Genomic DNA, 56,500 nt, shown 5'->3' with positions numbered 1-56,500 from the left:
TGCAATTTGGGAATGGCAGCCAGTACCTGATTCAGCACCAACCGATGCAGGTCGGGCATGAGTCCCTGACTTTCGGCTAACGGAATAAACTCTGCGGGAGACACCCAGCCAAGTTCTTCGTCGTACCAACGGAGTAACGCTTCAAAGCCCAAACAACGCTGGCTGGCCTCATCCGTTAGCTGTTGGTACTGCGGCTGAAAATACACTTCCAGTGACTCTGTCGTTATTGCCTGTCGTAACCCAGTTATCATCTTTTGCCGATAATTAAATTCGCGCTGTATGCCCGTATTAAAAAATTGCAGCTTTGATGCATTGGTCTCTTTTGCCTGCGACAGCGCCAGGTCGGCTCCCTGAAGTAGATCTCCGGTGTTTTGCGCATCGGAAAACAAAGTGACGCCCATACTGACTGATATCGACTCCGTTTTTTCGCCTAATTGGTAAGGCTCACTTAAACGCTCTACCAACACCTGCAGGCGCTGACGCAGATTCTTATCGTCCAGCAGATTAATACCGCTTTTACTCTTTAACAGCACCATAAATTCATCGGCCCCCAGACGTCCGGCAGTTTCAGTCTGAAGCAGCTCAGACTCCAGTCTCTGGCCAAACAGAACCAAAAGCTCGTCTCCCGCGTCATGGCTTACGCTGTCATTCACTTTCTTGAACTGGTCGATATCCAACATTGCCAGCACACCATCATCGCCGCCATTCTGGTAACGATAAAACTCGTCTTTCAAACGCTCCAGCATGAAACGTCTATTCGCCAGGCCGGTTAAAGGGTCGAAGTACGCAAGAGACTGAATTTCTTCTTTCATGCTCTGGTATTCTGAAATGTCAGTACAAATTCCGCACAAGCCAATAACCTTCTTATTGGCATCATATAACGGCACTTTTACAGACCAAAAATGAAGCGGATTTTTTTTGTCAGGCAGAAAGCTCATTTCTTCCTGAGCCGCCCGTTTACCGCTTTTTATTACTTTGTTGTCAAAAACTTTAAGCGTATCGGCGGTGCTTTTATCAAACAAATCGGCATCGGTTTTTCCGATGAAATCACCCAGTTTTAACTGAAACAGTTTTAAAACCTGCTGGTTCGCATACTGATACTTCAGGTCTTTATCTTTGATAAAAATATAAGCTTCAACACTGTCTAAAATGGTATTCAAACGATACTTACTTTCAGCCAGCGCTTGTGTTTTTTCGGTAACCTTGCGACGCAAAAGCAGATTAAACCCAACAACAGTCAAGAATAGTAAGACCAATGCCGTCATTAACCACCAAACGTAAACAGAAATTGTTAAGTGACTTTGCCCTGAACTCCAGCGTTCAATAATTTCATAGTAATCGGAGTTTTCATCGGCTTTTAAGCGCTTTAGCTCTCTGTCCAGAGTTGACAGAATATCTGCATGAGAACCTTTAGGAACGGCAAAGAAAACCTCATTAGGAAGAAACATGATGGGGGTCATTTCAATGGCATATTCTGTCACCTGCTTATCGCCAAAAAGCTGATCCGCCGAAGTGGCGTTGACCTTTCCCGCAACAACCGCATCAAACCCTTCGGCAAGGCTCTGCACCGGATAAAGCTCACTGTTTAGATCAAAATTCTCAATTAATTGTTTTAGATACTCTTCCTGAACAGAGTCCCGCAGTACCGCCACACGTTTGTTGTTCAAATCTAAAAGGTTGGTAATTTTTTCTTCTTTCGGCGCATAAAGCTGTGACCAACTCAATAAAGCAGGCTCATTATGAAAACTAGCCCAAGTCTCTCTTTCATCGTTTTTCACAACATCCGGGAAAATATCAATTCGACCTTCGCGCAAGAGCTTTAAGCATTGATCCCATTCACATTCTACCGGCACCAGTTGCCAATTATGACGCTGTGCAATAGTCATAAGAAGCTGGCCATGAATACCGCTCAACTGGCCGTATTCATCGAACATGATTTTGGGCGGGTTGTCATAAACACCCACTTTCAATGTTACATCCTGAGCCATTGACCCCGAAGCAAGTAGCAATAAAGCAATAGCAATAAGGTTTCGCAAGAAGGGTGGCACCTAATGTTAGTGAGTTGTATAACCCTAGAATAGGCTCATTTGAGTCATGAGAAAAGACCTAAAATAAAAGGCCCTCCAACAGGAGGGCCGCGCAACTTATAGAAAGCTTCACTTAGAAGCGTTACATGTCTTTATTTCTATCATTTACTTCTTACGAAGATCCTGCAGAGCTTCGTTCATTTTAAACAGAACAATAAGAAGCTCACACCAAATTCTGGCACCAACGCCTCCGGCCAGAGCGTAAAATATCCCTTTAAGGAAGTTACCAAAGGTAAAACCTTCATATCCCATAAACATAGTGCTTACCCCACCAACAACGGCGGCCAAAAGCAAAATCCAATACACAAAGGTAATGATCTTCGGCGTCAGCATATTGTTAAAAAATAGAACGTCTTTCATTTTTTATCTCCTTGTTATATAGGCGTAAACAGTTTTTATAGTAAGAAAAGAATAAGCCGACAGAGTTTACGCAATGTCCGACATCCTTTTCAGAACAGCAACTATCTGTTTGATATTAATCGACTTAGATACAGTTCACAATATCCGGCAACTAGTGTTTACAAAAGAATGTGATAAATCTCACAGCATTGGCCTTTCATTAAGTAACCTGAGTAGCCATATATGGCTTACATACAACCTAATAAAGAGGGAACTCTATGACGACTTATAAAGCGATTAAACTGGTTAAGCGCCCTGAGCCGGGCCCAGTCTCAGCGGACATTTTTGAAGTAACGGAAAAGGAGCTCCCGAAAGCCGGTTCCGGTGAAATATTAATAAAACAGCGGCAAATGTCGCTTGATCCTGCGATGTTTGGCTGGATGAGCCCCGATACAGAGAGCTACATACCACCAGTTGAATTAAACACGGTAATGCGCAGCTCGGGTGTTGGAGAGGTTGTCGAGAGTAACCATCCTGACTTTGAAGTCGGCGACCGGGTTATGGGTATGATGGGCTGGCAGGAGTATGCGCTGAGCGATGGTAAGGGCATTAACAAGGTTCAGGCCGACGTACCTGACGAAACTGTACTCTCAGTATTCGCCTTACCCGGGTTAACTGCTACGCAAGGGTTACTTAATGTAGGTAAACCTAAAAATGGAGAAACCATCGTAGTAACAGGCGCTGCAGGTTCAGTCGGCTCAATTGTCGGTCAGATAGCAAAAGCCGAAGGCCTTAAAGTGATAGGTGTTGTCGGGAGTGACGAAAAAGCCAACTGGATAGTCAACGAACTTGGTTTCGACGGCGCGATTAATTATAAAACTGATGATTTGCGCGACCAACTGACTAAGCTGACTCCTGATGGCGTAGATTTATACTTTGAAAATACCGGCGGCCCCATTCAAAACCTGGTGGTTGAACGTATGAACGCGCACGGTCGTGTGGTGGTTTGCGGCATGATAGCCGACTACGATAAAGAAGTGCCCAGCCCCGGACCAAGCTGGGTGCCTGTTATTAAAAAGCGGCTGACAATTCAGGGCTTTACCATGCCAGATCACTTCGACCAAATTCCAAGCTTGCTGCAACAACTGACGCCTTACGTTATGTCCGGCAAAATAAAACACCGTTCGCATATTCTTGAAGGGCTGGAATCAGCCATTGAGGGACTGAACATGTTCTTTACCGGCGACAATAAAGGTAAGTTGATTGTGAAGCTTTAAGCCATTTTATATGCGGCTTTTCAGTGAGGCTATATTACAGCCCTGAAAAGCCGCCTTTCTAATGAACTCGATAAATACTCATCATTAAAGCTCAACATCCAATTCAAAATCTACTGATTCAGTTTCACCCTTATACCAAATTTCAAAGCTTTCCGGATGACCATAAAAATAATAGACATCTACTGGCTTGCCATCTTGGCGCGGTAAACTTAGTGTACTTATCTCAGCTAAGTAACCCTGAGAGTCTTTGGCAAAAACGTGATTGCGCCGTTGCACCAACCGCGACTCAACGTCCTCAATTTCTCTTGGCGTAAACTCCGCATAATCAACAATTAGCTTGTTTCCTTCGATATTCACGCCTGTCGGGAGGTCATTTTTTGCGTAGTTCTCTTTAATGATATTGGGCGCGGTTAACACCGATATATTTGCTTTCACGCGCGTTGGTGGCACACTGAAAAGTTCAGGATCATATTCCAGCCGACTAACGGTGAAGCGAAAAGCGCTGTTCTTGTCATCAATTTCCGTTACCGGTTCACCGTCGGCGTCAAAAAACTGCACGTCGCTACTGTACGCTATATCGTAACGATCAAAAATATGAATAAATAAGTCACTTTGCACTGTCGGATAATGCAAAAACACTTGCTTCGGATGCTTTATTCCCGGGTCATATGTAATATTTCGCTGACGAATTTCAATTTCGTCGTGCATTGCTTCTGCGCTCAAATCCACATAGCTGGCATTCACCTCTGAATCGCCGTTGTATATCGGTAATGTTGTCTTAACCGTCGGTAATTCATCGAAATCAATCTGCTTCGCTGGAGCTTTTTGTGCAAACGAATATACGGGTAATTCAAGTGTCTGCTTAACTTCTTTTCGTGACTCGCCACCGGCTACTATCGTTACTTCGGCAGTCTCAACCGGACCATGAAATGCAAATGCACTATAAAGCGTCGAGCTTTCATCTTTGCCCATGCGCTCATTTAAATCATCAAGAGCTTTCTGCGCCTCGGATTTATTGAGGTTACCGTTTGCAGCCTGATTAATAAGCTCGCCTAACAAAGACTCTACGCGCTCATAATTTTTCATCGGAACCCGGTCGATAATGCGGTTTCGGATGTATCGTCCGTTCTTAGCTTTCGCTTCGCCGATAATATCTTGCTTACGCAAAGTCGTTTGAGAGGTCGTTTTAACATCGACTTCAATGACATAAGAATAGTCATTCATTTCAATTAGGGTGACTCTGTAACCGTCTTTATCTTGAGTTTTTCCAACATCATCTGCGGTTAACTCAAACTGAATCAGCTTCTCAGGTAATTCAGTAGAGAACTCGCCCTTAATCGCTGTTGGCTGCGGTGCACTCTTATTACCCAGAGCTGGCACACAATAGGCTTCACCCCGGCGGACAATGTCTCTAGTTTCCATTTTCCCTTTAGTAAAGTCCGGAATACGGAGCTTTTCGCCATTATCCAGTACCAGCGCATCAAGCTTCAGTTCGTTAGCAAAAGGAAAACCGTGCCCGTCGGAGTATCTCCTACACTCCATTAAATCCATACGTTTCACTGCCAGGAGACTGCTCAGGAAGGCAGCACTCATTGCCTGGTAATCATTATAGTCGCTCAAACGCGCCAGCACAGAAGTCGAATACTCAATTTCGTAAGGCTTCATATCTAATGAGAGTGATTCCATCACTTCATAATAATTAGACTCTTCTTCCATCCATAAGAACTTAGCCAATGCTTTGTCATCAAGAGTACGGAGTTGCTTATAGCGTGCGTTATTGAGTTGTTTTCGCTGCTCTATCTGTTGCTGCATAGAGATCTTTTCCTTTGGTTCAGCGTCTACTTGCCAAAGCAATGTTGCTAACATTACGGCGACACCGACTCCTTTCATGCCTATGCTTTTCATCCGCTTATTGTTCCCTAACCACCAACGCTTTTTAAAGTGTACCGAAATATATGAAGCCTCATCTATTTTTACAGAACTTTAACGCTGCCAAGTAAGTGGCTTAACCCGCCAAAAACCGCAGTACACTCATTACTGCGCTGTACGCAATTGAAGCTATGGATTTAGCGCGTCGAGGCCGGAGTAGCTCAGAAATAACAATGTTCCCGCCCTGCTCCAACTTTGCGCGCCAGAAAATAAAAGAAATCACCTTTAAAGAATGGGTGCTATTGGAAATAACGATATTTGAGCGGATAAGTGGCAACAGCAGCAGAGAGCGGCTGTATATCACATCGTTTCCATCAGAAATTTTAAACCGGCTGGTCAGACGATCATAAGATACCAATATTCGCGTATCGCCCACCTGATGGCTTTGCTGCTGAATCCTTTTGAACACGCTGTTCCATTAAGTAATATTAACAAACTCCCCGCTCACCAACGTTTTTAGATCTTCAGGGTCTAATTCCATATCTACCCCCCTACGACCGGCGCTTATAAATACGGTGGAGTTACAAATTGCAGAGGCATCAATTATTGTCCTGAGCCGTTTTTTCTGGCCAAGCGGACTGACGCCTCCCAGAACATAGCCCGTAGCACGTTCGACATCACTCTGAGTCGCCATTGCAGCCTTCTTTGCACCCAAAGCTTTTGCTATCAACTTAAGGCTTAACCGTGATGAAACCGGAATGATGCCTACAGCCAATTCTATACCGTCAAGACTGACAACTAAGGTTTTGAATACTTGTTCCCGCGGAACGCCCAACTTCTCGGCAGCTTCGTCACCATAAGATTCACTGGCCGGGTCATGGGAATACTCGTGTACTTTAAAAGAAATCTTATTCTTTCTGGCAACATCAATTGCGGGAGTCATTGCGGTTTACTCTCTATTCGCCACTACTTATTTTCTTTAAAAGGTATAGGTTACTAATTACTTGTCCAACTTCAAAAAATTGAACTTTCTGTTATCTATGTTAATACTTCCTTATAAAGTTTACCTTATTTTCAGGATTGGCTTCTATGACCAAGACAGCGCTAATGATTCGCCAGCAAATCAATCTTGGGTTTGTAATCGTCTTGGTATTGGCCCTGGCTGTTATTGTTGCCGTTGTCGAAATGAAGGTAAAACCTGATTTAATCTCCCAGCAGCAACAGCAGATCTCGGTCAATCAAGCGGGGCTGTCTGACTTACTTACCGCTCGACTGGGTCAAATTGAACTGCTGACAAGTACGTTAGCCCTGGCTGCCTCAGAACTCCCTAAAGATGAAGATTTATTCAAACAGCTTTTCCCATCCATTATTGATAACCACGGCGACTCGGCTATTTCCGGCGGCGGTATCTGGCCCGAACCCAACGCCTTTACCGACGGTGTTCAACGTCGTAGCTTTTTCTGGGGGCGCACCGACAATGGCATAGAATATCTGGATGACTATAACGTACCCGGTGGCTCTGGTTATCACAATGAGAGTTGGTATCAGGCAGGAAAAGGAGCGCCTTCAGACAGCTGTACCTGGTCAGAAGCTTACATCGACCCTTTTACTCAAACACCTATGGTAACTTGTACTATTCCTATTCAGGAAAACAATCGCTTCGCCGGGGTTGCTACAGTGGACATGATGCTTGACGGCATTACTGAGATATTTGAACAGTACGGAAAGAACAATGAGGGTTATGTCTTTACAATTGATTCCACGGGCCAAATGATTAGCTTTCCACAATCTTCAGTTCAGATTGTAAAAGATGACGACTCGCTAATGACAGCCAATGAACTGGCGAATAAAGCGACATGGCTAGAAGATACCCTCAATACTGCCGTCAACCTTAAGGGAACCGAAACAATCGAACTGGAAGAAGACGCTATTTTAGATGAAGCCGCACACGTTGACCTGATAAAGCATCCGCAAACTGGCTGGACAATTGGATTAATTGTACCAAAAGACAAAATGACCTCAGTGGCTCAGGATATGGGACTTTTCCTGATGCTGGCTATTGGCGCTCTGCTATTGGCCGTTGGCATTCTGGCGGCATTCTTTTTCCGTAACCTACTGGCAAAAATTCAGCAAACGACCAAACAGATTCAAGGGCTTATCAGCGGCGGTACCGCTCAGGCTCTTGACGTTGGTACCATGAACGAAATAGGCGAACTGCGACAGGCAGTAAATGCTTATGGCAATAAGCTGAAGTCGATACTCGACGAAATTCATAATGAATCGAACAATCTGGTTCATGATGCCGACAAATTGAAGATATTCAGTAATGAGTTTCTGGATAAAGCCAACAGCCTGAGTGATGAAAACCATACGCTGGCGGCGGCAACTGAAGAGCTGGGTGCCAGCTCACAGGATGTCGCTAACTTTGCCGATGAGACCAAAGTTACCGTTGAAAGAATTCATCAGGATGTACTCAATAGTGGTCAGGAAATGGCGCGCGCAACAACGACCATGCAAACTCTGGCCAAAGCCATAGCGGACGCGCAGCGGAACATTCTGAAACTGGATGAGAATAGCAAACAGGCTAACGGCATGTTGAGTGTGATTCGTGATATTTCTGAGCAAACGAATCTATTAGCGCTAAACGCCGCAATTGAAGCCGCTCGTGCCGGAGAAAGTGGTCGGGGTTTCGCGGTTGTTGCCGATGAAGTCCGCAACCTGGCGGCAAAAAGCCAAAGCTCAGCCGTAGAAATAGAAGCCGTACTTAATCAGTTGCAATTAGGCTCCAAAGAGTCGGTCGCTTCCATGGAGCACGGGCAGAACCAAACTAAGAATGCCGTTGAGTCGACGGAATCCACGTCGGCACACTTGCAGCAAGTGGTTGAGGCCTTCTCTCAAATAACCGAAAAAGCCACCCAGATAGCCGAGGCTTCTGCCGAACAACAAAAAGTGTCGAACGAATTAAGCCAGTTTGTTAATCGTCTGCAAGCACTTACAGCCAGTAATGCCGATGATTCAAATCACTTAAGTCAAATGAGCGAAAAGATTGATGCCATTGCCAAGAGGTTAAATGCAATGAATTAGAGAAAAACCTCCTGACGTCATTGCATCCTCTTATTGCTCGCACTCCGACGATACCCAGGAAGCCTCGCGATAGGTCGTTACTGAGCTATCGTTAGTGGTTGTAACCTCACTGGAATAATGTTCGTTGCTGTGCACCGTAATCAATGCATCGACTTCCGTAGTACGCCCACCGGCTTCGCACGACGCCGCAACTTCAATTTTATCTCCGTCCCGGGAGATATCCATATCCTGACACCCGGTCTCATTCCAACGTTTGCGCATAGTAGCGACCATATCGCTACCTTCCTCAGCTGTGAGACACTCCTGCGAGCTTTGTTCTCGCGTAAGCTGCTTAGGAATACCCTCTCCTTCCATTGAAGAAGTAATTTCCCATACCCCCGGTTTCAGGTCATTCGCCAAAACTGAGAATGAGCAGGCTAGAAGCAGCATGCCTGATAGTAAAATCCGTGACATAATTTTCTCCTTTAAGTGGGCGCGCACGCCCGTTAGTCATTTTTTGGATAAAGCTTAGAGTATTTAGACTAACTTGCATGCATCACACCAGCTTTAGGTACAAAAATTACATTTATTTACACTCACTATTTCATTCGGGTTACGCTTACAGAGAAAAAACGCTAATATGAACAAAATCGCATCATCACCACATGCAAGGGAAGACACATGAAAAGCGCAACCCGAAGCAGACCACAAAGTATCCACTCCTGGGTTGCTCAGGAACTGGGTTCTCGAATCGTGGGTGGCGTCTATTTGCCTGGTCAGTATATCCCGAATGAAAATGACATTGGTGCAGAGCTGGGTGTATCGCGCACAGCATTACGTGAAGCCTTTAAGCTGTTAACCGCTAAAGGGCTAATCGAATCCCGTCCGAAACTGGGCACGAGAGTCCGTCCGCGTAAAAACTGGAATATGTTTGACGCGGAAGTTTTGCGCTGGTGTTTTAGCAGCAACCCAGACACGAAGTTTTACATGTCGCTGTATGAAATGCGGGAAATTATTGAGCCTAATGCAGCCAGTCTGGCAGCTATGCACCGTACTGACGAGCAGTTAGCCGCATTAACTGAAGCTTACCAGGCAATGGAAGAGGCTCAAATTGGTACTGACGCTGTGTACAAAAGCGACTTAGAGTTTCACTTAGCTTTACTGGAAGCCACTAATAACGAATTTATGGCGTCGTTAGGTGTAACCATTGAAACTGCTCTGGAAAATTCATTTCGTTTAAGCAGTGCTATAGCGGAAGAATATGTCGATTCACTACCCGGTCATAAAGCAGTGTTCATGGCCATTAAAGAGCAGAGCCCGGTAGTCGCCCGTGAAGAAATGCAGACGCTTTTAGTCAACGCCAGACATGCTCTGGAGCACACACTGGCGGAACTGCACAAAACACCGGTTTAAGACAACGATAATCTGTTCAATTTTAATAACGCCATTTATTCACGCACATTTGCATTGGGCGTGCGTTACTCGTTTTAATTTAGATTACGGAATAAGTCAGACTACAACAAAAAAGCTACCAATTATTGGTAGCTTTTTTGCTCAACTGCATACAGCTTTTAAATTCAAAGCCAGTCGGTAAGAGTGTATCCCTCACGAATAAGCGTTTTTAATGGCGGAAATAACGGCTGCGGAAGCGTATTCCAGTCAAACCAGTCCCAACCCTCGCACTTATCAGGCTCCAGAGTTTTAGCTTCTCCGTTCAAAGGCTCCGCCAGCGCAAAAATGGTTACATAGTGCTTATTATCTGCCTGGAACACGTTGTTGGTGAAAGGCCCGTTCCGAACAGTTGTGAGTTCCAGCCCGGTTTCTTCCAGAACTTCACGTCGTGCACAGTCTTCAATCGACTCGCCAAATTCAAGATGTCCGCCTGGCGCAGACCAGGTACCAGCGCCGTGAGCGCCTTTCCTTTTACCCAGAAGTACACGACCATTTCGAATGATAAGAACACCCACTCCAACCTGCGGTGAAGACATAAATAAAACCTCCTTGTAGTTAATACGTTAGCTCGCCTTTATTCTTTCCAGAATAAATCAGCAGCGTCTTTCTCTCTTGCCATCGCCTGCATGTCCGGCATAACTTGCTTCCCCACAAATACGAATACATCCTCGTATACTGCGTTAACGACGTTCCAGCTTAATTCCGATTCACCGGCCAAAGCATATGGATGAAAACAAACCACTCTATCAGTAATTTTATTCGCAACTATTTCCAACCCCGCAAAATTACCGTTATCTTCACGGCGAGCAAAAACATAAACCTTTCCTGTGCCAGCTCCTCCTCCCCCAACACCTTCGGTAATAAATTCGTATTGGGAGTTCCTGTCCAACAAGGTCCAGGGAGCAAAGTTATGCAGGTTTTGGCTCATAAACCATCGCAAAGAGTTAGGTAGTTTTTCATCCATTTTGAAGTGTGTCATTACAATCCCTTGTGCGTTTAATGAGATAGTTGAACTTGTTTATATTATCGATACTTCAGGCACTTTGGGGAAGGTTTGCTTTATCTTTACAACTTATCAGAAAGGCTAGTTGATGGGCAAAAACATAGAGAATAGCCTGCCGGAAACTATTCCGACAGGCTTTTTAAAACATTATTTACCAGGGAGTTCAAACCGATATTCATGACGCGCCAGCGGTTTTTCAACGTCTACCTGGTAAGTTTCTACCAATACCTGTCCGTCATCAAAAATACTGAACACACGGAACATTGGCGTGTGACGGGTTTCGTCCGGTATTTTTGTGCGTTCCAGTGCGGGCATATGTAAATAATGAACACCGTCAATTTGCTTAGAGTGGTTAACTCGTTCCATATCCATATGCAAGTCGCCTGACAGCACTGCTGCTAAATTCGGTTGCGCAACAATGTCTTTAAACCCTTCATGCGTCACGCCTTTATCTGCATTTTCAGGGTACACACCCGTTTGTGCACCGTGAACAACAAGCAGTACAGGTTTCGGAGCCAAACGCTCTATTTGCTCCTTCATCCAGGCAATGCCCTCGTCGCCAAAATCCCGACCGAAATCCGGCGAAGCGAACACCAAAGCAACGGAGTCGCGCTCCAGAACATAGCTCGGTTTCTCTATAGAGATTTTACCGTCATTCCACAAGTTCGCATATTTCAGGTAGCGCTCTACAGTAGAGCCATGCTCTTCGTTGCCCATAATAGGATAGAACGGCAGGCTCAGGCGTTGCAGCACCCGCGTCACATTTTCGTATTGAATCAACGTGCCTTTGTGCGCAATATCACCCACGCCGACAACAAAATCCATAGTGCCGTTTTCCGCCAATTTGTTTACATCATCAACCGCGGCTGACACACCCGGGAATTCCGCTTTAGGCTTAGGCTCTGCATCGCCTAGCACGGCAAACCTCAATACCAGATTATCATTGGAATGAGAGGACTCGGCACCAAAAGCGCTCGTTAAGGTCAGGCATACTAGCAGGGAAATAACAGATAAGACTCGGATCACGGACATATAGCGAAGCTCAATTGTTGTGGTTGAATCACGGGGGCGGATGCTATCGAATGAATGTGTCAGTGGCATGACGATTTAATGACAGAGAGTACACTGATACCGCAGTCGAATCGCTAAAATCAGCTTTTACTAACTAACGAATTTAGACATCGCGCAGCTCTGCGATTGATCACTGCCTTCAAGACCTGCTTTAACTCCTGCTCTATTTCGTTCTGGCAAGTTTTGGCTCGCTTTCAATTTACCGGTCAGGGTTTCAATTTCTATCTCTATACCAACAATAGCCTTAACTAAGCGGTCAGTGAAATCATGAGGAGCATCATCTACCTGCCAGGGTTCTTTCATTCCTGACTCATGCTGGTCTGTTAGTTTCGTTAAATGCTGTTTCAGCCAAGTTGCATCCTCAACAATTCTCGCTTTCCCTGCCGCATGCACAGCCAGATAATTCCAGGTTGGTACAACTCGCCCTGATTCTGCTTTAGAGGGATACCACGAGGGAGAAACATATCCGTCCGGCCCCTGGAAAACAGCAAGAACTTGGCCTCCATTTTTAAGACGCTGCCATACCGGGTTATTACGTGCCACGTGACACTGAAGCGTTCCTAGAGATTCGCCTTCTTCGCGACTTAAATGAAAAGGAAGGTGGTTTGCCTCAATGCCATCTTCATCGGCAACAATTAATATGCCAAAACCGTAATCGCGAATATATTGGTGCAACTTTGCGTTGTCATCTTCCTCGAAATGCTTTGGTACGTACATTCTTAGGGTTCCAAATTAGTTTAAGCAATAACTTCTAAACCTTTTTTTTCAGCAATAGAAAGCATTTTAAGCGCCGCTCCGCGTGGCTTACTGTCGCCCTGCTCCCACTTCTTAACCAGTTTATCGCTGACATTCAAATATTGTGCGAATACGGGCTGTGATAACTTATATTTCAGTCTAAGAGCTCTAACCTGTTCAGCGGAAAACTCATGGACAGTAGTCAAGCACAACGCATCAAACTTGCGCATCGTTGTCTTATCTATCACACCCGAGTTTTTCAAACCCTTAGCCGTTTTATGAACAGACTTTAAAATATCACTCATAAATCACCTACCTCAATAAGCTCACCCTCATTGACAAGCTTACATAACCGCTTTTCATCAAAGCTGATGAACATTCTAGCTAGCTCTTTTAAAGCAACCTTCTCTTTAGAACTGATATTAGTCTTTTTATTTTTCGCAAATACATAGAGAAAAAAGTACTTGTTACCTATAACAGCACCAACAATTGTTCTATATCCGCCGCGTTTTCCTTTATTGCTATAGGCAATACGCTTTTTATAAACATTACCGCCTAAGTCTGCATCAATAAGGCCTTTACTCATTTCCTTGCAAGCATTAATCAGATCTTCGTCAGACATTGCTTCTTTTTTCATTAAAAAAGCAAATTCCTTTGTCTTATAAATCAAAGTATACTCCGTTAGGGTATATTTTAAAAGCATGCAAACACTCTAAACTAAACATAGCGATCTAGACAGCATGGAACGCGGACTTTTATGTCTGTGAAGAGAGTTTTTTTGTGTACGTATTGGCAAGGGTCAGCTCTGCAGCGTTAGTCAGGTTCTTAGCTGGACGGAAGGTAATCATAATAACTTCCCATGTTTAAGTTACCTTGTATAACCATTCTTCCGTCAAATATTTTGTTTCTACCAGAGCTCTTGCCGCGGATAATTCTTGCGGTAAATAGTCGTCGACCTGGGTTTGATAAGCCTGGGTAAACTGATTCATAAAAGCATCAATAATGGCGGTTCTGGTTAAGCCTGTCTGGCTACGCATAGGGTCAACTCGTTTATTGGCACTGGTAATGCCTTTATCCGAGAGTTTCTCACGGCCAGTACGTAATACCTGTAGCATTTTATTGGCGTCGATATCATAAGCGAGAGTCGCATGATGCACGACAACACCATTGGCAAAGCGTTTTTGTGCTGCTCCGCCTATTTTGCCTTGCGCAGAAGCTATATCATTTAGCGGTTTATAGTAGGCTTTGATACCAACCTCAGCTAACGCAGCCAAAACCCAGGCATCTAAAAACTCATAAGACTTTTCAATGCTCATACCATCGACTAATGAGGTGGGTACCGTTAATGAATAAGTAATGCAATTACCGGGTTCCATGAACATAGCGCCACCACCTGTCGCCCGGCGCACAACTTGCACATTGGCCTCTTTCGCAGCGGCCATATCCACTTCATTTTTTACTGACTGAAAAGAACCAATCACCACCACAGAATCGTCCCAGTCCCAAAAACGTAATGTTGGGCCTCGTAAACCTTTGGCAACTGAATCGGCTATCACTTCGTCTAACGCGGCATGTTCTGCTGCGGGCAGTGTTACTGGTGGAATAAGAGTGAACTGATGATCTAACCAACTGCTAGCCTTACCTAAAGCACGTCGTACAGCGGTAGCAACAGCTTCGGCGGAAAAACCGAACATCATTACGTCTTCATCAAGTGCTTCATCAATTGCGGCAGCCAGCGTTTTATGGCTTGATGTCTCGGGTAGTCCGGTTAAAGCCTCATTGATTAAGTTTAGCGCAGAGTCAGGTTCTAAGAAAAAGTCGCCTGAAATACTGACCTCACTCAGGCAGCCCTCTTCTAAATTAACATCAGCAACGACTAGCTTACCGCCTGGTACTTTATATTCTCCGTGCATGACTTCTCCCAATTAATTCATTTCAGAATATTAACCCACCCAAGCTCCAGCAGCACATAGCCACCTTTTAGGCGAGTTTATTTATGCTGGCCTGATTTTCTATAATGCACACGATACAAGATCGCGAGCGCCAGACAAATAACGGCTGGTACTAACAACGCCTGGAACTGTAATAACATGAACAGATAGGCGCCGGATGTTCCTCCGGTAACAAAGCCGGCAATGATTAATCCAAACAATACCGCTTTTCTTTTATCGAAAGCTTTGCCGCGCATAACCGACCCAAACATAATGCCTAAGTCAGTAAAAATACCGGTGAGGTGCGTAGTCCGTACAATGGCACCGCTGTACGTCGTTGCCAGGGCATTCTGCATACCGCAGGCTAATGATGCGGTGAAATGACCGTAAAATGATCCTTCAGACAGTAAGTAAAACGAAGCAAATATCAGCAGTGATTCAGCTGCGAGAGCAATGTCGTAACGACGGCTTAACTTTAGCTGTGTGCCGTGCTATAGATATCCAGACAGACCGGCACCGACAAAAAACGAGAACAACACACCGGCCAAATGCAGCACCTCATCGAAAGAGCCCGACAGCATACTGGTACCAAACAAAGTGGCAGTACCTGAAACATGAGAAACCGCCTGGTGCTCAAAACCAAGCAAGCCAATAGCGTTTATGCAGCCAGCTATAAACGCCAGCACAAACGCGCCATACTCAATCCATTTAGGTAATTTAGATATCAATGCTGATTACTCAAGAATCCATCCCCTCTCCAAACATCACCACCCTGTTTCTGCCTTCGCGCTTACCTTCATACAACATGTTATCCGCGCGTGTTATGAGGACGTCGAGGTCATCCTCTTCACCATGTGCTGCCGCAATACCTATGGTCACGCTCAGGCACAGCTCACTTAATTCAGCGGTTAATGGCAGTGCTTCAACGTTCTCTTTCAGACGCTCGGCTATGGTTTGCGCTTCGCTGGGGCTGGTATGCGGCAGGCCTACGACGAACTCTTCACCACCAAAGCGCCCTATAACATCAGTGGGTCGCAGCGACTGTTCGCAAACCTCGGCTATTTTGGTCAAAATTAAATCTCCGCGAGTATGGCCCCAGGTATCATTAATGCGCTTAAAATGGTCTACGTCGATCATAAAGAGGCAAAACGGCGTTTTTTCCAACTGAGCTCGTTGCAATAACGCTTCGGCCCGCTTCATAAAATGGCTTCGGCTATCCAGCCCCGTCAAAGCGTCCCGCTCAGCCACCATGCGCAATTGCGCTTCCAATGATTTTCGATGCTTTATTTCCTTGAGCAGATCACGGTTTTGCTCACGCTCATCCTGAAGTAGCGCAAATTGCTTGCGCTGCAGAAACTCTATACGTAATAAAGCACAGTAGCCCACAATATTGGCCATAATCAGCAAAAGACTAACGCGAAGCACATTCTCTGAAGGAATTCCGGCATAAACTGCCGCTGCAGACAAAAATCCGACGGTTAAATAGAGGCTCGCTAACGCTGCCACTGTGAGCAGGTTTGGAATGAGAAGATAGAAAGCCATTATCGCAACCACCACTGCGGTTATCTGGGTGGAAATACTTTCCGGGCGCAACGGAACAATGAGAATAATGCCCGTTGCCAGAATCCATAGCGGCAAACTATGCAGCCAGGCGTTACGGGAATAACCACCCCAGCGCCCGATAGCGAAAGCCAGCACAAGACAAGAGCTCACCACGGCTATACGCATAGTAAGCAACCAATAAAACTCGCGGGTTAACCCCAGCAAGTTGTAATCGGTAATGCCAAACATGGCAACAACCACCGACACCAGAGGCAATGCAAGACGGGACTCGAAACGTACCCGCGCTTTAATGGAGTCGTGATACCGGGACTCTTTGCTGGAATCGAAAAACTGCCCCGTCAGCCAATGTATGTCGTATTGTTTTTGTTCTTGTGACAACGTCTTTCCCTGCCTAAACGGTAATTTTGTACATCCGGTATCTTCTAATTCTGACCTTTTATGCACCGTTTTGCAGTACTTTTTTACGCTCTCCTACACCTCAAACCCAAAAAACAACTTCATGTACTGAAAGAACCCGGGGTTAGCGTAATTCAGCAAAGGTTCTCGACTCACTTTTCGTCCGTGCAGATACAAACAAGGAATGCGTGAACGGTAGGAATTTAGGTTTGAGTGGTTCTGAATTGTAGGTTAGAGCATTCAATTGCCTGCCAGGTTACATACTAATCTTTTAACGCCTGAATTGATTTTTTGGTGTCACTAAGGTTCTCAGCCAACGCGTCGAGTAGCTCCTGATACTCCGCCGACTTTTCGCCCAGTTTGGTGCTATTTACCAAAGATGCCAGCTCTTCATCTTCCTGCAGGCACTTATCCAAAATAGCGGTTTTAGAATCCGCAGAGAAAAACTGAGTGAGTTCCCCTTCAATTATTTGCATCAGCTCTTTATCAGGGTCGGGTTTAGCCGGCAGCTCGCCGAGATCCTTAACGATATTTTCAAACGGCTCAATAAAGGAGGCTCTTTCACTGGCAATGCTATCAAGCTCGTTAGCAAGGTTATCATCTTCAACCACCTTCGCTATTTCACGGTAGTAATCCTTTGTCTCAATGACTAACTTCAGCATTTCCATGCTATCGGCCTGATTATCTGTGCGTAATATAGACATATTATTCCTTGTTTTTATTTGGCACTGGCATATCGCCAACAATAACTTCAATCGCCTTTGGGATCACTTCAAACTCAGCCGGAGTATCGGTTTTAAACTCGCCGTCGGCCTGAATCTGTTTGGGTCTGGAAGTTTTAATACTAATTTCCCGGGCTTTTTTACAGACCACGCGCTCTGCCTTTCCTAAATTACCGTGACGGAAATTTACCCCCAGCAATAGCAACCGCCACCACCGTATTGGCTTCAAACAAAATAAATTCAGTTGTCCATCCAGCAACGTGGAGTCATCATCGACAATATTCCCTCCACCATAAAAGCGACCATTACCCACCGCCAGGTGAATAGCTCTTACTGAGCCTTCCCAATCATCTGCTTTTATAGCGACTTTAAAACTTTTATTGCGTTTAACTACGCTGGTAAAAGCTCCCAGATAAGCAAACACACCGAAATATTTCTTCATTTCTGATGTCAGCTCGCGGGTTACCTCTACGCCTAAGCCAACATGAGCAACATTCACAAAGTAACTATCGTTCACCTTAGCCAGGTTTATGCGTTCCCGCTTGTCGTCAATGATAGCCTGTGCGGCTGCGACTACGTCCTGTGGAAGCCCTAACGAACGCGCGAAATCATTCGCCGTACCCATAGGTAAAATGGCTAAGGTTTGTTTGCTTTTATAAACCGGTTCCAACGCAGCACTGATAGTTCCATCGCCACCGGCAACAATAACTACACCTTCTTTCTCACGGTGATTTTCAATGCAGGAAGCCATGTGATATGCACTTTCAGTGACGCAAACCTCTACCTCAATGCTTGAGTTTCTGAGCAAATCAATAGCTTCTGTTAGCACCTCAGAGTGACCATTCCGACTCTTCGGATTCACCACTAACAATGCATGTTGCAATGACTTACCTCTTCCTATTAAGCGCTGCTTCCAATATAAGCGGTTTGTTCAAAGGCTGCAAAGTACTGACAGAATATTTTAAATCGACTCATATGAGCCGTTTTCAGTTTCTTGTACAAGGATCATGAAATCAATGTACAGCGAGACCACTTCATCTTGCTCATTGACTCCCCAAAATGCGGGATAAGCGCCATCGCCAAAACCGCTGGTACAAATAACGCAGTCATCTTGCCCTGTCATTGATAACAGCTCTGTTTTCCCCTCCAGGCTCCATTCGTTAAAGAGCTTTTCTTTTCTCAAATGGCTTAGTTCCACAAGGTTCGCAACATCGAATATAGCCAAGTTTCCAGCGTCGACACCATAAACTCCATTACCGCTCGGTGTATTCGCCGCGTACCATTTTACTGCCTGCTCGCTTTCACTTAGCTTTACCCGAATACCAGCGACTCGATCATGAGTGGTTACCGTTTCAACAAGATACTCGCCCGGCGTTACCCTCCGTTGCAGCGGTTCAAACCGGTAAATATCGTAGCCAAAATCTAGAATCCCGAGAATGCCCGAGCTAATTTGGAGCTTGCCGACCTCTTTCAGTTTTGTCTCTCCTTCATCTAAATGCGGGATTGTGACACGCCGGTTTTGCTGAAAAAGAGTCTGTTCATTAAGGTTTAAATTCTCTTGTCTATTCATAAACGGAGCAGCGGAGCTCGACATAGCAAGAATATCAGCATGTTGTTCAGGGGCAATAACCGGGCTTTTGGGAGGATGAAAAAGAGTATGTATCCGCGTTATTTTCCAGTCTTTTTCTGCATCTAACTTGAGCTCGTAGGCATGATAATTTGAAGGCCTACCCTCATCTTGGTGCAGCTCGGTAAGCAGCTGAGCCAAGTCGCCTTGAATATCACATTCAATGATTTTTTCGTTATTCGGGTCGTAGTCAGCGGGCCCAAACGAATTGTCAGACCCTGAACCACTACCGACAAGGAAGTGAGCTTTATCGACAGCGGACATAAGATCACGCCAGTAGCCAAAATCAAACCCCTGACCGTTATTCTTTTCAGTCTCGCTTTTTGCCTCGGCTTGCAACCATTGTTCATACCAATGGGAAATAAACGACTTAACCCTCTCTTCAGGTGAATTCATTGGCTCGTCGTAACTACTCTGCTTCCCGACAACATTATTTGAATTCTGCATGTTTGATTTTGAACTCCAATTTCATCTGGCATCTTGTCTTAACGCTTTCTTAACTTTTACTTTCCACTACGCTATGTGAATATACATACTTACATTTTGTTTCGAAAGGATTTTGAAATGCCAACAAAGCTTTTTGGTCTTATTTTAATGAGTACAGTTTTAATCGGTTGCAACGACTCCGATTCAGAAACGGAAGTTAAAGAGACTCAGGTTCAGAGCAATGAAAGCCCTGCTGAACAGACGAATGCCGAGCCAGAAACCCGTACGATTAAAGTATCCGGCAAGGTTATATTTGAAGAGGGAGTCGGCAACGTGGAAGTCTGCGCCGATTTAAAAAGAACCCTCGCATGCAACTCAAAAGATCCTAAAACCACAACCAACCCCGACGGCAGTTACGAGCTCAGTTGGGAGTCCGAAGCTCCTCATCTAGGTTACAACTTAGTCGCATCCTGGCCCAGAGAGGACCCTTTACCTAAAATTACAGAAACAATGGCTCCGTATTGGGAAACCGTAGCCGTTGGAGCCCGCGACATCTACGACGGTGTTATCAACCCGCTGACCACAGCGGAACTTTCAGTAGAGCACGCGATGAGTATGCGAGATTACACCGATCAGGAACTGCAGGAAGGCCTCGACGAATTACGTGAAATTTATGCGGACATCTATGATTTGCCAGCTAACGAAGTTTATACCAAAGTAACTGAATCAGGCCGGTACGCGGACACAATGGCGATACAAAGCAGACTTGGCAGTCACACTATCGGTTTAGTCACTGACCCTTTAGCGCCAGCTCACGTAGCACGTAAGCTTAAAGACGAGATGCTGGATAAAGTCGACGCAGAAAACACCTCTGTTCAGCGGTACTTTATACGGAACTCCAAAGACATCAAAAAGCGAGTCCGCGAAACACTGATTGAACTTGGCTATCTGACTGAAAGTTAACGAAATGACGCTGCGCGGCTTTGGAGTGCATTCAAAGCCGCAACGAAGAACCACTGCACCACTTATTTGTAATGCCCATTAACCTACAGCGATGCCTCGGGCATTTCACCATGCCAACACTCAAGCGCAACAATCACCTGCTCATCACCATCACTGATATACAGCTGACCATCGCTTATCATTACGCCCCAGTGTGTTGAGCGATGTAATTTTTCAGCAATTTCCGCTAGCTCATTTTGCGGTAAAACAAACACATTCACGTTGGTTAAATGGGCAAACTTCGGTAGCACTTTTTCTCGCCACAAACGCGCATTGCCATACACAACTACAGACATCCTTGGTGCACGCCGACTGGCTTTGATAACCCGCGCAGCATCCGGTAGGCCAACATCAATCCAATGCTGAATTTCACCGGTGAGATCAATTTCCCAGAGTGCCGCTTCATCGGTATCGGATAACCCCCGGCCAAAGGCTAAATGCGGATGATAGAACATCGCATAAGCCAGTACTCGTGAGGCTAAACGCTGCTCTGTCTCGGATGGATGGCGTGCAACAGTAAATTTCACACTCTCGTAAACACCGCGATCAGTATCTGATATATCCAGTGAGATTTTATAAGGAGTTGCCTGTAATGCCATTTGGGTACCTAAGTGTTTCCATTTTCATGTTAATTATTTAAGCCATTGATTATAGGAGTATGAATGCCCATAAACTGCTTATGCTGAATACGATACCAACGGTTAAGCCAAACATAAGATACCAGTACGGTATAACCAATGCTTCTGTACCATTCTTCACTTCAGGTGACTTTGACACAAGATAAGAGCCGTACGCCCAGCCAAAAATATTATGCGCGACGTAAAGAGAAGGGATTAATATTTGGAGCTGTGAGAACTCTAGCGTAAAAACAGCAATAATAGAGGCAATAACCCATAAAAACTCAATAGTGGTTGTAAACGACTGTATTTTGTTTGTCCAGCAAACGCCTCTGGCTTTATATAAAACAACACCATCAACAATTACAGCCATTCCTACAAAGACGCTGACTAAAAAGTACAGCTCCATCATTTTTTAAACTCTCCTAACGCCCACCATGCCTGAGATCTTTAGCTGCTTGTTTATCGGTTCAAGAAAAGCGACAAGGTTGAAGCGAAGCCCTGCTTAGCCTTGTTATAAACTGACATTTTTACGCACATAGTTCCACGCACTAACGGCACACGCCGCACCGCATAGACCATAAAAACTAAGAAAAGCGGCTGATTGAAGGCCGAACGGTGTGCCAAACATTAACACTGGCGTGAGAGCACCCAATATAGCCCCAGAAACTAAATAAATCATAAAATAGGCATATTCTGAAAGCTGAGAATTCTGGCGAAGCTTAATTAATGGATACGCCAAAGCAAGGCACCAAAAAAGTGCGATAGGAAATGCCATTACACCAAATATTGTTGCTGCACCGCCAAACGCTGGCAGGCTAACTAAAATGAGTAGCATAGCCCCTACAAAAGCGGCTTGAATACTAGATATTATTACATGCTTCCACATTGCATTGCCTTTAGGTCATAGTTGGCCGACCATTCCGACAATATACGTTTGTGATAACCCTTCTTATGTGTGCTCATTGCTATACCACTTGTTAATTTTCAACTGCCGCTACTAACTTGCCGTCTATTGAAAGACTTCCGGCGCGAATTAAAATATCTCCAAACCAAACTGAACCATAAAATTTATTGTCCAGATACAATTCTTTGTTATAGCGACCAATAATTTCCAATTTGTGCTGATTTGATTGCGCGCCAAAAATAACAGTGTGCCGTAGTGGTGATGGTGACGTTTTACCTACCGTTGAAATTGGCAGCAACTCTTCACTGTATGGCTCTATGATTCTGATGGTTAGCCCGGGGTGATTCACATTGTATTCAACCCAGTCGCCCACTCTCTTGCCCGCATCTGCGCCTGTAAATCCAATCATGTTGGCGCAACCCGTTACAAAAAAAGCAATGCTTAAAATGCTCAATTTTAAAAACTTTTTCATAGAACCCTCTTAAAAACTAACGCCCCGCATAAACTGCGGCTAACACTTAGCTAAAATTAGCGAAGAATGAACACCAGCCAACTGTTAGGCCACCCTTTTGATGCGATTGTTATTTTCGCTTTTGTACAGTTTCGGCTCGCTCTTCAAATACAAAACCTAAAGTGTCAGCTATGGTGCCTACTGCAATTATCCCTTTAAGTGCCATTTCTTGATCGATACTGATATAGAGCTCCAGGTTATTTCCAAATGAACCTAGTCGATCATTGATTTCACCGTCATTAAAAACTCTAATAAATTTTCTACAGGGAGCAGATTTAAGGTTACTTGAATCCGTGCATTCTTGCGCATCTATCGCGAGCTTTTCGTAGCTATTAACTAATGCTTCAAGTTCTTCCTTGTTATCTATAGCATTTGCCATTGTGTTTAAGCTGAATGCAAAACAAGTTAAGGCAAATAATAAAGCTTTTGTTTTCAAACTGTTTCTCCAGAAATATAGCGGCCTACATAAACAACCGAGTGAAACGGGAACCGGGCAACCGAAGGGGGACGAATTTAATGGTTTTGTTGCGTATTTCCGTCATCTCAAGCTCCAAGCAGAGGACGGTGTTTCAAGCTATGGTACTTCAGCGCCATTTGAAGACAATGGCCTAGGGGCCCATCTTTGATATCGGCGTCCAGAGGTACAACGATCGCTCGTTTACCCTCATATTCAAACTCATCTCGATATATTTCCCTAAAGGTTTCGATCAATTTAGTCTGACAATGAAAATATACCTTTATAGAATCCGGACTCTTTGGCTTCCAATCCAAGCGAATCGCAGTGCCGCCTTTTACCAGGTAGCTGGCCTCGCCCCACTTAAGAGCTTCTTCAACTGTATCCAAATCGTTTTCTTCTGCGACGTCAAGAATGAGCTGACGAACGGCTATAAGCTGCTTCTTCGCCTTGTCAGGGTATGTCGAAAATTTATCCCTTATTTCAGGCTTCACGGAGCCTCCAGTTTCAATACACGTAACGCCGCGCACACGAGCGACTGGCCGCTAGTACAACACATTGTTAGGCAGTCTTACGACCTAGAATTGACCATTGCTGCCAAACACCTAAAGCAAAAAGCCCACCAATAGACAAACAGATACCTGAGCTAATTAACCAAAACGTTGGGCTATTTTCTGGGAACATTGGCATTAACCCTACAAAGAAAACACCACGCAGTAAGAATATTCCGGCAATAAGAATTAACGCTAACTTTGTAAAAGGCAAACGCTTAATGGCCCCCGCGCCCGATAAACCGTAAAACGCCTAAATTTAGCGCGGAAAGCCGCGCAGCGGGTTGATGTCGCAGCCAGCGCCTTTTGCCGGCGATAAGACTTGTTTGTTGGCACTCTTTGCTTCTACTTCTTAACTGCACGGCTTGGTTCATGCCCATTGTACCGAGGTAGTTCTGCATCAATATCATCCCAGTTTGCGCTAGAAGATACAAAATTGTGCGATATCGGCCTCTCCACAATATCAGTATCTAAAATGCCTAACCGTAAGCGTAATAGTTCTGGTGATTCGTCGTTACTGCTAAAAATTGGCGATGCACAGACGCTACAGAAATGCCGTTTCTTGCCAGGAGCAATTTCATAATAATTAATTTGCTCCTCGCCAGTTTTAATTAGGAGACCCGCTTTAGCTACAAAACCATTTGTCGCGTATGCAGTGCCACTGCTTTTTCTACACATTGAGCAATGGCAGTAAATAATTGAATCAATACCACCATGTACTTCTATTGTTACAGCACCGCACAAACAGCTACCCTGATACATTTTATTTCCTTATGTTAAATAGCCGCGCGTGCCAGGCCTTGTTAAATTTTTATAGCGCCATATGCAACAGCGGATATGGCTTACCCTGGCCATCGACTGGTGACCGATCTCTCACTTTAAAGCCAATATGCTGATAAAAACCCACCGCCTGTTCATTCTGCTCGTTTACATCGACCTTAGATGCTCCCAGCTCTTCGATAGCATGGGCCGCCAACATGGCACCAATGCCTTTCCCTCGTGCACCAGGTGAGATGAACAACATCTCAATATTACCGTCATGTACTCCACTGAATCCCTGAATTTCACCGTTACCGCTTTTAGCGCACCTTAAATCAACTGCGCCAAAATACTGCTCCAGAATTAACGGCTTTAACTCCTGTAGATCATCTTCAGCCAGAAAATCATGCGTTGCCCTGACCGACGCTTCCCAGATTTCTATCAGCTTAAGGTAATCTGCTTTTTCTACGATCTCAATATTCATCACTAAACCCGATTGAAAATTTAACACCATAATGTGGGGTGCGCGTTTAGCGCATCCCACACAATTAACTTGTTAGGCATATTGTAACTTAGCAAATTAGGGGTTAAAAATTATTTTTCTGCTTCTGCGATAACTTCAAAGTTGTGAATATTGGGTAGAACACCGTTTTCCCAGCCTCCCACAACAAGGTCGTCAGCTTGAGCGTTGAGTGCGGCAGCAACTTTGCCGGCAAAATGAGCTTCTCTGCCACTTTCATCAGTAAAGGTATCAAAAATGCCAAACGTGTTATCGTTTAATTTAAGTGCTGTCCATAACAACGTCTTTGGCTCTGTTTGCTCGATAACAGAAGCTGCCCCTGTTAATAACTCCTCTAGTGCTTGCTCTTTGCCTGCTTGTGCGTTAAGCACAATATAAGTCGCTTGAGTTGCGCTTAGCGAATTTTCACTCGGTTCTTTGTATGATAAGACAGCAGAATCAGTGATATTAGCGACAACGCCTTTATCTCAGCCTTGGGCAACTAAGATGTCTGCATTCTCATTTAATGCAGCAGCCACTTGCCCAACGAAATGCTCTTCTCTACCGGCTGCATTTGGGAAAAAATCAAAAATACCAAAACTACCGTCTGTTTTTTTAAGTGCATACCAATATAAGGTATTAGGCTCAGTTTGAGTGACGAGCTTTGCGCCTTCAGTCAGAAAATTAGCTAGGTTTTTGTCCTGCTCAGATTTAGCTGTAAATGGAATATAAGTTGCTTCTTTCATGGTTGGCTCCTGGTGTAGTGTGTTTTGAGCATGTGATAGTGATGCATTGGTTAAAATAAAAAGCGATGTTGCTAAATAAACTGTCGCGCTACGCATTAGGTTCGGTACTTTCATCTTTTTGTCCTCATGTTTGAATTGAAGCACAATTCTATGCCTTAAAATCACTTGACCCGCATAGGCAAAAAAGACACTATACGTGCAATATTTGCCAAACACAGATAAACCTTAATTTATGACGACAATTGTGATTCTAGCTATTGAAGGCGTACTACCATCAGCCCTAATGGGCATAAATGATATGATGGCATTAAGCGGTTTGAACTTTTTTCAAAAATCTGAAGATAGCGATTCTGGCAATGTAGACTGGAATCCAACCGTCAAATTGGCGAGCCATGATGGAAAGCCTATCACAGATGGACACGGACGAGCTTTTGAGGCTGACTCTGATCTTGGTTCCATTGATCACTGCGATGCTATTTTAGTACCTGGCTTCATCCCCAATGGAGAAGGCTGCCCACCACAAATTATGACCAACTCGAAGACGCAATCTTGGTTGCGCGCGCGCTACCAACAAGGCGCACTGGTATGCGGTTCATGCAGTGGCGTATTTGCGCTCGGTGAAGCAGGGGTTCTGAATGGTAAGCGATGCACCACCACATGGTGGTTACATGATGAATTAAAACAACGATTCCCTAGAGCAAGTGCAGAGTGGGCCAGCGAATTAATTGATGATAGAGGGATTATTACTGCGGGTGGCCCACTGTCTTGGGTAACGATTACACTCCATATAGTCAAAAAGCTAGCGGGTGCCGAAACCGCAAAAGTAGTCGCTGATTTTTCAGTGGTTGATGCAATACCTAAGTCTCAAAATTTGTATGTACCAGAAGGTTATCAAACTTCAAAAAACTCATTTTTAGCAAAAGCAGAGTAAGCGTCGCATAAACCACACAACCGGCCAAGATAATTGTCGCTGAGAGGCTTTCGGTGCCACCCGAACGGGTTGCTTAGTCGTTCAGGTGGGTCAGTTTTACATTGTCGGTTAATCCGTCCTGGATATTCCAGGGCAGCAGTGGGTCGATGTCATCACCGTCGTTGAGCAACGGCAGTTGCTCGAACAACCGCATGAGATAGTCGACCGGCATCAGGCCGTTGGCTTTGGCGGTTTCGACCATGCTGTACAAGATGGCGCTGGCCTGCGCACCGCCGCGTGAGTTTGAGAACAGCCAGGCTTTGCGACCGATAACGAACGGTTTTATTGCGCGCTCGGCGCGGTTGTTATCGATATTAACGTGGCCGTCATGCAGGTAAACCTGCAGTTTGCCCCATTGTTTGAGCGTGTAATGGATGGCTTTGCCAAGCAGTGACTGCGGGTTGACCTGCAGTGCCGACTTATCCAGCCAGGTTTTTAGCTTGTCCATCACAGGTTGTGCTAAGGCGGTACGTTTTTCCTGCTTTTGCGCCGGGCTGTCGTCTTTGATTTTCTGCTCAACACCGTACAGTTTTTGGATAAAGCTCAGCGCCTGGTCGGCTTTACCGCTTTTACCTTTACCTTGTACGGTTTTGGCCTCAATGAACTTACGACGGGCATGCGCCCAGCAACCGGCCAGCTGGGCACGGGTTTGCTCGTAGCCCTGATAGCCGTCCACCTGCAGTGGACCGCAATAGTCAGCTAAAAACGCAGCGGGGTGGGCGCCACCGCGCCCGTCCTGATAATCATACAGCACGATGTTCGGTGATTTATCCGGCCTCGGTTTATCGGTGCCACAGCCGTAAACCCACATATAGCATTTGGATTTATCCACATCGAGTACGTTTAAGGTCGTCTCGTCAGCCCATAAAGCCGGCTGTTTTAGCAGGATGTCGCGCATACGCTGATAAAGCGGTCGCAGTTTGTCGCTGACGGTTAACATCCAGCGACTCATGGTCTGGCGACTCAGCTCGATGCCGTATTGTTTAAACATCGCTTCCTGACGATACAGCGGCAACCCGAACTGGAACTTGGCGCTGATGATTTGCGCCAGCAAGCTCGGCGTTGCGATGCTCTTCGGCAGTATGCTCGGTTTAACCGGTGCGATTTTGACAACGGTTTGGGTGCCGTGCTTTTCGCACGCGCGGCAGCTGTATTTCGGACGTACATGACGCAGCACTTTAATGCTTGCCGGAATAAATTCCAGCTCTTCGCTGGTTTCCTCGCCCATGCGGTGTAAGTCATGGCCACAACAGTCACAGACTTTGTCTTCGTCCGGGATATCGTGCAACACCTCTTCGCGCGGCAATGATTCATCAATGCGCGGACGGCGGGGCTTCTTGCGGGTGGTGGTAACGGTTTGATCTGCGGCGACTTCGTCAGCCGTCGGCTCAAGGGCCTCTTCAAGCTCGTTAAACAACTCGCCCTGACCGGGCAGTCCTTCGCTGCTGGCACCGAAGCGTTTTTGCAACGACAGTTGCCATTGCTCCATCATATAACGGATTTTCTGTTGCCAACGTTGCTCTTCCAGAGCCATTTCTGTCTGGAGTTTTTCGCGTTCAGATTGCAACTCGAGAACCATTTTTTGCAGGCTCTCAACATCATCCGGTAGTGTGTTGGCATCGCTCGTTTTCATGGGGCCTATTATACCCCAAAAGCACCGTCTAAGCCGTTGTTTTAGCGGATTTACTTAGACCAATTCGTGATCGTAAAACGGTTTTTATGCAGGATCCTTATAAGCCGTTTTCGATCAGATGGTGGCACTAAAATGCAATGGCTGATGGCCTTTCATCAGCGTGATATCGAGGCCTTCGAGCAACCACTGCCATTGCTGTGCGCTTAAATTAAGCACATCACCGGAGAGTTTTATCGGCCATTTAAACTTATTCTTTTCCAGGCGTTTATACCAAAGACAAAAACCGGTTTTGTCCCAGTAAAGCGCCCGGACTTTATCGCGCTGACGGTTGCAGAACACAAACACAGCGCCGCTGAACGGCGAACGGTCCATCTCGGCTTCGACAATGGCGCTGAGGCCATTGATGCTCTTGCGAAAGTCGACCGGCTGCTTATACAGATAAATGGCCGGCGGCTCGACGAACATCTTCATACGCTAAGGGCTTTTACCAGCTCGGCCACCCAGCGGGGTGACACCGACATCGGCAATACTAACTGCGCGTCGCCCACGCGAACCTGCACGGCCGCTGTGGATGCCGGCGACGACTCAGTCGCCACCCGTGCAAAACCGGTACTCTCGGTTTCCTGCTGCAACTGACGGCGGCGCTGACTGAAGTAGTCCGGATTAATACCTTGAGCTTCACAAAACGCTTTGCGGCTTAGCCCGCTGTGCTCAAACTCATCAATTAGCGCCTGCCACTGCGCTTTAGAGCGGTATGCTCGACTCATAAATCACCTCGTTGGTTAGAACGTGGCGATAAATTAGGCTATCTGCAAAGTGGTGACTAGGCGTGGTTTATGCGACGCTTACAAAGCAGAATACGCCATTCGTAAGGCGCACTATCAAACGATGAATGCTAAAGACTTATCCAAAATCATGGCCGTTTCTGAGCGCACATTAAACCGGAGGCTAAAAGAGCTAACAGGTGAAACACCCAAAGCCTTTATTGATGGAGTTCGAATAAGCCATGCATGTACATTATTGGTCACTACCAACAAATCGGTAAAAGAGATCGCTTTCTCTCTAGGTTATTCAGACGATAGTGTATTTCGTCGCCTCTTCAAACAAAAAATGAAAATGACCCCTTCGAATTATCAGCAGCTAAGGAAGCAATAATTAAAACTAAGCTTTCTGCCTAACGCCGCAAACATCGGTGGCAAAAGCGAAGCTTTTGACATCCGAATGCTTTGCCTTGTTAGGCTTGAAGTTTGCGAATAAATTGATAATCTTTAAACCAATCTTTGCATCCTGTTGAAACATGTCTTGTACGATTAAGCTCCAGCTTGAACTGTTCGTTGTTAGTGGTGTTTGATAGCATTTCAATAAATTGAGGTACACTAAAGAACCGACAATTAAAAAATGGATTGCTCCCATCACAGTATAAACTAGAGAAAATATCAGTTCGATATTGGTTGTGAAGCTCAGTAAGGTGTTTATTTATTTTTTTATCTTCTTCTACATTGCCGCTATCAATCTTAGCGTTTATTAGGCTGCCAAGGACTTGGTGTATAAATGAACCATCTTGTATACCAAAAAAGCCAAATAAGGATAATGCTACACGCTCAACCGCTCTGCCTGATAATTCTATTATTGATCCATCATCAAATTCAATTTTCCCATTGCGCCTTAGCATATACTCATGACATCCTGTTTGAGCCAGCGCATGAAGAAAGGACTGCGACAAGTCGATTATCGACTTTAATGTATCACCAGACCTTGCATCAGAAGTAAGAGTTTTTCTCTTCAGTTCAACAATTATAATTGTATCATCGGTTTCGATAATGAAATCACACTCACGTTTTTGGCTTTGAATACACAGCTCTTTCGATACAAATTTCGGAATTTTATACTCTTTGTTTGAGTGAAACTTAACTCCGCTTCGAGTAAATAGCTTTTCAACTAATTCTTCTGATATTTTACCTATTAAGTTTCCATCTGCTCCATTCCTTTTGCACAACTCTAGCAAGCAGCTATAAAACCCATAATTTCCTATAATGGGGTTTACATATAAGAATTTACCATCAATTTTGACAAAAGGTTTTTCAAAATAATTTCGCTTATAAATTTCATTTGGCCTCAAATATGAAGCATTGATTTCATCTGTCTCGAATGACATAAAAATCAACGCTTCCTCAACATCTTTCACAAGATATTTATAGTTTAAGCCCTGAACAGCCTCATCGACAGTGAATACTAATGGTTCATAATTTTTTGATTTATACGACACCCATTTTAATAAATCCATGTAAATTATTAAGTTGACATTTAGAGGATTTATTAATGAAGAAGTAAACATACCCTCAATCATTTCAATAATGTGATCTGACTTTACTTGATCTATTGAGAAGTATTGATCATAAAGAATGTGCTTTTGTATGGCAGATAATATAGTGTCATGCCTGTGATTTGTGTCGCTGAACTTATTGAATGTTTGCAAATTTTTAATACAGAAATAATGTTTTGATAGCTCAATGCATTCAAGAAATATTTTATCAGGTCTTTTGACTTTCTTAACATTATGCAAGTTAGCCAAACTTACATTAAACAAGTACCCCCACGGTATGTCAGCACTATAATTTAAAGAAATAGAAGGTTCTGGGCGTAAGAAATACCGTTTAGCATCATTATCATAATGACGCGCAATACAATTAAGAGTTAAGTAAATGGAATGATAGCCAAGCTTTTTAAATCTATAGCTAATCGCTGATAATAATCTATTTTCAGAGCCCTCACTAAGAACAATATTCCCAGATTCAATCGTAGTTTTAAACCCCTTTTTGTTTAAGAAAACAATCGATTTTGAAATTAATTTCTTTTCATTGTAAAGAGATGAATAAGACTTATTGTCATGATTATAATTGGAAAGACATAGGTATGCCTCTAAATAGTCTCTCACCAAGACCCATGCATCTAGAGATGCCGAATAAGATTCCAGGCGATTTATAACGTATCTGATCAATCCAACAAATGTAAATGCATGCTTGCATTCAACCTCACCTGATGAGAAGTATCGTAGCGCTAAATGATCTTGTACTTTCTCAAAATCGATCTGACTAAGACCATCACCATATAGTGTGCTTTTTATTTTGTTCTTTAAAAATTCCTGTACTTCATGGGTAGTTTTTTGAGTTTTAAAATCATATCCAAATGATTCAGCTACATGTATGAAGTTATCATATCTGTCAAAGTTCATTGACCAATTATTTTCATTGCTTTCTAAAAATTCTAATACAGATTCCATTGTTCAACCCTGAGGAAGCCTAACGCCCGCAGCACGCGCGGCTTTGTAATGAAGGCGTAGCCGCAATGAAAAAGCCGTCGCTGTGCCTGCGATTGTTAACTTTTTTCTCGGTCAGCAATTTGTTGAACGCCTTTACTGACTGAGACAAATGATTTATTGAGAGCCTTAAACTCTTTTACCAAGTTTGGCCCGTACCCGTGTTCTGCGGATTCGCTACGCTCAAATGTCCGTACATCGAGAGACGATGTTGCGCTCAACCGTCTCGAGTAAAATCTCGGCTTTCCCACCGCATAATACTGGGCCTCAACTTGTATCGGTTCATCACCGATATATTTGTATAGTCCGCCATATTGCCCCCAAGTTAGCGTGATTTGCTGCCCTGGTGCTAAAAATGGAATGCCAGTGACGATGGGGCCAACCTCCATAGACTCGGGCATTTTCTCTGGCACCTCTATGCTGAAAGCTTCGTAAGGAAGTGGCCTAGTCGGTTTAAATTTTATGTTGTGCGCAGCACCATTACCGATGTTCTTGATAATCAGGTTTACAATGGAAGGCCGTTTAATATCAGGATCGGCATAGACGATAACGACCGGATCAGTTGATGACCGAAAGACAGCGTATGTGACCACTGCAGACGTTGTTGCAATCAAGGCCATAAAGACCGAAATCCAGTTACCAACATCCATCTCGTTGTGACCTCCAAGAAGTTAACGCCGTGCTTTGCGGCTGGTTTGGAGCGCAGCGGAAAACCAGTCCGACAACAGCACCTTGTTAGCTGCTTTATATTTGAGGCTTAAGATTGCCACTTTTTAAAGCCTCGATTGCTGATAAGCGCCCCTCGAACTCTGAATCACTGAGCATGCCCTTACGGAATAAGGAGCGCAAATAATCTTCTGCGTTTGTTGCTTGTTTACGGGTATTACACTTATGGCACGAAGCCACAATGTTCTTATAGCTGTTACTGCCGCCATTTAATTGAGAAACGACATGATCAAGTTCGCAATTTTCTGGCGCGATGTCAGAGAGACAATAAAAGCACTGGCCTTTTTCTCTTGAGACTAACTCTGTTACAAATTCTCGATTTTTGAAGAAATCGATTTCTTCGATATTTCTTTCCTTTTCTAGCTCAACCGCTGGTTTGATGCCTAACTCGGAGGGCAACAATACTTTTACGCTATGCCCTTTTCGAGTTTGATCTAACTCGATAACACCTTTTTCACCGAGGCCGCGAATAGTTTTACGTGACTGAAAATCAGAACAGCTTAATGCAGAAGATATGGTTGACAGTGGTATAACGGCTGTCTCAAGCCCCCTTAATCTTGTTTGATTTAGAAGGTACAAGTACAGCCCTCTCTCCCATATATCGAACTGATAGTGTGGGATAAGAAGGTCTTCAATGTCAGTGTGTATTTTTATCCAGTCCAAATCTCGATTCCTATTTGGCAGCTAACGCCCGCAGCACGCGCGGCTTTGTAGTGAAGGCGTAGCCGCAACGAAAAAGACGTCGCTGTGCCTGCGTTTGTTAGGCTTATTTAGTTATACATAGTTATTTCTGAGCTATGGTGTGCTCGCGTTTCATTCATGTATGTTTTCAACGAGTCTTCTTCGACAGCACCTGCTTTAACAACCCTTTCGAGAAACCTTTCCGTTGGAGTTCGGTCCGTCATGCATGCAGTAGCCGTACCTTTTGGTACAATTATATATGCGTATTTTTCTATATGCCTCATCCTATCATTGAACGATTCACGATTTACTTTTAGAACCTCACCTTGGAATTCATAATATCCATTATTAATCTCAAGGCTATCTATATATCTCCCATTCCAAAGTGTTGCATAATCAAGCTTGCATTCTGAGCCGATTTCTCTTTCGACAGTGTTTCCTTTGTCATCGAAAAGTTCGAATGGAGAAGATGGCTCTAATAGAAGAATAAAGAAATTTTTATAAATATAGTGTGAATCTCGATAAACTAGCAGCTTAGAAAGATTAACTTCTGTCAAGCCGCAGAACAGATAGTTGGAGTCAGATATGTGTTTGATTCCTGTAAATGTATTATCTCCACCCTCCACGCTCATATACCAGAAATCATCAGCATCACAATTTTCTTGGAAGTTACTAAAAAACCGATTAATAATTTTAGCGTCACTAGTTTCCAAATAACCTCTTATTTTTGGCATTGAGCGCCTGATTGAATCATCAAATAAATGTAGTGCAGGCCAATAATTATGCCTTTTAGGGGCTTTCAACTCTTTCACATATTCTGATATTTCTGAAACACTTTGAAAACGTTTAGAAGGTTCATTAATCAGACATTTCTTGATGATTAGCTCCAAATACTTTAACTCATCTGGGGAGTTGGAGTTAGAAATCGGCGACATATTCAACCCCCTGATAGTATTCCCTGTCAGATACCAATAAAGCACTTGGCCTAGAGAGTATATATCACATGACGCCGCCACTGATCCTTTGCTATTAATTTGTTCTGGCGCACTAAATCCAAAGTTAGCCATCCTCTCCGAGGGTTTAGTTTTCGACTCTCTCTCGAACTTATCATCAGAAAAGTGAGCAATGCCTAAGTCACCTATTACATATTGTTTGCTATTGCTATCAAAAAAAATATTTTCAGGCTTGATGTCTCTGTGAATTATTTGATTGGAGTGCAAATAATTCAAGCCGTTCGCTAAACATACAAATAGTTCCCATGTTTTTCTTGATCTTTCATTCTCATTCAACTCAGCAACATTTCCTTCTAATTTCAAAGTGCCATCATAATATTTCATTATAATGATACAAAAATCATCATCGCCTAATGCGACATTGTCAAAGTGATATGAGCGAGCTATATTTTTTTGCGAAGGTATTTGTGCAGCACAGAAATATTCATCTTTAAATCTATTTAGTTTTGATTCCTCTTTTTGCTTCAAGAACTTTATTGCAAAGTCCATGCTCCCTTTCTTGAAATGAAAAACAAAGCTATTACCGCCTTCACCTAGACTTTTCACGTACTCGAAGCAACCAATATTCGTTTGCAACGTTTTTTGACTATTAAGTGTCTTATTTAAACTCATTCGTATACTCTTGAATTCTCTGTTGTGAAAGCTCAATATTGAAGCCTAACGTCGCGCACACCGGTGCGAGCTTGCGAGCATCCGACGGCCGCTAGGCCGTGTAGTGCTGCGCTTGGTTATGTGGCTATTCCTCATGCTCGTTATAATTCCATTTCGTGAGTTTTGGGCCCCGAAGAAAGTCATCAAGTACCACAAAATGCATATGCTCTCCCTCGCCTTTGTAGTAGAAAGAGAACTGGCATACATCTTTCTCTTTTGGCTCGGATAAAAGGTAACGCAATGGAAGACCTTTCCTTTCTAAGTAGGTGCTGACCTTTTCGTAAGCCTGGTCCCGATCAAGCGCGCACCCATCATCAATGAACAGTGAATAACCAATCCATAGCGTAACAAAGACAGCCGAAACTATTTTATACACTCCGCCGTCCCCATAGCCATATAACGCTCGCTTCAGCCGCAGCTGGTATGGAGCTATTTTTGTGTTATTGTTTGAGCGATAGCGAGTAACCCAAAAATCGCGTAGTACCAGCTGTCGGCCTGCAAGCGCTTGTTAAATGAGGGTTTACTCCGAGCCAAGTTCTTTATAATTTGATTTAGCCTCTTCACTTTCCCACACCAAAAATTCGGCTATAAGGTCAGGATCTTCACAGGTCGAACCATCCTCCAGTTCATAGAAGCCTTCTTCTGCCTCATCAAACAAATCTTCCCCGTACGGGATACTTTCTCTGCTCTCGTCTGCTTTTACGACTATTACGGTATTATCATTAAACGTTTCTACCGTACCAAAATAAGTATCAAAAGACTCTTCTCCCGAGTTTGATATTATTCTTTTGGATACGAGAACAACCTTATCTTGCAGATCTAGCATACTTGTACCATTTAACATTTGTATATTGTGCGTGCGCACTTTGCGCGTTCATTAAATTGCTCCCTTTTTCTTTGCAACCCTTTAATAACTCGTTTTATTTTTCAAAAAAACCACCAAAAACAGACAAACTAATTCGAGCATGCTCATTTTTGATCTCACGAGTGCACAATATCCAACTTTACTTTTTTATTATGTAACTGACATTAAACGAGTTAAATACGCAATACAACAACAAACTATGCAATATTGCTGACAAAAGTGAGCCGCAAGTTAGGCTAAAGTTAATGGCTAATTTCAAAACTCAAGGATGAGAGTTTATGCCTAGCCCATTTATTGAACAAATACGCGCTGATATGCGTTTACGTGGTTACAGTTTAAGAACAGAGAAGTCCTACTTAGGCTGGATTCGTCAGTACATTTATTTTCATAAAAAACAGCACCCTAAAAAACTGGGCAGTAATGAAGTTCGAGAGTTTCTAAGTTGGCTAGCTAACGAACGCCATGTCGCCATAAATACTCAGAAAACGGCGCTTAATGCTTTGGTCTATCTCTATCATAAAGCTCTTGGCAAAAAACTCGGCGATTTAAACTTCAGTTTAGCAACCAAACAGCGACAGTTACCTGTTGTTTTATCGCCCAGCGAAGTCATCGATATTTTGAGCCAATTAACCGGACGTAATCGCTTAGTTATCGAGTTGCTTTACGGTAGCGGTCTTAGAATAAGTGAGGCACTAGGCTTACGAGTTCAGGATGTAAACCTAGAAAATCTTTCTCTTACTATTCGTGATGGAAAAGGTAAAAAAGACCGGCAAACGTTGTTGAGCGAACGCTTAGTTCCTCAGATTAAGGAGGCGATAAGTACAGCATTAAAGGTACAAGCTGATGATAACAAAAAAGGTGTCGGCCCATCCTTACCTAGTGCGCTTGATAGAAAATATCCCAACGCTTTTAAGCAACCCGGTTGGATGTTTGTCTTTCCATCAACTTCCTTGTGCGCACACCCTTACACCGGCGTTCTTTGTCGACATCATCTTCACAGTAGCGTCATTAGAAAGGCCCTTAAACCAGCAGTCGTTCAAGCAAAGGTTTATAAAAAGGTAAATTGTCATACCTTTCGTCACTCCTTCGCCACGCACTTGCTACAAGGCGGTTGCGATATTCGTACGGTTCAGGAGCTGCTGGGCCATAACGATGTTAAAACCACTCAAATATATACGCATGTTATTGGTCAACATTACGCTGGTACGTCTAGCCCGCTAGACAATCTAACATTCCCCTCGCTGCCATTTCCTTCGGAGCAATAACCCAGTAAAATCATGAGTTATCTTTAAACGCAGGCAGTAACGAATAAGCGTATGAAAACCAATTTAATTACCCGTGGCGGTTATGAAAAGTTGCAACAGGAGCTTGAACACCTTTGGCGGGTGGAGCGCCGCGAAACAGTGGAGAAGGTGTCGTGGGCGGCGAGCTTAGGCGATAGATCTGAGAACGCGGATTACAAATACAATAAGCAGAAGCTGCGTAAAATTGATGGCCGCATTCGTTACTTAACCAAGCGTCTGGAGCAGGTGAAGGTGGTGTATTATTCGCCACAACAGGACGGTAAGGTGTTTTTTGGTGCCTGGGTGGAAATTGAGGACGAGGAAGAGAACGTTCGCGCCTTCCAAATTGTGGGACCGGATGAAATTTATGATCGCAAAGACGCGGTGTCTATTGATTCGCCCATGGCGCGTGCCCTGCTGAAAAAGCAGGTAGACGACGAGGCTGAAGTAACGACACAGCAGGGTACTAGGACCTGGTTCATTAATAAGATAAGTTACCAGCAGCCCGCGTAGTCAATTCGTGATAGCATTCGTCCCCATTATTTGCCGTAAAGTTTTTAAACTAAGAGATGTACTATGAGCCAGATACCGCAATTACTTGCTAATGAACTGAAGGTTGATGAACGCCAGATTTCGTCTGTTATCCAGTTGCTGGATGAAGGCTCAACGGTGCCCTTTATTGCGCGCTACCGTAAGGAAGTGACCGGCGGTTTAGACGATACGCAATTGCGCCAGCTGCATCAGCGTCTTAACTACCTGCGCGAGCTGGATGACCGCCGCCAGGTGATACTCAAGTCCATTGACGAGCAAGGCAAACTGACCGACGAACTAACTCAGAGCATTAAAACAGCTGACTCTAAAACCGAGCTGGAAGATTTATACCTGCCCTACAAACCGAAGCGTCGCACCAAGGGTCAAATTGCCATTGAAGCAGGGCTTGAGCCGCTGGCAGACTTGCTGTGGAAAGACCCAACAAAGAACCCGGAACAGGCCGCGGCAGAATACATTGACGCCGACAAAGGTTTTGCCGATGCGAAAGCGGTTTTAGACGGTGCCCGCGCTATTTTAATGGAGCGCTTTGCCGAGCAGGCGGAGTTACTAAAACGCTTACGTTCGCACTTATGGCAGAACGCACACTTAACCAGCACAGTCGCGGCGGGTAAAGAGAAAGAAGGCGCTAAGTTCCGCGACTACTTTGAGTTTTCTGAGCTGTTTAAAACCATCCCCTCGCACCGCACGCTGGCTTTGTTGCGTGGCCGTAACGAAGGCTTTTTACAGCTTTCTATGGACGCGGATCCTGGCAGTGAAGACACAACCTCGGGCTCGCATTGCGAAGTGATTATTGCTGACTTCCTGAATTTTGAACACAAAGGCCGCGCTGCTGACGACTGGTTGCGTCAGGTTATTCAATGGACCTGGCGGGTGAAATTGTCACTGCATATGGAAACAGAGCTAATGGCCCGTGTACGCGAGCGTGCTGAGGAAGCGGCCATTCAGGTATTTGCCAGCAACTTAAAAGACTTACTGATGGCGGCACCTGCCGGGGCTAAAACCACCATGGGCTTAGATCCGGGTGTTCGTACCGGTGTTAAGGTTGCGGTGGTAGACGAAACCGGTAAAGCGGTTGCCACTAACACCGTATTCCCGTTCCAGCCGCAGAACCAAATGGACAAAGCCATGCGTACGCTGGCTACCTTGTGCAAGCAGTACAAAGTGGAGCTTATCAGCATTGGTAACGGCACCCACTCGCGCGAGACCGACAAAATGGTCGGCGACATGCTGAAACAACACAGCGACATTAAAGCCACTAAGGTTATAGTGAACGAAGCCGGTGCTTCGGTTTACTCGGCGTCTGAACTGGCTGCGCAGGAATTCCCGAATATGGACGTGTCGCTACGTGGTGCAGTCTCTATTGCCCGCCGCTTGCAGGATCCGTTGGCAGAGCTGGTGAAGATTGAGCCTAAGTCTATTGGTGTAGGCCAATACCAGCACGACGTGAGTCAGTCACAACTGGCGCAAAGTCTGGATGCGGTGGTTGAAGACTGCGTAAACGCCGTGGGTGTAGATGCCAATATGGCTTCTGCCGCGTTGCTGCAGCGCGTATCCGGCTTATCGAAAACTTTGGCGAAGAACTTAGTTGAGCACCGCGATGCGCATGGTGCGTTCCGTAATCGTAAGCAATTGCTGGATGTTGCGCGCATGGGACCAAAAGCCTTTGAACAGGCAGCAGGCTTCTTACGCATTAGTAACGGCGAACAACCACTGGACGCCTCCTCGGTTCACCCCGAGGCTTATACTGTGGTTGAACGCATTGCCAAAACCAATTCAATTCCGGTACAGGAACTTATTGGTAATCAGCAATTGATTAAAACCTTGAACGCTAAAGACTACACCGATGAGCGCTTTGGTCTGCCAACGGTTACCGACATTTTGTCCGAACTGGAAAAACCCGGCCGCGACCCGCGTCCTGAATTCAAAATGGCAGAGTTTAAAGAAGGCGTTGAGAAAGTCAGTGATCTGAAGCCCGGCATGTTGCTGGAAGGTGTGGTAACTAACGTGGCGAACTTTGGTGCCTTTATTGATGTTGGCGTGCATCAGGACGGTCTGGTGCACATTTCAGCACTGGCGGACAAGTTCGTCAGCGACCCGCGCGAAGTGGTTAAAGCCGGCGACATTGTGAAGGTAAAAGTGCTGGAAGTGGACATTGAGCGTAAACGTATTGGCTTAACCATGCGCCTGAGCGATGAAGCCCCAGCCAATACCGCAGGCAGCGACAAGCCTAAAGCGAAAACCGGAAGCGGACCTAAGAAAAAACCTTCAGGCAATGGTGGTCGTGCGCCACAGCCACAAAACTCAGCAATGGGCAGTGCATTAGCAGACGCCTTTGCAAAAGCGAAGAAAGATTAAACAGGAATAGTTAAGCGGTAGCGCTGAATGAGTCCACGGAAGGACGAACGCGCTTATCGTAAAATGAAGAAATCATTTCGCCACGTTCGGACGATGAAAGCGTTTTTCTACCTTCTTCGGCAGGTGTTACAGCACCTGATGACGCGGATTGGCTACTAGAACCGCCTTTATTTTCACCTTCCAGACTTTTATTAAACGGCGCGTTAATACTGATATCGGGGTTTTGTTTCTCGCCTTCCTCACCGCTTTCGCTTGCCTCAACTTGCATTTGGGCTAATTCCGCCCGAGCCTGCGTGGCTTTATTAGCCGCTTCGGCAGCAATTGAACGGTCGGCAGCAGAAGGTTGTGCCGGCGCTAATGCCGCGCGACGTACCAACTGCATTTTTTGAATGGTCGCTTGCGGATCACCGTTAACCGGGCTGACATCTATTTGAACTTCGCCGCCCACAGCATAAGACTTACCGTCAGGCCCGCGTTCGTATTCATAGGAAGGCGAGCCAGCATGCTGGCCGCCAACTGCCGCGTGGGCTTGTTCGTGTACACGAACTTCCTGATCACGGCTTTTTAGCTCATCGACTTTTTCAACTTCTTCTTCACTGAGCTTCTGCTGATTCTTTTCAGCATTGTCAGTAACTTCTTTGCTAGCTTTGTCGGTGGCTTTTTTGCTGTCAGGCTTTCCATCCGCTTTCGCGTCGGGTTTTCTGTCAGCCTGGGTATCGGCTTTATTACTGGATTGATCAGATTTGGCAGGTTCGTTCACCAACGGCCGCTGCAAATTATCCCTGTTCATCGACTCCGCAGGTGGTGCCGACGTTACAGGAATAGGCGGTAACGCTGGTGAGATATTCATGTTAGAACATTAAGCGCTGGTATCAATCATTGTGCCCAACATCTCGTCGGCAGTTTCTACCGTACGGGTGTTTGACTCAAAGTTGGTCTGCCCCTGGTTTAGTGAAACCAGAGAATCAGTGGTATTGGCAGCCGTAACGCTTTGACTGGTTTCAGACGCAGTCTCTGTTGCGGCCTGGGCACCATTTGCAACGGCATTACTTTGCTGCTGAACATCATTACGACCCGATGTTGAAGCAGACGCAATTTCCTGACTCGCTTGTGATACCTGCTGGTTTGCACGTTGCATACCCTGCAGGCCTGAGTTCATTGCTGCACCAATTTCCATCGTTTCCTCCCACACACTAGGGCGTGTTACTACGAATGTATTTGTCAGTATCGTTTATATTTTAAACATTTTCAAGTACTGACAAATGCCATTCGTCGCAATTTCAACCAATAATTACGCGTGCTGCTGAATTTGATTTAATAGCGCTTTCCAGGAGCGTTTTTGCATTTCCAGCGAAGCCTTCATTTCATCAACCTGACGCTTCAACGCATCAATATCGTGATGCACATGTTCTTTCAAGGCTTTAGCTTTAGTATCCAGAAGCTTTTTACGAGCCTGATAATATGCCTTCAACTGCTGGCCCATCTGGTCATAATGTTCCTGAGCCCTTTCAAACAAAGATTCCGGCGCTGCCTGAGCTTTCAGCTGAGCTCGTTTTAACTGCATTTGCAGTTTCGCCCGCTCGACCTGATACGGCGAGCTGCGCTTTAAGTTTTTCGCCAGACCCAGCCATTTACTGGCTACGATCAGCCATTTAGTTGGGTCGAACTGCCACCAGCGAATACCGTTACGATAATCCGCGGCAAAAATGTGGTGGTAATTATGGTAACCCTCGCCAAACGTCAGAAACGCCAGCACGCCATTGTCGCGCGCAGTGTTTTTGTCGGTATAAGGCTGTTTACCCCAAATATGCGCCAGCGAGTTAATAAAGAAAGTGGTGTGGTGGTTTAGCACCAGGCGCAACACGCCAATAACCAACAATCCTGCCCACACGTCGCCCAGCATGAAACCGGCGGCAATTGGCCAGCCAAAGTTCACAAACAGAGTTAGCGGCAAGTAATACTTGTGCTGCCACATAACAATTGGGTCTTTCTGCAGGTCTTTAACGTTATCGTAGTCAGTATAACGGCTCGCCTGATATTCACGGATCATCCAGCCAATATGCGAGTACCAGAAGCCTCGCTTAGCTGAATACGGGTCTTTGTCGTTGTCATCAACGTGCTTGTGGTGCTCACGGTGGTCAGAAGACCAGTGAAGCGCACTGTTCTGCAGCGCAACCGCACCGCCAATGGCAAAAATAAAACGAATTACCGGGTTTGCATCGTATGTACGATGCGCCCACAGGCGATGATAGCCCGCAGTAATAGATAAGCCGGCGAAACACGCCGTGCCCAACATAACCCACCAAAACGCGGCACCAATGCCAACGCTGTATGCGTATAAAGGTACACCAACAATGGCGACAATAAAGGTAATAGAGAACACCAGGGTGTTTAACCAGATAATGGGGGGCTTTTCAGAAATCTTTTGCATGCATATAACCTAAAACATTCAAATAAAGGCAGGCGTCTAATAGCGTACACCTGTACGCTGAATGTACGTGTTTCGTGTTCAAATTACAAGCGGTAAAAGTGTAAAAAGCTGTGTTATCATTCTTAATATACACGCAAAGATGACTATACGACTATGGCCGGAATTCGCGCAAAGCAGAAAGAGAAAACCCGACAGGCGTTAATTAACGCGGCAATGAACCAATTAAGCGCCGAAAACGGTTTCTCCAGTTTGAGCCTGCGTGAGGTTGCCCGTGAAGCCGGTATTGCTCCTACTTCTTTTTATCGACATTTTCGCGACATGGATGAGTTAGGGCTTACTTTGGTGGACGAATGCGGTCTGGCTTTACGCCAACTATTACGCCAGGCGCGTCAGCGCATTGAATCCGGCGGCTCAATTATTCGGGTATCTATAGAAACTTTTATGCAGTTTGTCGCAGACAACACCGCTACCTTCAGGTTGTTGTTGCAGGAGCGTTCAGGCCGCTCACGCAGTTTTCGTTTGGCGGTAGTGCGCGAAATAGATCACTTCAAGGCCGAACTGGAAGACTATTTAGTTAACGAACAGTCGTTTAGCCGCGAGTTGGCCGAGTTACAGTCGGACACTATTGCCAAAATTGTATTCAGCGCCGGTGCCGACTGCTTTGACGTAGACGAAGAAGAGCGCGAAATTATTACCGAAAAAACGATTCTGCAAGTTCGCTTAGTTGCCCGGGGCGCCGAAGCGACTCGCCGATTACTAAAACGAGAGTCATAAAAAACAATCTTAATCAGAACAAGAAACTGGAGAACATTATGCTTTTACGTGCTGTAGGCGGTATGGCATTAGCAGTCTTGGCGGCCGATATTGATGCCCGCGAAATGACGCTAATGGAAACCGTAACCACCAAAGCCATTCGTTCGGCTCAATTGTCGCCGGATGGTCAGTTCACTGCGGTTATCCGCTCAACACCCCGCACTCCGTACGAAGATGACGACGGCTCCAGCTACAGTGAGTTAGTGCTTATTAACGCTGAAGGCGAAGAAACGTCTTACCTGAGTAAAGACAAAAAGTTCGGCCGGGTCAGCTTTGGTCCGCAAAGCGAATACCTGTACTTTACTGCCAAAGAAGAAGGCGATGAGTATCAGGAGCTTTACCGCATGCCTGTGCACGGCGGCGGTATTCAGTCGGTGTTTGAATTTGACGGCAATATTGGCAGCTACGCGTTGAGTGATGACAGCGAGCAACTGGTCTTTTTGTCTTCAGGCGCGAAAGACAGCGATGAAGAAAAACTTGAAAAGAAAGGCTTTAAAGCCGAAGTCTACGAAGAAGACTTAACCTATACTCAGGTTTACCATGTTTCATTGGGTCAGGAAGACGCTGAGGCCAAAGCGGTTACCGCCGACGACCAGCACGCGCTTTCGGTTAGCTTCCACCCGAATAACGAACAGCTACTGGTTCGTACCGCACCAACTTCGCTTATCGATGACAATTACATGAGCAGCCAATATCAGCTTATTAGTCTGGACGGCGAAGTAGTCACTTCTTTTGAAAGTGAAGGCAAGCTTGGTCGTGCAGAATTTTCACCGGACGGTCGTTATTTGGCCATGATCCGCGCTGCTGACTACAACGATCCTTCTGCTGGTTCTTTATTTGTTTACGACACTCGCGAGCAAGAGCACCGCAACGTGTTGCCTGACTACAAAGGCGCAGTCAAAGACTTTAGCTGGCGTACCGATGAAGAAATTATCTGGTTAGGTCATCGTGGCACCGAAACCGAAGTTCAGGCATTAACGCTTAAGTTTCTAGAAAGCCGCAGCCTGTTAGAGTTGGGTGAAGCCATTTTCACCAGCCTGGACGGCGAAGCCGGCAAATCTGAATTTGTTTTAACCGGTCACCGTCCTAGCCACCCGAGCGAAGCATTCAAATACAGCAATGGTCGTCTGGAGCGTTTAACCGACTCTAACCCCTGGCTGGCCGAGATCGATATGCCTCGTCAGGAAACCATGACTTATAAAGCACGCGACGGGCTTAAGCTGGAAGGTATTGTGGTTTACCCAACCAACTACGAAGAAGGCAAGACCTACCCGACCATGATGGTGATTCACGGTGGTCCTGAGTCGCATTACAGCAACGGCTGGTTAGATCGCTATGCGTCGCCGGTTAAACATGCTGCAGCCAAAGGTTATGCCCTGTTCTTCCCGAATTACCGTGGCAGTACCGGTCGTGGTGTTGAGTTCTCTAAGCTGGGTCAGAACGACTACGCCGGTAAAGAGTTCGATGACATTGTTGATGCGAAAAAACATCTGGTAGAAATTGGTTTAGCCGACGAGTCTCGTGTGGGTATCACTGGCGGTTCTTACGGCGGTTACGCTTCAGCCTGGGGCGCAACGGCACAGACCGAGCACTTTGCAGCCAGCGTTATGTTTGTGGGTATCAGCGACAACTTATCTAAGTTTGGTACCACCGACATTGCCAAAGAAATGCACGCTGTGCATGCCCGTAGCTATCCGTGGGACAAGTGGGAATGGTACTTAGAGCGCAGCCCAATTTATCACGCAGAAAAGGCGCGTACGCCAATTCTTATTATGCATGGTAAAGAAGACACTCGTGTACACCCTTCACAGTCTATGGAATTGTACCGTTATCTGAAAACTCACGGTAATGTACCGGTTCGCTTAGTGTTGTACCCCGGCGAAGGCCACGGCAACCGCAAAGTAGCAGCGCAGCTAGATTACAGCATGCGTTTTATGCGTTGGATGGATACCTTCCTGGTAGAAAAAGCTGAGGAAAAACCCTCGTTTGAATTACCACACGCTGAACAGCTTAAATAAAGCCAGTTCCTAATAAAAAGCCGGGATACTTCATTTTGAAGCTCCCGGCTTTTTTTATCCTAAACGTCCTTATTTACCAGAAACGGCTCGCCATATTTCCTTCCAGCCCGGTTCTTTTCCGTAGTACTGAATACCCATAGCGAATAATCTGCCCGCCACATTGCGCATCCAGTATACAAAAGCCGCCAGTAATACCAGGCTCAGCAACCATTCCCATACCGCGACATCAGTTTGCAACAAACGCGCCGGCATCATGGCAAAGGAGCTAATCGGCAGAATGCTCATTACGGTAGCTAAGGTCGAGTCAGGTTCACTTACCACACTAAAGCTCAGAAATATTGGCAACATGGGTACAAGCATCACCGTACTGCGGGACGAGTGGTTAGGGTCATCGATGGTTGCGGAAAAACCCGCTAGTAAGGCGTTAATTAAGACCGTGCCCAATAAAACAAAGATAAGACTCAACAGACCTGTGCCAATGCCCCAGTCCAGACCTGAACCGCTCTTATCGGACAGTGCCGCAACGACCAGGCTTACGCCCAAAATCATTAAACCGATAAAGAGCATTGATTTAAGGCTGTGCAAGGTAATACCAATAATTTTGCCATCCATCCACTGAGTCGGTGTCACAATGGTCAACAACTGCTCGGTTACACGCTGTTGCTTCTCGGCGGTTATGGACATCATCATCAAACCGAAACCAGTAAAAACCCCAACCATTATTATCACCAGTAGCATACTGGCTGAACCGTCGTTAGCATCGTCAATGGAAGCTTCTTCGCTTTCTTCAATAGAAAACGCAATTTCCGGCTTTTCATCAATAACCGCTTTTTCTTCCGGTGCCAGTGGTAACTGCTGAATGCGCAGATCCTGCAGTTGATCCTGTAATTCGCTGCGCAATTCCTGTTGCCAGGTCTGAGACTTCTTAACCCAGACTTTTGCGGTTAACTCCGGTGTTATGACAATTAATGCATCTAAGTCTTCCGGTAGCTGCGCTTTCCATCCTTCCACTTCCATAGTGCCAGCACTGCGAAGGCTTAAGTCTTTTGGTGCTTCAAACTCCCAAGACTGTGGTTTGCCTTGTTCATAGAAAATAGCTCCGTGATATTCATCCGACAAAAGCTGGGCTATTGCGCCCCAGCCAGTGCTCACGGCAAAAATGCCGACCAAAATGACAATAGACAAAAGTTCCTGCTTCCACTTAAAGAAGCGCTTAAACTCCCACCACGAAATGGCTTTTAACTGCTTAAAATAACCCGGACTCGTCTGTTTCATGACCGCGCCTCCTCGCTGCTTCTCTCATCACTCGCTTGCCGACGAATCGTATCCAGATATAAATCATGTAACCCGGGCTGAATCGGCGCAAAGGCTTTAATCGATACCTGCTGTGCCAATTGTGGCCACAACTCGTCTATACCGGCATCGGTGCGAAAAGTTATCTCCACTTGTTCTTCACTCACCTTGCGCATGAACTCTATTTGCTCAACGCCCTGCCAGCTATCCAAAGCCAACTGAGCTTTGGTCGTAACCCGATAAACAGGCTTAGGCAGCAAGGTATTGCGAATTTCCTGCAAGCTGCCCTGAGCTACCGCCCGTCCTTTATTCATGAGCAACATGGTGTCGGCTAAGCGTTCAACCAGCTCCATTTGGTGTGCACTTAGTACCACAGTCTTGCCCCGTTCACGCAGTTCGTTCAATACCGTCAGCACGTGCTCCTGGTTTACCGGGTCCAATCCCGAAAAGGGTTCATCCAGAATAACCAGTTGAGGGTCGTGCAGCAGCGTGGCAATAAGTTGTACTTTTTGCTGGTTTCCCTTAGACATCTGACGCAAGGGCTCATCTTTGCGATCAGTCAGTTCGAACCGCTCCAGCCAATTATCAATATCGCTGCGTATATCGCTCAGCTTCAACCCGCGCAAACTGGCAATATAATTCAGGTTATCCAGTATGGTTCGGTCCTGATACAAACCGCGGTCTTCAGGCAGATAAGCGAAGTCGTGATAGGTCAGCTCTATACTCTCGCCGTTATTCTCAACGAGGATCTCACCTTCGTCGGGTTGGGTCAGGCCGACCAGCATACGAACCAGGGACGACTTACCGGCGCCGTTAGGACCGAGTAACGCCTGAATCTTGCCGGGCTGAATATCGAGGGAGATAGCGTCTACCGCCGTTACGGTGCGGTAACGCTTAGTGACATTATTAACTGAAAGGCGCATGTTATTTTTCTGTTATTTGCTTAAGAAGCGCCTATCTTAGAAAGACAAAGGGCCCGTAACAAGTGTTACGAGCCCTTTAATTTGTTTCAAACTATGAATTTACAGCTGAGGGCCTGCGGCAACCAGCGCTTTACCGTTATCGGTATCAGTAAATTTCTCAAAGTTTGCGACAAAACGTTCGGCTAAGTCTTTGGCGCGAACGTCCCACTCACCGTCATCTTCGTATGTTTTACGTGGGTCCAGAATGCTACTGTCTTCAACGCCGGCCAGCTCAGTTGGCATAGCCAGGTTAAAGTGAGGCAACTGCACAAATTCAGCATCTTCAATTGAACCATCTAAAATGGCGTCAATAATAGCGCGAGTCGCTTTAATAGAAATGCGCTTGCCGGTACCGTTCCAGCCAGTGTTAACCAGGTAGGCTTCTGCGCCAGCCGCTTCCATACGCTTCACTAATACTTCCGCGTACTGCGTTGGGTGAAGGCTTAAGAACGCCGCGCCAAAACAGCTGGAGAAAGTAGGTGTAGGTTCGGTTACACCACGCTCAGTACCGGCTAATTTAGCAGTAAAACCGGACAAGAAATGATACTGCGCTTGCTCTTTAGTCAGCTTAGAAACCGGAGGCAATACGCCAAAGGCATCGGCTGTCAGGAAAATAACTTTCTTCGCGTGACCCGCTTTAGACACCGGCTTAACAATGTTGTCAATGTGGTAAATAGGGTAAGACACGCGAGTGTTCTCGGTTTTCGAGTTGTCATCAAAGTCGACAACACCGTTGTCATCAACAGCAACGTTTTCTAATAAAGCGTCACGACGAATCGCGTTGTAAATGTCCGGTTCCGCTTCTTTCGACAAGTTGATGGTTTTTGCGTAGCAGCCACCTTCAAAGTTGAATACGCCGTCGTCATCCCAACCGTGTTCATCGTCACCAATGAGTGCGCGTTTCGGGTCAGTCGACAGGGTGGTTTTACCCGTGCCTGACAAGCCGAAGAAAACAGCCACGTCGCCTTCTTGACCAACGTTGGCAGAGCAATGCATAGAAGCAATGCCTTTTAGCGGCAGGAAGTAGTTCATCATTGAGAACATACCTTTTTTCATTTCGCCGCCGTACCAGGTGCCGCCAATTAACTGAATTTTTTCAGTTAAGTTAAACGCCACAAAGTTTTCTGAATTCAGTTCCTGTTCCTGCCACTTCGGATTAATGCACTTAGCACCGTTCATGACAACGAAGTCTGGCTCAAAGTTTTCCAGCTCTTCTTCGCTTGGGCGAATGAACATGTTTTTCACGAAGTGCGCCTGCCATGCCACTTCGGTAATGAAGCGAACTGCAAGACGAGTGTCTTCGTTAGCACCGCAATAGGTATCAACCACAAACAAACGTTTGTGCGACAACTGCTCAGTGACCAAACCTTTCAGTTCATTCCAGGTTTCGGTCGATAGTGGTTTGTTGTCGTTTTTGCCTTGGTCAGCCCACCAGACGGTATCGCGAGTTGTGTCATCGCGGACAATGTATTTGTCTTTAGGGGAACGTCCGGTGAAAATTCCGGTATCGACAGCAACCGCACCCAGGTCCGTTACCGTTCCTTTTTCATAACCTTGCAGGTCGTCGCGAGTTTCCTCTTCGAATAGCAGGTCGTAGGACGGATTATGGACAATTTCTTCGACATCTGTGATGCCGTAGCGGCTCAGATCCAGATTAGGCATGACGTAAGGCTCCTGAGATTACGGTCGTTCGTTAACGTTAACAGCAGCAACACAGCGTAAAAAATCCTGTTTTACAGTTTGGTTACTGGCTAATTTTCAGGGCGCGAATATTAACCTGATTGTGTAAAAAAAGATAGGGCAAAATTTTGCCAGTTCGTTAGAATGCCCGCCTGACTTTTGTATGCAGCAGTGGGTTTCTGATCATTTATGCGTGATTCCTTTCACAGCCGAATTGGCTTTATATTAGCAGCCGCGGGCTCTGCCGTTGGCCTGGGGAATATTTGGGGCTTCCCGACTCAGGTTGCGAACCACGGCGGCGGCGCCTTCCTGCTGGTGTATCTTTGCGTAATCTTTATACTTGCCATACCCGCTTTGTACAGCGAAATGCTGATAGGCCATAGTGCGCAGGCGAACCCGGTTCGCTCCTTAACGCAGCTATCCGAAGGACGCGCCCGCCCTATTGGCCGCTTAATGGGTTACCTTAATGTGCTGGGCTCCTGCTTAATGCTCAGCTTTTATCATGTGGTGGCCGGCTGGATGCTAGTTCATGCTTTAGGCTTTCTGGCTCGTGGCTTTGGTGTTGAACCTGCTGCCGAATTTTTGCTGAACAGCTCACTAACCCGCGACTTAATTTTCACCGCTGTATTTTTACTCGCCACCGCTTACGTGGTTTTTCAAGGTGTGGAAAAGGGGATAGAGCGCTGGTCTAAGCGTCTGATGCCTACCTTAGTCGTTTTACTGGTGGCGCTAATTGCCTACATGCTGACCTTACCCGGCGCCGACGAAGGTCTGAAGAAATACCTTGTCCCCGACTTCAGCCTAATGACTGACACCAGCATTTTAGTGGCCGCTATGGGCCAGGCGTTCTTCTCGCTCTCTATTGGTCTGGGCGGCATGATGATATACGGCTCCTACCTGAAACCGGGTGCTAACTTAGGTCGTTTAAGCTTATCAGTGGCCGCGCTGGATACTTTTATAGCGTTCCTGGCGGGGCTGTTAATTATTCCGGCTCTGTACGCAGGTATTCATCTGGGAGTTAATGTCGGCGACGGCTCTAAACTCATTGGCGAAGGCCAGCTCATTTTTGCGGTACTGCCCGAGCTATTTAATAGTATGGGCATTGCCGGACCTTTTGTGGCTTTTGCATTTTTCATGTTGCTGAGTATTGCCGCTCTAACCTCGACCATTGCTCAGGCCGAAGTACCGGTGTCTTACTGCATAGAAGAGCGCAAACTGAAACGGCCAGTAGCAACCGCCCTGTCACTGAGCGTTATTGCGGTGTTTTCGCTGCTGCTAATACTGTTCTTTGAACCGCTGTTTGGCTGGGTTGTTACTGCGGTAACACAGTTCCAGCTGCCGCTGTCAGGCTTATTCTATTTGCTGGTGGTGGGCTGGTTATGGCACCGCAGCAATCACCTGAAAGCTATTGCTGCGGGCAGTGTCGGCTTAACCTTGTTACGCTGGCATATCCGCTATTTATGTCCGGTACTAATGAGCATCGTGTTTTATCACGTAGCCTTTAGCTAAGCCGGGTTAACTTTTACCCGGACGCTTACCGGAAAACTTCTGCTTCAGTGCTGACGCCACCCGGGCGTCAGTAAAACCGGAAACGTCGCCGCCATGCAGCGCCACCTCTTTTACTAAAGAAGAAGAAATAAACGAATTTTCCTCTGCTGGCGTCAGAAACACGCTTTCCAGATTCGGCGCCAGACGTCGGTTCATATTGGCTAGCTGAAATTCGTATTCAAAATCAGACACCGCGCGTAATCCGCGAATAAGCACTGTTGCTTCGTACTCTTTGGCAAAGTTCACCAACAGTCCGGAAAAGCCAACCACAGTGACATTATCCAGGTTTTCAGTCACTTGCTGCGCCAGCAAAACCCGCTCTTCCAGACTGAACAGCGGCTTTTTACTGGGGCTTTCTGCAATACCCACAACAATTTCACTGAACAAGTTGGCGGCTCGTTCAATTAAGTCGGCGTGGCCATTTGTAATAGGATCAAAGGTTCCCGGATAAATTGCTCGACGGTGCATAGAGTCTCCTAAACCGTTATTTGTGCAAGCACTTTATTTGCACGCTTTTCATTTGGCCTAAAAGAGTACACGCAAGTGCACACTAAACAAAAGCCCGATATTTAAATTAAGGATGCGAGTTGCGACTAACATCAGTAAACTAGAGGGTAACTTACGTTTTCAAATAGTGGAGTAAAAAATGAGCTCAGCCTTTTATCAGCAACTGGCCGACCAACTGGCCGAAACCAAAGCCGAAGGCCTGTACAAGAAAGAACGTATTATCAGTTCGGATCAAAGCTCTGAAATTACGGTGAATAACCGCAAGGTACTCAACTTCTGCGCAAACAACTATCTGGGTCTGGCCAACCACCCGGACTTAATTAAAGCCGCCAAACAAGGCCTGGACGAACACGGTTTTGGTACGGCTTCGGTGCGTTTTATTTGTGGTACTCAGGACATTCATAAAACACTGGAACAAAAACTTAGCGAGTTTTTAGGTACTGAAGACACCATTTTGTATTCATCATGCTTTGACGCCAACGGCGGTTTGTTCGAAACTCTAATGGGCCCCGAAGACGCTATTATTAGTGACGAGCTCAACCACGCCAGCATTATTGACGGTATTCGCTTGAGTAAAGCGAAACGCTTCCGCTACAAAAACAACAATCTGGAAGACTTAGAAGCACAGCTGAAGCAAGCTGACGCAGACGGCGCACGCCACAAATTAATAGCAACCGACGGTGTGTTCTCAATGGACGGCGTTATTGCCAACTTAAAAGGTATTTGCGACCTGGCCGACAAATATGGCGCGCTGGTCATGATGGATGACTGCCACGCTACTGGTTTCTTAGGCGAAAACGGTAAAGGTACGCATGAATACTGCGACGTTATTGGCCGTGTTGATATTATCACCGGTACCTTAGGGAAAGCGCTGGGTGGTGCTTCTGGTGGTTACACTTCAGGTAAGAAAGAAGTCATTGACTGGTTACGCCAGCGTTCACGCCCTTACCTGTTCTCTAACTCAGTAGCACCTGCCATTGTTCAGGCGTCTATTCGTGTACTGGATATGCTGGCCGAAGGCGGCAAGTTGCGCAGCCAACTGTGGGAAAACGCCAGCTACTTCCGTGAGCAAATGACGAACGCAGGCTTTACTTTGAGCGGCGCAGACCACGCCATTATTCCTGTTATGGTCGGCGACGCCAAACTGGCCTCTGAAATGTCAGATCGCCTGTTGGAAGAAGATATTTATGTGATCGGCTTTTCCTTCCCTGTCGTTCCTAAAGGCAAAGCTCGTATCCGCACGCAGATGTCTGCGGCACACACACGTGAACAACTGGATCGCACCATTGAAGCCTTTACCCGCATTGGTAAAGAGCTGGGTGTGATTTAAGGAGTAAAGAATGAAAGCTTTATCAAAACTGCACGCAAAACCCGGCATTTGGATGACGGACGTTGAAAAGCCGGAATGCGGTTACAACGATTTGCTGATTAAAATTAAGAAAACCGCCATTTGCGGCACCGATGTTCACATTTATAAATGGGACGACTGGTCGCAGAAAACCATTCCGGTGCCTATGGTGGTCGGCCACGAGTACGTGGGTGAAGTTGCCGCTATGGGCGACGGTGTTCGTGGCTTTGAAATTGGCGACCGTGTCTCCGGCGAAGGCCACATTACCTGTGGTCACTGTCGTAACTGCCGTGCTGGCCGTCGCCACTTATGCCGCAATACCTATGGTGTGGGTGTTAATCGTCCGGGGGCTTTTGCAGAATACCTGGCACTACCAGCTGAAAACGCTTTTAAACTGCCAGATGACGTTACTGATGAAATGGCAGCTGTATTTGACCCATTTGGGAATGCTGTTCACACCGCCCTGGCTTTTGACCTGGTGGGTGAAGACGTGCTGATTACCGGTGCGGGTCCTATTGGTATTATGGCAGCAGCCGTTGCCCGTCACGTTGGCGCACGCCACGTGGTTATTACCGACGTCAACGAATACCGCCTGGACTTAGCTCGTAAAATGGGCGTTACCCGGGCAGTGGACGTTAGCAAAGAAAAGCTCTCTGACGTTATGAACGAGCTGGGCATGAAAGAAGGCTTTGATGTGGGTCTGGAAATGTCCGGTGTTCCGTCTGCGTTTTCACAAATGCTGGAAACCATGAACCATGGTGGCAAAATTGCCATGCTGGGCATTCCACCAGAAAACATCGCTATAGACTGGAACCAGGTTATTTTTAAAGGTTTGGTTATTAAAGGCATTTATGGCCGCGAGATGTTTGAAACCTGGTACAAAATGGCCAGCTTGCTGCAGTCGGGGCTGGATATTTCGCCTATTTTAACGCACGAAATGCCTATTGATGACTTTGAGAAAGGCTTTGAAACCATGATTTCAGGCCAGTCCGGCAAAGTCATACTAAATTGGGATTAATGCGTAGATGAGCAATTATCAGCTAATGGAATTACCCATCGCCGTTGAGCATTGGCAAAATGGCGATGCGGTTTTTGTTGATATCCGCGACCCGCAGTCCTTTGCTGCGGGCCACATTCCGGGCTCTCAGCATCTGGATAACAGCAACCTGCCGCAGTTTCTGAGTTCGGTTGATAAAAACCAAAAAGTGATTGTGGTTTGCTACCATGGCATTAGCAGTCAGGGGGCAGCTGATTACATAGCTGGCAACGGTTTTACTGATGTGCACAGCATGGACGGCGGCTATACGGCCTGGTCCATGTCTTTTCCTGAACATACTTCTCATAAAGAAACCGAAAGGGACTAAACCATGCGACGATTGCTCAGCAGCCGCGACTCAGACTGGATGCACAAGCTGTATCAGTATTTACGTCAGCAAGGCATGCCAGTCAGCGTTACTGAACGCGGTGAGCAATTGGAATTATGGTTACATCAGAGCAGTTATGAAGCTGCCGCTAAAACACTGATTCAACAGTTTAAAGATAACCCAGAGCTAGCCGCTGCGCCCGTTCAAGCAAAGCGAACTTCGGAACGAGGTTCATCATCACTGTCTTTTAGTTTGCTGCAGCAAAGCGGTTGGCTGACCCGAATTGTCGCGGTTCTGGCGTTGCTGGTGTTTGGGATGGTGCAAATGTACCCCGAAACCGTACTGGAGACACTGAGGATCAGCCAATATTTTTCGGCGCTTCCCTACGATCAGCCCTGGCGCTTTATTACGCCCGTACTGATGCACTTTACGCTGCTTCATCTGGTATTTAATATTTTCTGGTGGTGGTATCTGGGCGGTCGTATTGAACGTTCTCTGGGTATATCCTGGTTACTGGCTCTGCTGTTATTCTGCGGTATTACTGCAAACGTTATTCAGTACCTTTTCAATGGCCCTAACTTTGGTGGGCTGTCCGGTGTGGTCTATGGCTTGCTTGGTTTCTGCTGGATATACAGCTTCAATCGCCCAACGCCGCTGTATCTGCCACCGGGGCTGATTATCTTCATGCTGCTGTGGTTAGTAATTGGCTACACCGACATGCTATGGATAAATGTTGCTAACGAGGCTCATCTGGCCGGGCTGCTTTCCGGCTGTTTTGCAGGTTTTGTAGTGCGTTGGTTAAACCCTAAAATGCGGCCGCTTCACTGATAAATGTACTTGGTAAAAAGAACATCGCGGATAACTGGATTACCGGTTTCCTGCTGCATCAGTTCTTTTGCTCTTTCTATACATTTTAAACGAAGTTGATCGCGTCCCGTCATGGTTCGCACCTGACGTTCGGTCGCGGTACTTAAAATTGACACAAAGGCATTACGCAATAAAGGCGCGTGGTGTTCTACCACACTAACGTAACTGGGGTCCGGCACCATCACTTCAATAGCAACCCGAATGAAACCCAACCGGTAATCGTTTCCCTCTTTCAGGTAATTGGTGGTGATATCAGGCTCAAAGCCGTAGTACGAAACGTCGTCTGCCGACGCCACCGTTACACTGCTGAACCAAAGAAAAATACTGGCAAATACTGTTATCAGAAGTTTCATAGCCCTACCCGGCCCGATTGCTGTTCAATTAAGTTCTATCTGCTATCATAGCGACAGAGCTTAATAACGCCAACACAAATGACAACAGAGTTTTATGCTACCCCGGTTTTTCCAGTTAGCAAAGCACTGCAATGGATGCCGCCCGAACAACTTGAATTAACCTCCACACAAGCCGACTGGCTGCTTTACGAAGGTTCGCTTACAGAACGTCTGAAGCAGGTAGGCCAGCAGTTCTCCGTTAAGTTACTGGGCCAGCAATTGCTTGCCCCTAACACTGAAGAAAAGCAAAGGTTAAAAGGTAAGGACCAAGTCGTTATTCGGGAAGTTCTACTATACTGTAATGAAAAGCCTTGGGTTTTTGCGCGCAGTCTATTTTCACCCAGCGCCGAAAACGCCAATACACTGAATTTACAACAACTGGGGAATCAGTCATTGGGTGAGTCTCTATTTGCCCGTAGCGATTTATACTGCGGAGACATAGAAGTGGCAGAAGTTGCTCTGGAACACCCGGTTGCTCAGCTTAATCAGCAGTGGTTTGGGATAAACCAGAGGCTGCTCGGCAGACGCCGAATATTTTCAACGGGCGGTGAGCAACTGTTAGTCAGTGAAGTATTTCTGCAGCCCTCGCCACTTTACTCTTCGCCGAATAACAGGAGTTAGTATGCAAAAGTTAGTCGCTTTTTGGCAGTTAATGCGTGCGGACAGACCCATTGGTACCTATTTACTTGCCTGGCCGACCATCTGGGCACTCATGATAGCCGGAGCTGGCGAGCCGCCCCTGCGTATCGTCGTCATATTTTTGCTCGGTACTTTTGTCATGCGCTCTGCCGGTTGTGTTATTAACGACTTTGCCGACCGTAATTATGACGGTCACGTACGCCGCACGCGCCAGCGTCCTATTCCGGCGGGAAGAATATCGGCAACTGAAGCGATGATAGGTTTCATCGCCCTGTTAGCCATTGCCTTCGGGTTGGTTATGCAACTGAACACTGAAACGGTCATGCTCAGCTTTTTCGCCGCCGGCGTAGCGGCACTTTACCCGTTTTGTAAACGCTGGACGCATTTGCCACAAATAGTGCTGGGCATCGCCTTTAGCTTCGGCATTCTCATGGCCTTTACCGCACTGGAATCTGACCAATGGTTTATTGCTGGCTTACTATTTCTTGCCAATATTCTCTGGACGGTCGCCTACGATACCGAATATGCCATGGCAGACCGCGAAGACGACTTAAAAATAGGCCTGCAGAGCACGGCAATTTTGTTTGGTCGCTTCGACCGTCTGGCTATTGGCTTGATGCAACTCGCGACTCTGGCCTTATTGGGCTGGGTATTGCACTTAATTACCGTTGAACTTTGGGTGTGGCTAGCATTAGCGGCTATTTTTCTGTTGTTTGCTTACCAGCACTGGCTAATACGACACAGAGAGCCCGGAAAGTGCTTCCAGGCTTTTCTGCATAACCATTATATTGGCATGGTATTCGCTATTGGCTTAGCCGTGCATTACTGGTTCTGATTACTCTCAGTCGGCTTTTGCTCTTCTTTGGGTGCTTCTTTTTGTTCATGTTCGGCCTGCTCTTTCAACTGCTGAACGAACTGCTCAACCGACTGACGAATGGTTTGTAGCACAGGACCGTCAATGAGCTCATCGACCTGATCGCTGAGCT

Annotated in this window: 63 protein-coding genes and 1 pseudogene (2 of these 64 running past the window's edge); 18 read left to right on the top strand and 46 right to left on the bottom strand. The window is 45.9% G+C overall.

What is annotated here, in order from left to right:
• Together B2U97_RS08865 and B2U97_RS08860 are read right to left on the bottom strand one after the other, a co-directional pair.
• Positions 1-2,036, bottom strand: partial view of an EAL domain-containing protein gene (locus tag B2U97_RS08865; protein ID WP_286830439.1) — the 5' portion only. Its footprint begins 517 nt before the window's first position; the window shows 2,036 of its 2,553 coding nt (coding positions 1-2,036); the start codon lies at positions 2,034-2,036; its stop codon lies beyond the left edge, outside the window.
• A 156-nt stretch (positions 2,037-2,192) separates the two neighbouring features.
• Entirely contained in the window at positions 2,193-2,447 is a 255-nt protein-coding gene (locus tag B2U97_RS08860) for a DUF4282 domain-containing protein (RefSeq protein WP_011233579.1), read from the bottom strand.
• Positions 2,448-2,704: 257 nt separating this feature from the next.
• On the opposite strand from B2U97_RS08860, the gene B2U97_RS08855 reads away from it, so the two are divergent.
• Positions 2,705-3,703 (top strand): NADP-dependent oxidoreductase, encoded by a 999-nt coding sequence (locus tag B2U97_RS08855; protein ID WP_286823765.1) that lies wholly within the window; start codon positions 2,705-2,707, stop codon positions 3,701-3,703.
• An 84-nt stretch (positions 3,704-3,787) separates the two neighbouring features.
• Here the strand turns inward: B2U97_RS08855 and B2U97_RS08850 are convergent, their stop codons facing one another.
• The 3 genes from B2U97_RS08850 to ybaK form a co-directional block, all read right to left on the bottom strand.
• Positions 3,788-5,569, bottom strand: a complete 1,782-nt coding sequence (locus B2U97_RS08850; RefSeq protein ID WP_286830438.1) for a hypothetical protein — start codon at positions 5,567-5,569, stop codon at positions 3,788-3,790.
• A 139-nt stretch (positions 5,570-5,708) separates the two neighbouring features.
• Complete coding sequence (locus B2U97_RS08845; protein WP_286830435.1) at positions 5,709-6,041, bottom strand: hypothetical protein; 333 nt, start codon at positions 6,039-6,041, stop codon at positions 5,709-5,711.
• Positions 6,042-6,050: 9 nt separating this feature from the next.
• The gene (ybaK, locus tag B2U97_RS08840; protein WP_272990668.1) at positions 6,051-6,515 is read right to left on the bottom strand and encodes a Cys-tRNA(Pro) deacylase; all 465 of its coding nucleotides are present in this window, start codon (positions 6,513-6,515) and stop codon (positions 6,051-6,053) included.
• Between the two features lie 146 nt (positions 6,516-6,661).
• On the opposite strand from ybaK, the gene B2U97_RS08835 reads away from it, so the two are divergent.
• Positions 6,662-8,656, top strand: a complete 1,995-nt coding sequence (locus tag B2U97_RS08835) for a methyl-accepting chemotaxis protein (RefSeq protein ID WP_272990671.1) — start codon at positions 6,662-6,664, stop codon at positions 8,654-8,656.
• A 30-nt stretch (positions 8,657-8,686) separates the two neighbouring features.
• Here the strand turns inward: B2U97_RS08835 and B2U97_RS08830 are convergent, their stop codons facing one another.
• Complete coding sequence (locus tag B2U97_RS08830; protein ID WP_034818817.1) at positions 8,687-9,109, bottom strand: DUF3617 domain-containing protein; 423 nt, start codon at positions 9,107-9,109, stop codon at positions 8,687-8,689.
• 207 nt (positions 9,110-9,316) lie between these two features.
• Here B2U97_RS08830 and B2U97_RS08825 point away from each other — a divergent pair, with 207 nt between their 5' ends.
• Entirely contained in the window at positions 9,317-10,048 is a 732-nt protein-coding gene (locus B2U97_RS08825) for a FadR/GntR family transcriptional regulator (RefSeq protein ID WP_011233568.1), read from the top strand.
• A gap of 164 nt (positions 10,049-10,212) precedes the next feature.
• Here B2U97_RS08825 and B2U97_RS08820 read toward each other — a convergent pair whose 3' ends face one another.
• From B2U97_RS08820 to B2U97_RS08765, 12 genes and pseudogenes are all read right to left on the bottom strand, one after another.
• Entirely contained in the window at positions 10,213-10,623 is a 411-nt protein-coding gene (locus B2U97_RS08820; protein ID WP_011233567.1) for a nucleotide triphosphate diphosphatase NUDT15, read from the bottom strand.
• A gap of 38 nt (positions 10,624-10,661) precedes the next feature.
• Positions 10,662-11,066 (bottom strand): hypothetical protein, encoded by a 405-nt coding sequence (locus B2U97_RS08815; RefSeq protein WP_110014194.1) that lies wholly within the window; start codon positions 11,064-11,066, stop codon positions 10,662-10,664.
• Between the two features lie 171 nt (positions 11,067-11,237).
• A complete protein-coding gene (locus B2U97_RS08810) occupies positions 11,238-12,122 on the bottom strand; it encodes a metallophosphoesterase family protein (protein ID WP_286830433.1) in 885 nt (294 codons plus the stop codon).
• Positions 12,123-12,251: 129 nt separating this feature from the next.
• Positions 12,252-12,878: an FMN-binding negative transcriptional regulator gene (locus B2U97_RS08805; RefSeq protein WP_272990683.1), complete on the bottom strand. Its 627-nt coding sequence runs from the start codon at positions 12,876-12,878 to the stop codon at positions 12,252-12,254.
• 20 nt (positions 12,879-12,898) lie between these two features.
• Positions 12,899-13,201 carry a helix-turn-helix domain-containing protein gene (locus tag B2U97_RS08800; protein ID WP_011233564.1) on the bottom strand — a complete coding sequence of 101 codons (303 nt, stop codon included), beginning with the start codon at positions 13,199-13,201 and terminating at the stop codon, positions 12,899-12,901.
• On the bottom strand, positions 13,198-13,599 hold the full coding sequence (locus tag B2U97_RS08795; protein WP_286823738.1) for a type II toxin-antitoxin system RelE/ParE family toxin: 402 nt from the start codon (positions 13,597-13,599) through the stop codon (positions 13,198-13,200). The genes B2U97_RS08800 and B2U97_RS08795 overlap by 4 nt, the downstream gene beginning before the upstream one ends.
• 160 nt (positions 13,600-13,759) lie before the next feature.
• On the bottom strand, positions 13,760-14,809 hold the full coding sequence (locus B2U97_RS08790; protein WP_011233562.1) for a lipoate--protein ligase family protein: 1,050 nt from the start codon (positions 14,807-14,809) through the stop codon (positions 13,760-13,762).
• Between the two features lie 77 nt (positions 14,810-14,886).
• Positions 14,887-15,555 (bottom strand): annotated as a pseudogene (locus tag B2U97_RS08785) (YoaK family protein).
• Positions 15,556-15,565: 10 nt separating this feature from the next.
• Positions 15,566-16,768, bottom strand: a complete 1,203-nt coding sequence (locus tag B2U97_RS08780) for a diguanylate cyclase (protein WP_286823734.1) — start codon at positions 16,766-16,768, stop codon at positions 15,566-15,568.
• Positions 16,769-17,049: 281 nt separating this feature from the next.
• Positions 17,050-17,490, bottom strand: coding sequence for a hypothetical protein (locus B2U97_RS08775; protein ID WP_114982089.1), 441 nt, complete (start codon positions 17,488-17,490; stop codon positions 17,050-17,052).
• A 1-nt stretch (position 17,491) separates the two neighbouring features.
• The gene (locus tag B2U97_RS08770; protein ID WP_034818844.1) at positions 17,492-18,391 is read right to left on the bottom strand and encodes a lipid kinase; all 900 of its coding nucleotides are present in this window, start codon (positions 18,389-18,391) and stop codon (positions 17,492-17,494) included.
• A gap of 78 nt (positions 18,392-18,469) precedes the next feature.
• Positions 18,470-19,582 carry a DUF4241 domain-containing protein gene (locus B2U97_RS08765; protein ID WP_286830431.1) on the bottom strand — a complete coding sequence of 371 codons (1,113 nt, stop codon included), beginning with the start codon at positions 19,580-19,582 and terminating at the stop codon, positions 18,470-18,472.
• Positions 19,583-19,699: 117 nt separating this feature from the next.
• Here B2U97_RS08765 and B2U97_RS08760 point away from each other — a divergent pair, with 117 nt between their 5' ends.
• Positions 19,700-20,524 (top strand): hypothetical protein, encoded by an 825-nt coding sequence (locus B2U97_RS08760; RefSeq protein ID WP_110014205.1) that lies wholly within the window; start codon positions 19,700-19,702, stop codon positions 20,522-20,524.
• A gap of 83 nt (positions 20,525-20,607) precedes the next feature.
• Here B2U97_RS08760 and B2U97_RS08755 read toward each other — a convergent pair whose 3' ends face one another.
• The 11 genes from B2U97_RS08755 to B2U97_RS08705 form a co-directional block, all read right to left on the bottom strand.
• The gene (locus B2U97_RS08755; protein ID WP_110014206.1) at positions 20,608-21,162 is read right to left on the bottom strand and encodes a YaeQ family protein; all 555 of its coding nucleotides are present in this window, start codon (positions 21,160-21,162) and stop codon (positions 20,608-20,610) included.
• Between the two features lie 49 nt (positions 21,163-21,211).
• The gene (locus B2U97_RS08750; protein WP_034818865.1) at positions 21,212-21,592 is read right to left on the bottom strand and encodes a hypothetical protein; all 381 of its coding nucleotides are present in this window, start codon (positions 21,590-21,592) and stop codon (positions 21,212-21,214) included.
• Positions 21,593-21,694: 102 nt separating this feature from the next.
• Entirely contained in the window at positions 21,695-22,069 is a 375-nt protein-coding gene (locus B2U97_RS08745) for a hypothetical protein (RefSeq protein ID WP_034818867.1), read from the bottom strand.
• A gap of 91 nt (positions 22,070-22,160) precedes the next feature.
• Positions 22,161-22,559, bottom strand: coding sequence for a hypothetical protein (locus tag B2U97_RS08740; protein ID WP_034818869.1), 399 nt, complete (start codon positions 22,557-22,559; stop codon positions 22,161-22,163).
• A gap of 109 nt (positions 22,560-22,668) precedes the next feature.
• On the bottom strand, positions 22,669-23,034 hold the full coding sequence (locus B2U97_RS08735; protein WP_034818871.1) for a hypothetical protein: 366 nt from the start codon (positions 23,032-23,034) through the stop codon (positions 22,669-22,671).
• Positions 23,035-23,141: 107 nt separating this feature from the next.
• Positions 23,142-23,546 (bottom strand): DUF1801 domain-containing protein, encoded by a 405-nt coding sequence (locus B2U97_RS08730; protein ID WP_110014207.1) that lies wholly within the window; start codon positions 23,544-23,546, stop codon positions 23,142-23,144.
• Between the two features lie 67 nt (positions 23,547-23,613).
• Positions 23,614-23,817 (bottom strand): hypothetical protein, encoded by a 204-nt coding sequence (locus tag B2U97_RS08725; RefSeq protein WP_227016364.1) that lies wholly within the window; start codon positions 23,815-23,817, stop codon positions 23,614-23,616.
• A gap of 131 nt (positions 23,818-23,948) precedes the next feature.
• Positions 23,949-24,365 carry a GFA family protein gene (locus B2U97_RS08720; protein WP_034818878.1) on the bottom strand — a complete coding sequence of 139 codons (417 nt, stop codon included), beginning with the start codon at positions 24,363-24,365 and terminating at the stop codon, positions 23,949-23,951.
• Between the two features lie 49 nt (positions 24,366-24,414).
• Positions 24,415-24,846, bottom strand: a complete 432-nt coding sequence (locus tag B2U97_RS08715; protein ID WP_286822840.1) for an acetyltransferase — start codon at positions 24,844-24,846, stop codon at positions 24,415-24,417.
• 110 nt (positions 24,847-24,956) lie between these two features.
• On the bottom strand, positions 24,957-25,253 hold the full coding sequence (locus B2U97_RS08710) for a putative quinol monooxygenase (protein WP_286822837.1): 297 nt from the start codon (positions 25,251-25,253) through the stop codon (positions 24,957-24,959).
• Between the two features lie 96 nt (positions 25,254-25,349).
• Positions 25,350-25,607: an antibiotic biosynthesis monooxygenase gene (locus B2U97_RS08705; protein ID WP_286822836.1), complete on the bottom strand. Its 258-nt coding sequence runs from the start codon at positions 25,605-25,607 to the stop codon at positions 25,350-25,352.
• 232 nt (positions 25,608-25,839) lie between these two features.
• On the opposite strand from B2U97_RS08705, the gene B2U97_RS08700 reads away from it, so the two are divergent.
• On the top strand, positions 25,840-26,538 hold the full coding sequence (locus B2U97_RS08700) for a DJ-1/PfpI family protein (protein WP_286822835.1): 699 nt from the start codon (positions 25,840-25,842) through the stop codon (positions 26,536-26,538).
• Positions 26,539-26,611: 73 nt separating this feature from the next.
• Here B2U97_RS08700 and tnpC read toward each other — a convergent pair whose 3' ends face one another.
• From tnpC to tnpA, 3 genes are all read right to left on the bottom strand, one after another.
• Positions 26,612-28,210: an IS66 family transposase gene (gene tnpC, locus B2U97_RS08695; protein ID WP_286822834.1), complete on the bottom strand. Its 1,599-nt coding sequence runs from the start codon at positions 28,208-28,210 to the stop codon at positions 26,612-26,614.
• 114 nt (positions 28,211-28,324) lie between these two features.
• The gene (gene tnpB / locus B2U97_RS08690) at positions 28,325-28,681 is read right to left on the bottom strand and encodes an IS66 family insertion sequence element accessory protein TnpB (RefSeq protein ID WP_286822833.1); all 357 of its coding nucleotides are present in this window, start codon (positions 28,679-28,681) and stop codon (positions 28,325-28,327) included.
• The gene (gene tnpA, locus B2U97_RS08685) at positions 28,678-28,977 is read right to left on the bottom strand and encodes an IS66 family insertion sequence element accessory protein TnpA (RefSeq protein WP_286822832.1); all 300 of its coding nucleotides are present in this window, start codon (positions 28,975-28,977) and stop codon (positions 28,678-28,680) included. Before tnpA ends, tnpB begins: the two co-directional genes overlap by 4 nt.
• A 121-nt stretch (positions 28,978-29,098) precedes the next feature.
• Between tnpA and B2U97_RS08680 the strand changes: the two genes are divergently transcribed.
• Positions 29,099-29,365 carry a helix-turn-helix transcriptional regulator gene (locus B2U97_RS08680; RefSeq protein ID WP_339612636.1) on the top strand — a complete coding sequence of 89 codons (267 nt, stop codon included), beginning with the start codon at positions 29,099-29,101 and terminating at the stop codon, positions 29,363-29,365.
• A gap of 79 nt (positions 29,366-29,444) precedes the next feature.
• Here B2U97_RS08680 and B2U97_RS08675 read toward each other — a convergent pair whose 3' ends face one another.
• The 5 genes from B2U97_RS08675 to B2U97_RS08655 all read right to left on the bottom strand — a co-directional run bounded on the left by B2U97_RS08675 (position 29,445) and on the right by B2U97_RS08655 (position 35,423).
• On the bottom strand, positions 29,445-31,490 hold the full coding sequence (locus tag B2U97_RS08675) for a hypothetical protein (protein WP_286830429.1): 2,046 nt from the start codon (positions 31,488-31,490) through the stop codon (positions 29,445-29,447).
• Positions 31,491-31,585: 95 nt separating this feature from the next.
• A complete protein-coding gene (locus B2U97_RS08670) occupies positions 31,586-32,176 on the bottom strand; it encodes a hypothetical protein (protein WP_272989366.1) in 591 nt (196 codons plus the stop codon).
• Positions 32,177-32,270: 94 nt separating this feature from the next.
• A complete protein-coding gene (locus tag B2U97_RS08665; protein WP_272989364.1) occupies positions 32,271-32,915 on the bottom strand; it encodes an HNH endonuclease in 645 nt (214 codons plus the stop codon).
• 107 nt (positions 32,916-33,022) lie between these two features.
• Positions 33,023-34,558, bottom strand: coding sequence for a protein kinase domain-containing protein (locus B2U97_RS08660; protein ID WP_272989361.1), 1,536 nt, complete (start codon positions 34,556-34,558; stop codon positions 33,023-33,025).
• Between the two features lie 559 nt (positions 34,559-35,117).
• Complete coding sequence (locus B2U97_RS08655; protein WP_272989358.1) at positions 35,118-35,423, bottom strand: hypothetical protein; 306 nt, start codon at positions 35,421-35,423, stop codon at positions 35,118-35,120.
• Between the two features lie 317 nt (positions 35,424-35,740).
• On the opposite strand from B2U97_RS08655, the gene B2U97_RS08650 reads away from it, so the two are divergent.
• From B2U97_RS08650 to B2U97_RS08640, 3 genes are all read left to right on the top strand, one after another.
• Entirely contained in the window at positions 35,741-36,727 is a 987-nt protein-coding gene (locus tag B2U97_RS08650; protein ID WP_110014216.1) for an integron integrase, read from the top strand.
• A gap of 51 nt (positions 36,728-36,778) precedes the next feature.
• Positions 36,779-37,258, top strand: coding sequence for a transcription elongation factor GreB (greB, locus tag B2U97_RS08645; RefSeq protein WP_114982099.1), 480 nt, complete (start codon positions 36,779-36,781; stop codon positions 37,256-37,258).
• A gap of 63 nt (positions 37,259-37,321) precedes the next feature.
• On the top strand, positions 37,322-39,652 hold the full coding sequence (locus tag B2U97_RS08640; RefSeq protein ID WP_011233543.1) for a Tex family protein: 2,331 nt from the start codon (positions 37,322-37,324) through the stop codon (positions 39,650-39,652).
• Between the two features lie 10 nt (positions 39,653-39,662).
• On the opposite strand, the gene B2U97_RS08635 is transcribed toward B2U97_RS08640, so the two are convergent.
• The 3 genes from B2U97_RS08635 to B2U97_RS08625 form a co-directional block, all read right to left on the bottom strand.
• Positions 39,663-40,442, bottom strand: a complete 780-nt coding sequence (locus tag B2U97_RS08635; RefSeq protein WP_011233542.1) for a putative metalloprotease CJM1_0395 family protein — start codon at positions 40,440-40,442, stop codon at positions 39,663-39,665.
• A gap of 69 nt (positions 40,443-40,511) precedes the next feature.
• The gene (locus B2U97_RS08630) at positions 40,512-40,829 is read right to left on the bottom strand and encodes a flagellar basal body rod C-terminal domain-containing protein (protein WP_011233541.1); all 318 of its coding nucleotides are present in this window, start codon (positions 40,827-40,829) and stop codon (positions 40,512-40,514) included.
• A 114-nt stretch (positions 40,830-40,943) separates the two neighbouring features.
• A complete protein-coding gene (locus B2U97_RS08625; RefSeq protein WP_011233540.1) occupies positions 40,944-42,083 on the bottom strand; it encodes a fatty acid desaturase in 1,140 nt (379 codons plus the stop codon).
• A gap of 153 nt (positions 42,084-42,236) precedes the next feature.
• Between B2U97_RS08625 and fabR the strand changes: the two genes are divergently transcribed.
• Both fabR and B2U97_RS08615 read left to right on the top strand, forming a co-directional pair.
• Entirely contained in the window at positions 42,237-42,857 is a 621-nt protein-coding gene (gene fabR / locus B2U97_RS08620; protein ID WP_110013054.1) for an HTH-type transcriptional repressor FabR, read from the top strand.
• Between the two features lie 38 nt (positions 42,858-42,895).
• Positions 42,896-44,914, top strand: a complete 2,019-nt coding sequence (locus B2U97_RS08615; protein ID WP_286830424.1) for a S9 family peptidase — start codon at positions 42,896-42,898, stop codon at positions 44,912-44,914.
• A 69-nt stretch (positions 44,915-44,983) separates the two neighbouring features.
• Here B2U97_RS08615 and B2U97_RS08610 read toward each other — a convergent pair whose 3' ends face one another.
• From B2U97_RS08610 to pckA, 3 genes are all read right to left on the bottom strand, one after another.
• Entirely contained in the window at positions 44,984-46,189 is a 1,206-nt protein-coding gene (locus B2U97_RS08610) for an ABC transporter permease (protein WP_286830422.1), read from the bottom strand.
• A complete protein-coding gene (locus tag B2U97_RS08605; RefSeq protein ID WP_286830420.1) occupies positions 46,186-47,130 on the bottom strand; it encodes an ABC transporter ATP-binding protein in 945 nt (314 codons plus the stop codon). Before B2U97_RS08605 ends, B2U97_RS08610 begins: the two co-directional genes overlap by 4 nt.
• A gap of 99 nt (positions 47,131-47,229) precedes the next feature.
• Positions 47,230-48,831, bottom strand: coding sequence for a phosphoenolpyruvate carboxykinase (ATP) (gene pckA / locus B2U97_RS08600; RefSeq protein WP_011233535.1), 1,602 nt, complete (start codon positions 48,829-48,831; stop codon positions 47,230-47,232).
• Positions 48,832-49,038: 207 nt separating this feature from the next.
• Between pckA and B2U97_RS08595 the strand changes: the two genes are divergently transcribed.
• Positions 49,039-50,358: a sodium-dependent transporter gene (locus B2U97_RS08595; protein WP_114982104.1), complete on the top strand. Its 1,320-nt coding sequence runs from the start codon at positions 49,039-49,041 to the stop codon at positions 50,356-50,358.
• 6 nt (positions 50,359-50,364) lie between these two features.
• On the opposite strand, the gene coaD is transcribed toward B2U97_RS08595, so the two are convergent.
• The gene (coaD, locus tag B2U97_RS08590) at positions 50,365-50,865 is read right to left on the bottom strand and encodes a pantetheine-phosphate adenylyltransferase (protein WP_114982105.1); all 501 of its coding nucleotides are present in this window, start codon (positions 50,863-50,865) and stop codon (positions 50,365-50,367) included.
• Positions 50,866-51,043: 178 nt separating this feature from the next.
• Here coaD and B2U97_RS08585 point away from each other — a divergent pair, with 178 nt between their 5' ends.
• The 4 genes from B2U97_RS08585 to B2U97_RS08570 are packed head-to-tail and all read left to right on the top strand — an operon-like array spanning position 51,044 to position 54,444.
• On the top strand, positions 51,044-52,234 hold the full coding sequence (locus tag B2U97_RS08585) for a glycine C-acetyltransferase (RefSeq protein WP_114982106.1): 1,191 nt from the start codon (positions 51,044-51,046) through the stop codon (positions 52,232-52,234).
• A 10-nt stretch (positions 52,235-52,244) separates the two neighbouring features.
• A complete protein-coding gene (gene tdh / locus B2U97_RS08580; RefSeq protein WP_286824102.1) occupies positions 52,245-53,270 on the top strand; it encodes an L-threonine 3-dehydrogenase in 1,026 nt (341 codons plus the stop codon).
• A gap of 7 nt (positions 53,271-53,277) precedes the next feature.
• The gene (gene glpE, locus B2U97_RS08575; protein ID WP_110013048.1) at positions 53,278-53,616 is read left to right on the top strand and encodes a thiosulfate sulfurtransferase GlpE; all 339 of its coding nucleotides are present in this window, start codon (positions 53,278-53,280) and stop codon (positions 53,614-53,616) included.
• Positions 53,617-53,619: 3 nt separating this feature from the next.
• Positions 53,620-54,444: a rhomboid family intramembrane serine protease gene (locus B2U97_RS08570; RefSeq protein ID WP_110013047.1), complete on the top strand. Its 825-nt coding sequence runs from the start codon at positions 53,620-53,622 to the stop codon at positions 54,442-54,444.
• Here B2U97_RS08570 and B2U97_RS08565 read toward each other — a convergent pair.
• Entirely contained in the window at positions 54,438-54,836 is a 399-nt protein-coding gene (locus B2U97_RS08565) for a flagellar basal body-associated protein FliL (RefSeq protein ID WP_110013046.1), read from the bottom strand. The two genes, B2U97_RS08570 and B2U97_RS08565, sit on opposite strands and share 7 nt — an antisense overlap.
• 78 nt (positions 54,837-54,914) lie before the next feature.
• On the opposite strand from B2U97_RS08565, the gene B2U97_RS08560 reads away from it, so the two are divergent.
• Together B2U97_RS08560 and ubiA are read left to right on the top strand one after the other, a co-directional pair.
• A complete protein-coding gene (locus B2U97_RS08560; RefSeq protein WP_110013045.1) occupies positions 54,915-55,496 on the top strand; it encodes a chorismate--pyruvate lyase family protein in 582 nt (193 codons plus the stop codon).
• A 1-nt stretch (position 55,497) separates the two neighbouring features.
• Positions 55,498-56,349 (top strand): 4-hydroxybenzoate octaprenyltransferase, encoded by an 852-nt coding sequence (ubiA, locus tag B2U97_RS08555; protein ID WP_110013044.1) that lies wholly within the window; start codon positions 55,498-55,500, stop codon positions 56,347-56,349.
• On the opposite strand, the gene plsB is transcribed toward ubiA, so the two are convergent.
• Positions 56,337-56,500: the end of a glycerol-3-phosphate 1-O-acyltransferase PlsB gene (plsB, locus tag B2U97_RS08550; protein WP_286824104.1), read on the bottom strand. The gene runs 2,359 nt beyond the window's last position; 164 of the gene's 2,523 nt are visible here — the last part of the coding sequence; its start codon lies beyond the right edge, outside the window; it ends in the stop codon at positions 56,337-56,339. The two genes, ubiA and plsB, sit on opposite strands and share 13 nt — an antisense overlap.

It is taken from the genome of Idiomarina sp. UBA3176 (assembly GCF_002364295.1).
GTDB lineage: Bacteria > Pseudomonadota > Gammaproteobacteria > Enterobacterales > Alteromonadaceae > Idiomarina > Idiomarina loihiensis.
This window is presented reverse-complemented; position numbering and strand designations above follow the sequence as displayed.

Bases quoted from the DNA above. Each gene is read 5' to 3' on its own strand.
- B2U97_RS08860 (WP_011233579.1), bottom strand. From the start codon at position 2,447: ATGAAAGACGTTCTATTTTTTAACAATATGCTGACGCCGAAGATCATT.
- B2U97_RS08835 (WP_272990671.1), top strand. From the start codon at position 6,662: ATGACCAAGACAGCGCTAATGATTCGCCAGCAAATCAATCTTGGGTTT.
- B2U97_RS08750 (WP_034818865.1), bottom strand. From the start codon at position 21,592: ATGATGGAGCTGTACTTTTTAGTCAGCGTCTTTGTAGGAATGGCTGTA.
- B2U97_RS08740 (WP_034818869.1), bottom strand. From the start codon at position 22,559: ATGAAAAAGTTTTTAAAATTGAGCATTTTAAGCATTGCTTTTTTTGTA.
- B2U97_RS08705 (WP_286822836.1), bottom strand. From the start codon at position 25,607: ATGAAAGAAGCAACTTATATTCCATTTACAGCTAAATCTGAGCAGGAC.
- B2U97_RS08635 (WP_011233542.1), bottom strand. From the start codon at position 40,442: ATGAACAGGGATAATTTGCAGCGGCCGTTGGTGAACGAACCTGCCAAA.
- ubiA (WP_110013044.1), top strand. From the start codon at position 55,498: ATGCAAAAGTTAGTCGCTTTTTGGCAGTTAATGCGTGCGGACAGACCC.
- B2U97_RS08805 (WP_272990683.1), bottom strand. From the start codon at position 12,878: ATGTACGTACCAAAGCATTTCGAGGAAGATGACAACGCAAAGTTGCAC.
- B2U97_RS08755 (WP_110014206.1), bottom strand. From the start codon at position 21,162: ATGGCATTACAGGCAACTCCTTATAAAATCTCACTGGATATATCAGAT.
- B2U97_RS08820 (WP_011233567.1), bottom strand. From the start codon at position 10,623: ATGTCTTCACCGCAGGTTGGAGTGGGTGTTCTTATCATTCGAAATGGT.
- B2U97_RS08800 (WP_011233564.1), bottom strand. From the start codon at position 13,201: ATGAGTGATATTTTAAAGTCTGTTCATAAAACGGCTAAGGGTTTGAAA.
- tdh (WP_286824102.1), top strand. From the start codon at position 52,245: ATGAAAGCTTTATCAAAACTGCACGCAAAACCCGGCATTTGGATGACG.
- B2U97_RS08760 (WP_110014205.1), top strand. From the start codon at position 19,700: ATGCCAACAAAGCTTTTTGGTCTTATTTTAATGAGTACAGTTTTAATC.
- B2U97_RS08850 (WP_286830438.1), bottom strand. From the start codon at position 5,569: ATGTTAGCAACATTGCTTTGGCAAGTAGACGCTGAACCAAAGGAAAAG.
- B2U97_RS08560 (WP_110013045.1), top strand. From the start codon at position 54,915: ATGACAACAGAGTTTTATGCTACCCCGGTTTTTCCAGTTAGCAAAGCA.
- fabR (WP_110013054.1), top strand. From the start codon at position 42,237: ATGGCCGGAATTCGCGCAAAGCAGAAAGAGAAAACCCGACAGGCGTTA.
- B2U97_RS08605 (WP_286830420.1), bottom strand. From the start codon at position 47,130: ATGCGCCTTTCAGTTAATAATGTCACTAAGCGTTACCGCACCGTAACG.
- B2U97_RS08585 (WP_114982106.1), top strand. From the start codon at position 51,044: ATGAGCTCAGCCTTTTATCAGCAACTGGCCGACCAACTGGCCGAAACC.
- B2U97_RS08765 (WP_286830431.1), bottom strand. From the start codon at position 19,582: ATGCAGAATTCAAATAATGTTGTCGGGAAGCAGAGTAGTTACGACGAG.
- B2U97_RS08670 (WP_272989366.1), bottom strand. From the start codon at position 32,176: ATGGATGTTGGTAACTGGATTTCGGTCTTTATGGCCTTGATTGCAACA.
- tnpA (WP_286822832.1), bottom strand. From the start codon at position 28,977: ATGAGTCGAGCATACCGCTCTAAAGCGCAGTGGCAGGCGCTAATTGAT.
- tnpC (WP_286822834.1), bottom strand. From the start codon at position 28,210: ATGAAAACGAGCGATGCCAACACACTACCGGATGATGTTGAGAGCCTG.
- B2U97_RS08570 (WP_110013047.1), top strand. From the start codon at position 53,620: ATGCGACGATTGCTCAGCAGCCGCGACTCAGACTGGATGCACAAGCTG.
- B2U97_RS08810 (WP_286830433.1), bottom strand. From the start codon at position 12,122: ATGTCCGTGATCCGAGTCTTATCTGTTATTTCCCTGCTAGTATGCCTG.
- B2U97_RS08795 (WP_286823738.1), bottom strand. From the start codon at position 13,599: ATGCTTTTAAAATATACCCTAACGGAGTATACTTTGATTTATAAGACA.
- B2U97_RS08650 (WP_110014216.1), top strand. From the start codon at position 35,741: ATGCCTAGCCCATTTATTGAACAAATACGCGCTGATATGCGTTTACGT.
- B2U97_RS08790 (WP_011233562.1), bottom strand. From the start codon at position 14,809: ATGCACGGAGAATATAAAGTACCAGGCGGTAAGCTAGTCGTTGCTGAT.
- B2U97_RS08565 (WP_110013046.1), bottom strand. From the start codon at position 54,836: ATGAAACTTCTGATAACAGTATTTGCCAGTATTTTTCTTTGGTTCAGC.
- B2U97_RS08660 (WP_272989361.1), bottom strand. From the start codon at position 34,558: ATGAGTTTAAATAAGACACTTAATAGTCAAAAAACGTTGCAAACGAAT.
- B2U97_RS08815 (WP_110014194.1), bottom strand. From the start codon at position 11,066: ATGACACACTTCAAAATGGATGAAAAACTACCTAACTCTTTGCGATGG.
- B2U97_RS08745 (WP_034818867.1), bottom strand. From the start codon at position 22,069: ATGTGGAAGCATGTAATAATATCTAGTATTCAAGCCGCTTTTGTAGGG.
- B2U97_RS08700 (WP_286822835.1), top strand. From the start codon at position 25,840: ATGACGACAATTGTGATTCTAGCTATTGAAGGCGTACTACCATCAGCC.
- pckA (WP_011233535.1), bottom strand. From the start codon at position 48,831: ATGCCTAATCTGGATCTGAGCCGCTACGGCATCACAGATGTCGAAGAA.
- B2U97_RS08630 (WP_011233541.1), bottom strand. From the start codon at position 40,829: ATGGAAATTGGTGCAGCAATGAACTCAGGCCTGCAGGGTATGCAACGT.
- B2U97_RS08830 (WP_034818817.1), bottom strand. From the start codon at position 9,109: ATGTCACGGATTTTACTATCAGGCATGCTGCTTCTAGCCTGCTCATTC.
- ybaK (WP_272990668.1), bottom strand. From the start codon at position 6,515: ATGACTCCCGCAATTGATGTTGCCAGAAAGAATAAGATTTCTTTTAAA.
- greB (WP_114982099.1), top strand. From the start codon at position 36,779: ATGAAAACCAATTTAATTACCCGTGGCGGTTATGAAAAGTTGCAACAG.
- B2U97_RS08855 (WP_286823765.1), top strand. From the start codon at position 2,705: ATGACGACTTATAAAGCGATTAAACTGGTTAAGCGCCCTGAGCCGGGC.
- B2U97_RS08595 (WP_114982104.1), top strand. From the start codon at position 49,039: ATGCGTGATTCCTTTCACAGCCGAATTGGCTTTATATTAGCAGCCGCG.
- tnpB (WP_286822833.1), bottom strand. From the start codon at position 28,681: ATGAAGATGTTCGTCGAGCCGCCGGCCATTTATCTGTATAAGCAGCCG.
- coaD (WP_114982105.1), bottom strand. From the start codon at position 50,865: ATGCACCGTCGAGCAATTTATCCGGGAACCTTTGATCCTATTACAAAT.
- B2U97_RS08775 (WP_114982089.1), bottom strand. From the start codon at position 17,490: ATGTCTATATTACGCACAGATAATCAGGCCGATAGCATGGAAATGCTG.
- B2U97_RS08675 (WP_286830429.1), bottom strand. From the start codon at position 31,490: ATGGAATCTGTATTAGAATTTTTAGAAAGCAATGAAAATAATTGGTCA.
- B2U97_RS08615 (WP_286830424.1), top strand. From the start codon at position 42,896: ATGCTTTTACGTGCTGTAGGCGGTATGGCATTAGCAGTCTTGGCGGCC.
- B2U97_RS08720 (WP_034818878.1), bottom strand. From the start codon at position 24,365: ATGTATCAGGGTAGCTGTTTGTGCGGTGCTGTAACAATAGAAGTACAT.
- B2U97_RS08715 (WP_286822840.1), bottom strand. From the start codon at position 24,846: ATGAATATTGAGATCGTAGAAAAAGCAGATTACCTTAAGCTGATAGAA.
- B2U97_RS08640 (WP_011233543.1), top strand. From the start codon at position 37,322: ATGAGCCAGATACCGCAATTACTTGCTAATGAACTGAAGGTTGATGAA.
- B2U97_RS08680 (WP_339612636.1), top strand. From the start codon at position 29,099: ATGAATGCTAAAGACTTATCCAAAATCATGGCCGTTTCTGAGCGCACA.
- B2U97_RS08625 (WP_011233540.1), bottom strand. From the start codon at position 42,083: ATGCAAAAGATTTCTGAAAAGCCCCCCATTATCTGGTTAAACACCCTG.
- B2U97_RS08610 (WP_286830422.1), bottom strand. From the start codon at position 46,189: ATGAAACAGACGAGTCCGGGTTATTTTAAGCAGTTAAAAGCCATTTCG.
- glpE (WP_110013048.1), top strand. From the start codon at position 53,278: ATGAGCAATTATCAGCTAATGGAATTACCCATCGCCGTTGAGCATTGG.
- B2U97_RS08655 (WP_272989358.1), bottom strand. From the start codon at position 35,423: ATGCTAGATCTGCAAGATAAGGTTGTTCTCGTATCCAAAAGAATAATA.
- B2U97_RS08825 (WP_011233568.1), top strand. From the start codon at position 9,317: ATGAAAAGCGCAACCCGAAGCAGACCACAAAGTATCCACTCCTGGGTT.